A 57,377-nucleotide genomic window follows, 5' to 3' on the forward strand; every position below is an offset into this window, starting at 1 on the left:
GAGCTGAATCTGGCCGCGGTATCCGAAATAGACAGCGCTGGGCTGCAATTGCTGCTGGCCACCAAGAAAACCGCTCTGCAGCAGGGTTCATCGCTGGCACTGATCTGGCACAGCAATGTTGTGCTTGAACTTCTGGAACTGTGCCAGCTATCGGCCTTTTTTGGCGACCCTACCCTCATCACCCATGGCGAACGGCCTTGAGCCACCATGACAAGGAGTCACCGTGAGCATCGATCTTGATCAGGCTTTACAGACCTATATCGCCGAGGCACGGGAGTTGCTCGAAGAGATGGAGTCAGCTCTGCTCTCACTGGAGGCTGACCCTGACAATAGCGAGCTGATTGGCGCTATCTTCCGTGCAGCCCATACCATCAAGGGATCGGCAGGCCTGTTTGGTCTGCAGCCAATCGTCGGGTTTACCCATATCGTCGAGGATCTGCTCGACCAGATCCGCAATCAGCAGCTCACCGTCACCTCCATGCTGATCAAGGACTTGCTGGAAAGCTGCGACCACATCCAGATGCTGATCAGCGTCGTTGCAGAGCAGGGCGATGCGCTGAGCGAAAACGATGCCAGTCAGGATGAACGGCTGAGGCTCGCTCTCACCCGTCATCAGTGCGTCCCCCATGCCACGCTGCCAGATAGGGTGCATACACCTGAACCCAAGATCGAAAAAGAGGGTGGCATTACCAGCTCAGCCTCCTTGTGGCATATCTCCCTGCGTTTTGGCCCCGACGTGCTGCGCAACGGCATGGATCCGGCCGCCTTTCTGCGCTATCTCAGCACCCTCGGTAGCATCTGCTCGATGGAGACCATCCATCAGGCGCTACCGGATTGGGAACAGTTCGATCCGGAAAATTGCTACCTTGGCTACGAGATAGACTTCGACTCGCAGGCAGACAAGACGGCCATCAGCGATGTTTTTGAATTTGTCAGAGATGACTGCCAAATCACCATTTTGCCGCCCCACAGCAAGATCGCCGAGTTCATCAACCTGATTGAGTCACTGCCGGAAGATAACGCCATGCTGGGGCAATTGCTGGTCAACACCGGCGCCCTGACAGCAGAGGAGCTGGCCAACGGTCTGCAGGCACAACAAGCAACACCGGCAGAGCAAGCGCCCAAACTCGGGGAGATCCTGATTGCGCAGGGTGCCGTCAACGAAGCCGTGGTCGATGCCGCCCTGAAAAAACAGAACCAGACCAAGGAGAACAAGAGCAAAGAGGGTCGTTACGTCAGGGTGCATGCCGACAAGCTGGATGATCTGATCAATCTGGTCGGAGAGCTGGTGGTCGCCAGTTCAGGGGCCAACCTGTTAGCCCAGCGCACCCGAGAGAGCCAGCTGCAGGAAGCCACCTCGGTCATCGCAATGCTGGTTGAAGAGATCCGTGACAGTGCGCTGCGTCTGCGCATGGTGCCTATCGGCGATACCTTCAACCGCTTCCAGCGGGTGGTGCGCGATGTCAGTCAGGAGCTGAACAAGGATATCACGCTAGTGATCTCCGGAGCCGAGACCGAACTGGACAAGTCGGTGGTAGAGAAGATCGGTGACCCACTGATGCATCTGGTCAGAAACTCGATGGATCACGGTATCGAATCGGCAGAACAACGGCTGCTGGCAGGCAAATCACCCCGCGGCACCCTGAATCTCAACGCCTATCACGACTCCAACAGTATCGTCATCGAAATACGGGATGACGGTGCCGGTCTCAACAAAGTCAGGATCCAGCAAAAAGCCATCGAGCGCGGTCTGATCAGCGCCACCACCACGCTGACGGATCAGGAGATATACAACCTGATCTTCGAGCCGGGGTTCTCCACCGCAGAGGCTGTCACCAACCTCTCCGGTCGCGGGGTGGGCATGGATGTCGTCAAACGCAACATAACTGCCCTGCGCGGCACGGTCGATCTGGACAGCATCCCGGGAAAAGGAACCCGCGTGCAGATCCGCCTGCCGCTTACCCTCGCCATCATCGACGGCTTCCTGGTGCGGGTCTGTGACACCCACTACGTCATTCCACTCGATATGGTGATCGAATGCGTTGAATTGACCCAGAGTGCACTGGCCGATACCCAGGGGCGCAATTACATCAATTTGCGTGGCGAGGTGCTGCCCTTTATCCGCCTGCAACACTACTTCGATACCAATGGCAGCAAGGGGCGGCGCGAGAACATTGTCGTGGTCAGCCATGCAGGCAAAAAATCCGGACTGGTGGTGGATGAACTGCTGGGAGAATTCCAGACCGTCATCAAGCCGTTGGGGAAATTGTTCCAGCGCCTGCAAGGCATCAGTGGTTCAACCATTCTGGGGGGAGGAGAGGTCGCCCTGATCCTCGACATTCCCTCGCTGATCCAACACGCGATAACTCAAGAATCCAGTCAACTCAACAGGTTGACAGTATCGCGCAACCTGCCTCAATCCAGCATCAACTGAGGGGACCATCATGTTCAAAAACTCCACCATCAAATTGCGTCTCATCGTGCTGCTCTGCATGCTCTGCCTGCTGCTGCTGGCCGTTGGCAGCCTCGGGTTATACAACATGCAGAGCAGCAATACCGGGTTGCAGCGTGTTTACAACGACAGGGTGGTTCCTCTCAAGCAACTGAAGACCATCTCCGACAGCTATGCCGTGTCAATCATCGACAACCTCAACAAGGCCAATGCGGGGCTGATCCCGGCAGAAGAGGCCCTGACCCAGATTAAACAGGCCCAACAGACGATCAAGAACGAGTGGCATAACTACCAGTCCACCACCCTCACCCCGGATGAGCAGCGCTTGTCAGCCGAGGCGACCACACTGTTCAACTCGGCCGATACCGATATTGGCAAACTGGAGAAATTCCTCGCCACCCAGCACGGCATGATTGCCGGCATGCTGAGTAATTTTGACGGCACTCTGTATGGTTCCATCGACCCGATAGGCAACAAAATCACCGAGCTGGTCAACCTGCAGCTCAACGTGGCCAAGTCGGAATATACCGCAGCGCAATCCTGGTATGACGTGATGCTGATAACCATGGCGGTGGTTATCGCGGTCGGCATAGTGCTCGCTGCCTGGTTTGGCGCCATGTTGATCAAGAGCATCATCACCCCGATCGAACAGGCCCTGCGCGTGGCCAATAGCCTGGCCGAGGGCAATCTGGATGTATCAATCAAGATCGAATCTAACGACGAGGCAGGTCAGCTCCTGATGGCGATGGACAACATGGTCAAAAAACTGGGGGCCTTGATCACGGATATCGAGACCCTGGTCACAGCCGCCGTCGAGCAGGGAGACTTCAGCCACAAGATTGCACTGGAGGATCGCCAGGGCTATATCAAGCGGGTATCCGAGCTACTGAATCGTCTCTCCCAGGTGACAGATACCAGCCTGGAAGATGTGATGCGCATCGCCACCGCGCTCTCCAGGGGGGATCTGACCCAGCGGATCGATGAGCCCTACCCAGGTATTTTTGGCCAGACCAAAGATGGTCTCAACCAGACCATCACTGCGCTAACCAATATCATCGAAGAAGTACGTAATGCCGCCGACAACCTGACCAACGCCTCCAATCAGGTGAGCAATACGGCGCAGGCATTGAGTCAGGCCACCAGCGAGCAAGCAGCCAGTGTCGAGGAGACCAGCGCCTCTATCGAGCAGATGAGCGCCAGCATCAACCAGAACACCGAGAACGCCAAGATCACCGACAGCATGGCCAGCAACTCGGTGCTGGAGGCCACCGAAGGGGGCCAATCCGTACAACAGACAGTGACCGCCATGCAGCAGATCGCCAAAAAAGTCAGCATCATTGATGACATCGCCTACCAGACCAACCTGCTTGCGCTCAATGCGGCCATCGAGGCAGCTCGCGCCGGAGAACATGGCAAAGGCTTCGCGGTGGTTGCCGCCGAGGTGAGAAAACTGGCAGAACGCAGCCAGATCGCGGCGCAAGAGATTGGCGAGCTCTCCTCCGACAGCGTCAGCAAGGCAGAGCGGGCCGGCAACCTGCTGGAGAGGATCGTCCCCTCCATTCGCAAGACCTCTGATCTGGTACAAGAGATCAATGCCGCTTCGGGCGAGCAGGCCAGTGCAGCCAACCAGATCAGTCTGGCTATGAGCCAACTCAATCAGGTGACACAACAGAATGCGGCCAGTAGCGAGGAGCTGGCGGCCACCGCCGAAGAGATGAGCTCGCAAGCCAGCGAACTGCAGCAAACCATGGCCTTCTTCGCTCTGGAAAAAAGTGTGCAGCTCAACTCCAGGCCACATGAAACCAGCCACAAGGGGATTCCTCCCAGAGGCAGTTTCATCGCACCGCCACAACGGGCCAGTCAGCCCAATCAACCATCATCCCATTCCATTGCTGAAGCGGATTTTGTCCGTTTCTAACCGGAGGCGACCATGCATACATCCACCGACATCACGCTGCCATTATTGGCCGCTGGCGAGAGCAGCGGCGATGCCCAGTACCTGACGTTTCTGATCAACAACGAGATGTTCGCCATCAATATTCTGGGGGTCAAAGAGATCATTGAATACGGCAATATCACTCCAATCCCGATGATGCCGAGCTTTATTCGTGGCGTCATCAATCTGCGAGGAGCTGTTGTCTCAGTCGTTGACCTCAGTGCGCGCTTTGGCAATACCCCTTCAAATATTACCCGCCGCAGTTGCATCATCATCATTGAGGGAATGGCGCAGCAGGGTGATGAGCCTGTCAGCCAGGATATAGGTGTCGTAGTGGATTCCGTGTCGGAGGTGTTAGGTATTCCACAAGCTGATATTGAACCACCGCCAAGTTTTGGCGCCCGCATCAGGGCTGACTTTATCAGCGGCATGGGCAAAGTCAGCGGTAAATTCGTCATCCTCATCGATACCGCAAAAGTGTTGTCACTCGATGAGATGGCACAACTCAACGAACTGGCCCAGCCACAGGCAAGGTTACCGCAAGGCAATCTGCAGCACTCCTGAACAGGCCCCCATACTCCATGACATGCAGCATAAGGAAACGCTCATGACCCAGTCACTCTTAGGCAAACTCTTCGGGAACGATGCCGCAGAAGCAAGACAACAGGCCCTGTTACTCGACGCTATCGGACAAGTCCAGCGTGCCATCGTGGAAGATCGCCCCCCAGCCCCACTCGACCTTTCCGGACTGGATAATGCCCTGCGCACGATAGGAAATGCCGTCAACGACGTGGTGACCTCGCTCAGCGACAAGCTGGAGCAGAGCCGGGATGAAGTCAGGAACAGCCAGGCGTTGCTCCATGAGAACAGACTGGTTCGCAAGGCTCTGGACTGCGCCAGCACCAACGTGATGATCGCCGACACCAATCTCGACATTATCTATATGAACGAGGCCGTGACGGGCATGCTTAATCAGGCTGAAACTGATATCAAAAAAGAGCTCTACAGCTTCAATGCCAATCAGCTGATGGGCGCCAATATCGACAGTTTTCATAAAAACCCCAGCCATCAACGGGCGATGCTGGCCAAACTCAACAATACATTCCGAACCCAGATCCAGCTGGGAGGACGAACCTTCTCCCTGATTGCCAATCCGGTCTTCAGCGATAGCGGCGAGCGCATGGGCTCAGTCGTCGAATGGGCAGACAGAACCAAGGAGGTGATGATAGAAAAAGAGATGTCCGACATCGTGCAGGCAGTGATCAATGGTGAACTGCACCGCCGGATGGAACTTGCTGGCAAGAGCGGCTTCTTTCAGGCAATGGGTGAAGGGATCAACCAGATTGCCGAAGTGATCGACCGCACCCTCAACGAGGTTATCCGGGTCGTACAATGTCTGGCTAAAGGGGACCTGACCCAACAGATAGAGGCTGACTATCCCGGTATTTTTGGTACCACCAAGGATTCACTCAACATCACGATCACCTCGCTGACCAAAATCGTCACCGAAGTTCGTAGCGCCTCTGACAATCTCTCCAGCGCCGCCGAGCAGGTAAGTGCCACCGCCCAGTCCATCAGCCAATCCAGCAGTGAACAGGCCTCCAGCATGGAAGAGACCAGTGCCTCTATCGAACAGATGAGCGCCAGCATCAATCAGAATACCGACAACGCTCAAGTCACTGATGGCATGGCCAGCAAGGCCGCCAAAGAGGCCGTCGAGGGAGGCGAAGCAGTCAAGCTCACCGTCGATGCGATGAAACAGATCGCCAAACGGATTGGCATCATCGATGACATCGCCTACCAGACCAATCTGCTGGCACTCAACGCGGCCATTGAAGCGGCACGGGCAGGCGATCACGGCAAAGGCTTTGCGGTCGTAGCTGCAGAGGTGCGCAAACTGGCAGAACGTAGCCAAATTGCGGCACAGGAGATTGGCGAGCTCGCCTCCAGTAGTGTGGAGATGGCAGAAAAAGCAGGTCGCTTGCTGGATCAGATGGTGCCGTCCATTAACAAAACCTCTGACCTGGTACAGGAGATTAGTGCAGCCTCCAATGAGCAATCGACAGGGGTCAGCCAAATCAACCTGGCCATGAATCAGTTAAGCCAGGTCACCCAGCAGAATGCCTCTTGCAGCGAAGAGCTTGCAGCCACTGCCGAGGAGATGAGTAGTCAGGCCGAGCAGCTACAGCTGGCCATGGAGTTTTTCACTTTGGAGGAAGTGCGCAAGGATAACCGGGCCCACGCAACGACACGCAATGCGATAACCAAGGGGCGTTTCATCAACGAGGGCAACGCCCCTGGTAATGAACGACCATCAAATCACTCGCGACCACCACTCAACGACGCCGATTTTGTCCGATTCTAGCTACGGGAGAGGCTTTGCCTCTCCCACATCCGACGTCACTGGTAGAGGGGCAGGATTTTGTATCAAACCCAGTTGCATGATGATGAGTTCTCCCGTTTCCAGCACTGGCTTCATCAAACGGCGGGAATAGAGCTGTCTCCAGCCAAAAAGGCTTTGGTTGCCAGCCGGCTGGCGAAACGACTCTGCCACTACGAGCTGGATAGTTATGACGACTATTTCCAGCTCATCATGAACGACCGTAGCAGCGAACTACAGCTGGCGCTCGATCTGCTCACAACCAATGAAACCTACTTTTTCAGGGAGCCCAAACACTTTGAGTTTCTGACCAGGCAAGTACTTGCGCATTTCCCGACAGAACGCACCTTACGGATCTGGAGTGCCGCCAGCTCATCGGGAGAAGAGCCTTACAGTCTGGCCATGACGCTGGCAGAGAAGCGCGGCACCCTCAACTGGGAAATCGTGGCATCTGACATCTCGTCACGGGTGCTGGAACAGGCCATGAGCGGGCGCTATCTGATCGAACGGGCACACAACATTCCGCTGCCCTTTTTGATGAAGTACTGCCTCAAGGGCATCGGCCTGCAGGAGGGTATTTTCATCATCGACCGCAAGTTACGGGACAAAGTTAATTTCATGCAGATCAACCTCAATCAGGAGCTGCCGGATCTGGGGATGTTCGACGTGATCTTCATCAGGAACGTGATGATCTATTTCAACAAGGAGACCAAAGGGCAAGTGCTGCAACGACTGGTACCCCGGCTCAAACCCGGCGGCTATCTGCTGGTCAGCCACGCTGAAAGCCTGCACGGCTTGCCTCACGGCCTGCAGTTAGTGTCCCCCTCCATTTATCAGAAGAGATGAACTATGGCACGGGAGGTGATCCTGCAACCGGGCGAACTCTTTTTTGGCAAGGAGGATGTGGTGGTCAAAACCCTACTGGGGTCCTGTATCGCCATCACCCTATGGCATCCCGAGCAAAAACAGGGGGGCATGTGTCACTACATGTTACCCACGCGAGGCAACCCCTCGACCGGGCTTGATGGACGCTATGCCGATGAGGCCCTCGCCTTGCTAATGCAGGCAGCAGATCACTATCCCGCCCCCATTCATGAGTACGAAGCCAAGCTGTTCGGGGGAGGCAACATGTTCACCGAGCAGCAATACGCACAGAGCGACAACAATGTCGCCACCAAAAATATTCAGGCAGCCTGGCAGCTGACCAGAGACCTTGGCCTTGATATCAAGGCTCATCATCTTGGCCATAGCGGCCACCGAAGCTTGCTCTTTGAGCTCAGCAACGGCAGTGTCTGGCTCCGCCATCATCGTCTGCCACATCAACGGGAGTCGCGAGAATGAAGCAGATCCGGGTCATGCTGGTGGATGATTCCGCCGTGGTCAGACAGGTATTGCAAGCGGTGCTGGAGCAGGAGCCTGACATCAAGGTGATCGCCACGGCATCGGATCCCCTGTTTGCTCAGGAAAAACTGAAGAAAGAGTGGCCTGACGTCATCGTGCTCGATGTGGAAATGCCACGCATGGACGGCATCACATTTCTCACCAAAATCATGGCCGAGCACCCGACACCGGTGGTGATCTGCTCATCTCTCACCGAAAAGGGAGCGGAAACTACACTGCAAGCGATGGCTGCGGGTGCAGTGGATATCATCACCAAGCCAACCATGGGATTAAAAAGCTTTCTGCAAGAATCCGCCCACGATCTGGCCATGGCGGTGAGGGCTGCCGCCCAGGCCAATCTCAAACGTGTTGGCAAGCCGGCCCCCTCAACGATCAGCACCAAACTCAATGCGGATGTCATACTGCCACCCAACCAACATGCCATGGCACAAACCACTGAACGGCTCATTGCCATCGGCACCTCAACTGGCGGCACCCAGGCGCTGGAAGTGGTGCTGACTGCCCTGCCCCGGGTCAGTCCCGGCATTGTCATCGTGCAGCACATGCCGGAGAAATTTACCGCCATGTTCGCCGAGCGGCTGAACGGGGTCTGCCAGATAGAAGTGCGGGAGGCAAAAAACAATGACAGGGTGATCCCCGGGCTGGCGCTGATTGCCCCCGGGGGCAAGCACATGTTGCTTAAACGCAGCGGTGCCTACTATCACGTCGAGGTGGTCGATGGGCCGCTCATCAACCGCCATCGTCCTTCGGTGGATGTGCTGTTTCGCTCCGTCGCCAAATATGCCGGCAAGAACGCCACCGGCATCATCATGACCGGCATGGGGGATGACGGTGCCCGGGGATTGCGCGAGATGCTGGAAGCTGGTGCCAATACCTATGCCCAGGATGAGGCCTCCTGCGTGGTCTTCGGCATGCCCAAAGAGGCGATAAAACTGGGGGCCGCTCGCCATGTGCTCCCTCTGCAAGAGATGCAATATGCCATCCTTGGCAGGTAGCACCATCGGGTTTTTCCCATAAAAAAGTCCGGCTCCCCAAGGGGAGCCGGACTTTTTACATCAACCGAAACCAGTCCGGAATCAGAGCGGCAGATTACTCTGCGGCAGGCGCTTCTTCAGCAGCCGGCGCGGCATCAGCGGCAGGTGCAGCTTCAGTCGGCGCGTTCGCTTCCTTGATGGAGAGGCGTACGCGGCCCTGACGGTCCACTTCCAGTACCTTCACCTTGACCACATCACCGATGGTCAGGTGGTCAGCCACGTTCTGCACGCGAGCGTCGGTGATCTGGGAGATGTGTACCAGACCATCTTTGCCCGGCAGGATGTTGACGAAGGCACCGAAGTCAGCCAGACGTACCACTTTACCTTCATAGATGCGGTTCACTTCGATCTCGGCGGTGATCGCTTCGATACGACGGATCGCTTCCATGGCAGCTTCGTTGGCCACGGCGGAGATGCGAACAGTACCGTCATCATCCAGCTCGATGTTGGTGCCGGTCTCTTCGGTCAGCGCACGGATCACTGAACCACCCTTACCGATCACGTCCTTGATCTTCTCAGGATTGATCTTGATGGTGTGGATACGCGGGGCAAAATCAGAGATTTCGCTGCGCGGAGCCTGGATGGCTTCATCCATCACTTTCAGGATGTGCAGGCGAGCGCCACGAGCTTGCTTGAGGGCAATCTCCATGATCTCTTTGGTGATGCCTTCGATCTTGATGTCCATCTGCAGCGCGGTGATACCTTCGGTGGTACCGGCTACTTTGAAGTCCATGTCACCCAGGTGATCTTCGTCACCCAGGATGTCGGACAGCACGACGAAACCTTCTTCTTCCTTCACCAGACCCATGGCGATACCGGCAACAGAGGCCTTGATCGGCACACCTGCATCCATCAGCGCCAGGGAGGAACCACAGACAGAGGCCATGGAGGAAGAACCGTTGGATTCGGTGATTTCAGACACCACACGTACCACGTACGGGAACTCGGCGGCGCTCGGCATTACGGCAGCAACACCACGCTTGGCCAGACGGCCGTGACCGATTTCACGACGCTTGGGGCTACCCATCATGCCAGTCTCACCGACGCAATACGGCGGGAAGTTATAGTGCAGCATGAAGCGGTCGGCGCGATGGCCAGCCAGCTCGTCGATGTTCTGAGCATCACGCTCGGTACCCAGGGTCGCAACCACGATGGCCTGAGTCTCACCACGGGTGAACAGGGCAGAACCGTGAGCACGGGGCAGAATACCGGTGCCGACAGACAGGGCGCGGATCATTTCCGGATCACGACCATCGATGCGCGGCTCGCCACGCACTACGCGGCCACGGACGATACGGCTTTCCAGGCTGTGGAACTCTTCACCGATCTTCTTGGCATCGTCGGCAACACCGGAAGCAATGACCTGCTCAACCACGCGCGCCTTGATGGCACCGATGGCTTCGTAACGTACTGCTTTCTCAGTGATGCGATACGCTTCACCCAGTTCGGCAGTCGCCAGCTCGGCGATCTTGGCTTTCAGCGGCTCGTTAACGGCAGGCGCAGTCCAGTTCCACGGCTTGGTGCCAACAGCGGCAGCAAACTCGTTGATCGCATTGATGACGATCTGCATCTGGTCATGACCAAATACCACGGCGCCCAGCATCACCTCTTCAGAGAGGATGGCCGCTTCGGACTCAACCATCAGTACCGCGTTGGCAGTACCGGCAACCACCAGGTCCAGATCGCTCTGCGGCAGTTCAGCGGTAGTCGGGTTCAGCATGTACTGACCGTTCATGTAGCCCACGCGAGCAGCTGCAATCGGACCACCAAACGGAATACCGGAGATGGCCAGTGCAGCAGAGGCACCGATCATGGCAACGATGTCCGGAGAAACCAGCGGATTCACGGACATGACGGTGGCAACCACCTGAACCTCATTGAGGAAGCCTTCCGGGAACAGCGGGCGAATAGGACGGTCGATCAGGCGGGAAGTGAGGGTCTCACCTTCGCTCGGACGGCCTTCACGACGGAAGAAACCACCCGGGATACGACCAGCAGCATAGGTACGCTCCTGGTAGTTGACGGTCAGCGGGAAGAAATCACGGCCATGATCGGCCTCTTTCTTACCAACTACGGTTACAAATACGCAGGTATCGTCCATGCTGACCATAACGGCCGCAGTGGCTTGACGGGCCATCACACCGGTTTCCAGAGTGACGGTGTGTTGACCGTACTGGAATGACTTTACAATAGGATTCACGTGAATTTCCTTTTTTACAATTTGGCTCTTTAAATTCGCGCACAAGTATACTTGATTCACTGCAAAAGGTAAGCGGGGACACGAATTCTGTGAAGCAGGCAACGACTTGAAGAGCAATAAAAAAGGGGAACCTCACGGTTCCCCTTTTTCGCGAAATCTGATGGTCGATTAACGACGCAGACCCAGCTTGGCGATCAGAGCAGCATAACGCTGAACATCTTTACGCTTCAGGTAGTCCAGCAGCTTACGACGCTGGGAAACCATGCGCAGCAGACCGCGACGACCGTGGTGGTCCTTTGAGTGCTCCTTGAAGTGACCTTGCAGATGGTTGATCTGGGCAGTCAGCAGGGCAACCTGCACTTCGGGGGAACCAGTGTCGTTAGCGCAACGAGCGTTGTCAGCAACGATGGAAGCTTTGATCTCAGCATTTAGAGACATGTGTGTACTCCAGTAGAGTGTTTAAAGGTTCACAGCCAATCTCTAATTCAGCCGTGAAATGAGGGCGGTATCATAATCGTCCCCGGCTATTTTCGCAACGGGAAAGACGCGCCGATACCGCCAGAGGATTACTCCTCGATGTTATCGTCGTGATAACGCACCAATCGCTTGGGCGCAACCCGACCATCAGCATCAATGTCACCCACGCCGATAAACTCGCGCTCTGGGCCGACTGTCATGCGAACCTGACCACTGGCCGGTGCGCCAGGCACCTGTACCGCTTGGCCCTGATTCACATACGCAGCGACTACCGCCAGCATGTTCACCTCAGGCAAAGATGCCACTGCGGTATCCATCGGCAACAGCAGCGGATCGAGCTGCTCGCGCGGCGGGGTACTCTCGGCCTTGGACTGCTCGAGAATGCACTCCAGCTGCTCCAGGGTCAGCATCCGATCATAGGGATAGCTGGCCACCTGAGTACGACGCAACTGGGTGACGTGGGCGCCACAACCCAGCACTTCCCCCAGATCATCGACCAGCGTGCGGATGTAGGTGCCTTTGCTGCAGTGCACTTCGAGGCGCACTTCATCACCTTCGAAGCTCAGCAGTTTGAGTTCGAATATCGTGATGGGACGGGCTTCACGCTCGATGGTGATGCCTTCACGGGCATACTCATAGAGCGGGCGGCCATTGTGCTTGAGCGCAGAATACATGGACGGCACCTGCATGATCGGGCCGCGGAACTGATCCAGCGACTCAATCAGGGTACCCATCGCCACGTTCACCGGACGAGTGGAAACCACTTCGCCGTCGGAGTCACTGGTATTGGTGCGCTCGCCCAGCTTGGCGGTCACCTCATAGCGCTTGTCCGCCTCCAGCAGATACTGAGAGAACTTGGTGGCCTCACCGAGGCAGATCGGCAGCATGCCGGTCGCCAACGGGTCCAGGGCGCCAGTGTGGCCAGCCTTGGCTGCGTTGTAGATCCGCTTGACCTTCTGCAACACATCGTTGGAGGTCAGACCGGTTGGCTTATCCAGCAGCAGGATGCCGTGAACATCACGGCCCTTGAAACGACGTCTGCGTGACATCTCAGGCTTTATCCTCTGTTGTGTCATCGGGTGTGGCATCCGTCTCTTCGTCACGGCCAGCTTCGGCCATGCGACGCTTGTCTTCGCGCACAGTGTTGGTCACCAGGTTGGAGAGACGCATCCCTTCGACCAGGGTCTGGTCGTAGTAGAAACGCAGCTCAGGCACTACCCGCAGACGCATGGCGCTGCCAAGCAGGCTGCGGATATAACCGGCGGCTTCAGTCAGACCCAACAGGCCTTCCTTGATGCGATCGCCGTCATTCTCCAACTGCAGAAAAGTGACGTAAATTTTTGCATAGTTAAGATCTTTGGACACTTCCACATCGGAAACTGTCACCATGCCAATGCGGGGATCTTTCACCTCACGCTGCAGGATCAGCGCGATTTCACGCTGGATCTGCTGTCCGACCCGACGGGTCCGGCTGAATTCTCTGGCCATATTCTATCCTGCGATAAAAGGGGGCCGTGGCCCCCTATTTTGTCTGACTCTCGGCTTACAGTGTCCGTTGAATTTCAACAGTCTCGTAAACTTCGATCTGGTCGCCTTCGCGCACGTCATTGTAGTTCTTGACCGCGATACCACACTCATAACCGTTACGGACTTCGTTAACGTCATCCTTGAAGCGGCGCAGGGATTCCAGCTCGCCTTCATAGATAACCACGTTGTCACGCAGAACACGGATACGGTTGGAGCGCTTGACCACACCTTCGGTAACCATACAGCCGGCAACCGCGCCGAACTTGGGTGATTTGAAGACGCTACGCACCTGAGCCAGACCGATGATCTCCTGACGATATTCAGGAGCCAGCTTACCGCTCATGGCCTGCTTCACTTCGTCGATCAAATCATAGATGACGGAGTAGTAACGCAGATCCAGGCTCTCGGCTTCGATGACCTTGCGCGCAGATGCGTCAGCACGGACGTTGAAACCAACCAGGATGGCGCTGGAAGCGGCAGCCAGGGTCGCATCAGTTTCGGTGATTCCACCTACACCTGAGCCGATGATCTTGACTTTAACTTCATCAGTAGAGAGCTGAACCAGCGCATCGCAGATAGCTTGCACAGAGCCCTGTACGTCGGCCTTGATCACCACATTCACTTCGGACACTTCGCCCTCGGTCATGTTGGCGAACATGTTTTCCAGCTTGGCCTTCTGCTGGCGAGCCAGCTTGACGTCGCGGAATTTGCCCTGACGATAGAGTGCCACTTCGCGGGCTTTCTTCTCGTCACGTACAACAGTGGCTTCGTCACCGGCAGACGGCACCCCGGACAGACCGAGGATTTCGACCGGCAGAGACGGGCCTGCTTCTTTGATGTCGCGACCCAATTCGTCACGCATCGCACGAATACGGCCGTATTCCAGACCACACAGGACGATGTCGCCCTGACGCAGGGTACCTTGCTGAACCAGTACGGTTGCAACCGGACCACGACCTTTGTCGAGGAAGGATTCAACAACCACACCGCTTGCCATACCATCAACGACAGCTTTCAGTTCCAGTACTTCGGACTGGATCAGAATGGCTTCCAGCAGATCGTCGATGCCTTCGCCAGACTTGGCAGAAACATGAACGAACTGGCTATCGCCACCCCAATCTTCAGACATCACGTTGTAACGGGACAGTTCGGTTTTGACGCGATCCGGATCCGCTTCAGGCTTGTCGATCTTGTTAACTGCAACAACGATAGGTACCCCAGCCGCTTTGGCGTGCTGGATCGCTTCGATGGTCTGCGGCATGACGCCGTCATCGGCAGCAACAACCAGTACCACGATATCGGTGGACTTGGCACCACGAGCACGCATGGAGGTAAACGCAGCGTGACCCGGAGTATCCAGGAAGGTGATCATGCCACTGTCAGTTTCGACGTGGTAAGCACCGATATGCTGGGTAATACCACCGGCTTCGCCAGCAGCAACCTTGGCTTTACGGATATAGTCGAGCAGCGAGGTTTTACCGTGGTCAACGTGACCCATGATGGTCACGACCGGAGCGCGCGGCTTGGCTTCGGAGGTCTCGTCACGATCGGACAGTACCGCCTCTTCCAGCTCATTCTCACGACGCAACACTACCTTGTGACCCATCTCCTCGGCGACCAGCTGAGCGGTCTCCTGGTCGATCACCTGGTTGATGGTCGCCATGGCGCCCATCTTCATCATCGCCTTGATGACTTCCACGCCTTTGACGGCCATCTTGTTAGCCAGTTCGGCTACTGTGATGGTTTCGCCAATGACCACGTCACGGTTGACCACTACCGCGGGTTTGTTGAAGCCATGCTTCATCGCGTTAGGAGTAGCCACCTTGCCACGCTTGCCTTTACGGGCACGCGGGTTGCGTGAGTCACGATCATCTTCACGACGACCCGGCTTTTTCGGGGCCTTGACCGCAGCAGCTGCAGCGGTACGACGGCTGGTCTCTTCCTTCCGGTCCAACTCATCTTCTGCGGCTTGCGCATGCTTGTTGGTGGTCAGATGATAGTCACTGCTCTCTTTGGCGCGAGCAGCTTCTTCTTCAGCCCAGCGAGGGCCATTCTGTTCTGCCATAAGACGAGCCTCTTCGGCTTTCTTTGCGGCGAGTTCTTCTGCTTTTTGCAAAGCGGTTAATTCCTGTTGGCGCTTCAGTTCTTCTGCTTCGCGCTTGGCCATCTTTTCTGCCTCTTGCTGAGCTGTGCTACTGGCTGCTTTGGCGGGCTGTGGAGCCTGTCGAGCCTTTGATTGTGCCTCGATCCGCGCCTTTTCCTCAGCGTCACGACGAGCCTGCTCAGCCTCACGGCGAGCCTTCTCTTCAGCTTCGAGACGGGCCTTATTCTCGGCCTCGCAACGAGCTTTTTCTTCTGCTTCCAAACGCGCTGTTTCCTCGGCTTCCACCTGACGCTGTTCATCTTCCAGCGCCGAGCGTCTTACATAGGTGCGAGATTTACGCACTTCTACCTGCACTTCCTTGTTCTTGCCGCCAGTACCTTGAACACTGATGGTGCTCTTGGTCTTGCGCTGCAAGGTCATGCGGGCAGGAGTGGCGACCTCGTCACCCCCATGCTGTTTCTTCAGGTGTGCCAGCAGGGTCTGCTTTTCAGACTCGCTAACCATGTCGTCGGCCTTGCTCTTGCTGATACCGGCATCGACAAACTGCTGGAGAAGACGATCAACCGGTGTGTCGATGTCAGTGGCAAGTTGTTTGACTGATACTTCTGCCATTCATTTTCCTCCGTTTGATCTTACTCGGACTGCTCTTCTCCGAACCAACAGATATTACGAGCAGCCATAATGAGCTCACCAGCCTTCTCGGCAGTCAACTCTTCGATATCAGCAAGGTCATCAATACCTTGCTCAGCCAAATCTTCCAGAGTGCCAACACCACGGCCCGCCAGAGCGTAAGCCATTTCACGGCTCAGGCCATTCAGATTGAGCAGGTCTTCAGAAGGCTCAACGCCATCAAAAGATTCTTCTTTAGCCAGTGCCTTGGTAGTCAGGGCATCTTTGGCACGGTTGCGCAGCTCTTCGACCATGTCTTCATCCAGACCATCGACAGCCAGCAACTCGTTAACCGGTACGAAGGCGATCTCTTCCAGAGTAGAGAAGCCCTCTTCCATCAGCAGACCGGCGAACTCATCGTCGATATCCAGGGTGCTGGTGAACAGGTTCATGATGCGATCGTTTTCAGCCTGGTGCTTGGAGCGCATGTCTTCAACGGTCATCACGTTCAGTTCCCAACCGGTCAGCTGGGAGGCCAGACGCACGTTCTGACCATTGCGACCGATGGCCTGAGCCAGGTTGGCAGCTTCCACGGCGATATCCATGGTGTGGTTATCTTCATCAACAATGATGGAGGCCACATCGGCAGGTGCCATGGCATTGATCACGTACTGGGCCGGGTTGTCATCGTACAGCACGATGTCGGCACGCTCACCGTTCAGCTCGGCTGAAACAGCTTGCACACGGGCACCACGCATACCGATACAGGCACCGATAGGGTCGATACGACGATCGTTGGTCTTCACCGCGATCTTGGCGCGAGAACCCGGATCACGGGCAGCACCCATGATTTCGATCATCTCTTCGCCGATCTCTGGCACTTCGATGCGGAACAGCTCTTTCAGGAAATCAGGGCTGGAGCGGCTGACGAACAGCTGGGCACCACGGGCTTCCGGGCGAACTGCGTAGAGCAGGCCACGAATGCGGTCACCCGGACGGAAGGTCTCGCGCGGCAGCATGTCATCACGGAAGATCACGGCTTCGGCATTGCTGCCCAGATCGAGAACCACGTTGTCGCGGCTGCTCTTTTTGACCACACCACTGATGATGGTGCCTTCTTTATCTTTAAACTGATCGACTACCTGGGAACGCTCGGCCTCACGCACTTTCTGCACGATAACCTGTTTGGCGGTCTGGGTAGTGATACGGTCGAAAGTAACAGAGTCGATCTGGTCTTCAACATACTCACCGATCTGGATTTCCGGCTGATCAATCTGCGCAGCTTCCAGGGTGATTTCACCGTAGGCGTTTTCCATGGATGCTTGATCAGCAACCACAACCCAACGGCGATAGGTGTCGTAGTCACCGGTCTTGCGATCGATTTCAACCCGAACTTCAATCTCGCCTTCATATTTCTTTTTGGTCGCAGTCGCCAGCGCAGTTTCCAGAGCCTGGAAGATCTTCTCGCGGGGTACCGCCTTCTCGTTGGATACTGCGTCAACGACCAGCAAAATCTCTTTATTCATATCCGATAGCCTCGTTAACCAAAGTTCGGCACTATGTTCGCTTTTTGGATATTGGTGAAAGCCAACACGTCGTCCTTACCATCTACTGTCAGGGTGATCATGTCGCCTTGCACAGCTTTGATTACGCCTTTGAACTTGCGGCGGTTATTTGTTGCCATCCGAAGCGAAACCGCCGCCTCTTGGCCAACGTATTTTTCGAATTGGGCAACCTTGAACAGGGGGCGATCCAGACCCGGGGAGGACACCTCGAGGTAATACTCCTCGGTAATGGGATCTTCGACATCCATGATGGCGCCAACCTGATGGCTGACTGCTGCACAGCTCTCGACAGTCACACCCTGCTCGCTATCGATGTAGACACGCAAGGTGGAGTAGCTACCTGCACGGGTAAACTCAATACCCCAAAGTTCAAAACCCAAGGCAACGACCGGAGCCTCGAGCAGATCGGTCAAACGTTGTTCCAACGTAGCCAAAGTCACCCTCCGAAAAACAAAAAAAGGGCATAGAGCCCAGATAAATATCGATTCAGAGTAAATCGCACGTAACAAAAAGCCCCGATGTCAAATCGGGGCTTGGCGCTTTACCCTGACTGTCGCCTCGCAGCGACCGCTTTCCTGAGCGTAGGAAATGCGTGAAATTTGGTTGCGGGGGCCGGATTTGAACCGACGACCTTCGGGTTATGAGCCCGACGAGCTACCATGCTGCTCCACCCCGCGTCCGAATCGTGCGAGATTATAGCCACTCTAGCTTCTTGGTACAAGAGCGAGACTGACTATAATATACTCGATTGCCCGAGCTCACTGCTTAATTGGTGCCGTGGGCGGGACTCGAACCCGCACACCCTAGAGCACTACCCCCTCAAGATAGCGTGTCTACCAATTCCACCACCACGGCAAAACTCTCTTACTGGGGAACGTCAGTATCTTTGTTTACTGGCGCTTTAGTCTGCTCAGCCTGTTCGGTTTGTTGCAGATTTTCCCACTCACTACCCTGCTTCACCTTGTGTGTGGACAGAGATCCAAGCACCAAGCTGATAATGAAAAACAGAGTAGCCAAAATTGCTGTTGTTCGGGTCAGGAAACTACCTGAACCACCGGAGCCGAATACAGTATTCGATGCCCCTGCGCCGAAGGAGGCGCCCATGTCAGCCCCTTTACCTTGCTGAATCATCACCAGACCAATCAGAGCCAGTGATACCAACAGATAAACGACTAAAAGAATCTCGTACATTTAACTTGCACCCTTTGCCGCTTCAACAATTCCTAAAAACGTGTCGCTATCAAGACTTGCACCACCAATCAGACCGCCATCAATGTCGGGCTGGGCAAACAAATCTCTCGCGTTGGTCGGCGTTACGCTCCCACCATAGATGATTCTAACTTTTTCACCTATTACCGGAGTATCCTCCGCCAAGCGACCGCGTATAAAGGAATGAACCTCTTGTGCCTGCTCGGGTGTGGCGCACTTACCTGTACCTACAGCCCAAATCGGCTCGTAGGCGATGATAGCATTATCGAAAGCCATCGCGCCATTTTTCTCTATGACGATATCCAGTTCTTCAGCGATCACCTCAAAGGCTCTTCTCGCTTGCCTTGCTGCACCTGACTCACCTAAACAGAGGATGGGAATCAAGCCTGCCGCTCTGGCTGCCGCAAACTTCTCTGCGACTATAAAACTGGTCTCACCAAAGAGACGCCTGCGCTCGGAGTGCCCTACCAATACGTAACGACACCCTGCCTCGACCAGCATCTGACACGAGATTTCTCCGGTGTAAGCGCCAGCATAGTGCTGACTCACATTCTGAGCCCCCAACCTTATTACTTTCTGCTCATTGAGCAGTGAAGCGGTAAAGTCGAGATGCACATGGGAAGGACAGAGAACCACATCTACTTTTTCATCAACACCTTTCAGGCATTGACTCGTAAACTGCTCTAACTGCGACCTACTACCGTGCAACTTCCAATTGGCTGCTACAAACGGCTTGCGGTTTCCCATCGGCAACTCCCTTGCGAAAGCGGGGCTGATAATATCCAGAGGATGCTCAGCTGACAAGTGCTATTTTTAATTTTTTGAATCGTTTGAACAAGATACAACCAGGGCGGCTAAAAAGCCGCCCCCCGTGCTCATTAAAACGCCGACTTTACCTGTTGTGCGATACGCTGAGCCATGTCACGTACCTGCTGCTCATGCTCCCCTTCCACCATCACCCTGATAAGAGGCTCGGTGCCGGATTTGCGCAACAGGACTCGACCTCGACCAGCCAACTCCTGCTCTACCTTGGCAACCTCCTCCATAACAGCATCAGCCGCCAACGGATCATTGCCTTCGGCAAAGCGGACATTCACCAGCACTTGCGGGAACTTGCTCATACCGGAGCGCAACTTGGCCAGCGGCATCTCGGCACTGCGCATGGCAGTGAGCACTTGCAAGGCGGCTACAATGCCATCACCTGTGGTGGTTTGATCCAGGCAGATGATGTGACCTGAGTTCTCACCACCGATACGCCAGCCTTTCTCTTCCATCATCTCCAGTACATAGCGGTCACCCACCTGCGCACGGGCAAACGGAATACCCAAGGTCTGCAAGGCCAGCTCCAGACCCATATTGGCCATCAAGGTGCCGACTACGCCACCCTTGAGGCGACCATTGCGCAAGGCATCGCGGGCGATGATATAGAGGATTTCGTCACCGTCGATGAGATAACCGGTATGGTCAACCATGATCAGACGATCACCGTCACCATCAAATGCAACCCCCAGATCGGCCTTGCACTCCAATACCTTGGCAACCAGCGCCTCAGGTGCGGTAGAACCGACGCCATCGTTAATATTGAGGCCATCCGGAGCACAGCCCATGGTGATCACGTCGGCGCCCAACTCGCGGAAAACGGAAGGGGCGATGTGATAAGTGGCACCATGACCACAATCAACCACCATCTTGACACCATCAAGGTTCATATGAGAGGGGAAGGTGCTCTTGCAAAATTCGATATAGCGACCAGCCGCATCATCAATGCGCATTGCTTTACCAAGCAGGGCAGACTCGACACAAGTGAGCTCGTGGTCAAGTTCGGCCTCGATGGCCATCTCGACATCATCGGGCAGCTTGGTGCCATCGGCGGAGAAGAACTTGATGCCGTTGTCATAGAAGGGGTTGTGGGAGGCACTGATGACGATACCGGCTTCGGCACGGAAGGTGCGCGTCAGATAAGCAACCGCCGGAGTGGGCATGGGCCCCATCAGAATGGCCTTGAGACCCGCGGCGGAAAGCCCGGCTTCCAGTGCGGATTCCAGCATGTAACCGGAGATGCGGGTATCTTTGCCAATCAACACCTTCTTGGTACCTTTCTTGGACAACACCTTGCCAGCCGCCCAACCCAGCTTCATCACGAATTCAGGGGTGATAGGATACTCGCCAACCTTGCCACGCACGCCATCGGTGCCGAAATACTTTCTTGCCATTGTCTGTTCTCTTTATTATTTGGAAATAAAATCTTGTCCCGTCATTACCTGCCAGCCCACGCGCAGTGCATCCATGGTTTCCCGCACATCATGCACCCTGATGATACGGGCACCATGTTGCATCCCGATAAGGGCGCATGCCAGACTGCCCGCTAGGCGCTCGTCAACCGAACGGCCCAGCAGGTTGCCTATCATAGACTTTCGCGACATCCCCACCAAGAGCGGCAAGCCATAATCGAGCAGTTCCTTTTGGGCCACCAGTAGCTGGTAGTTGTGCGCCTGGGTCTTGCCGAAACCGTAGCCGGGATCCAGCAGCAGCTGTTCACGCGCAATACCGGCAGCCATGCAAGCCGTGATTCGCTCATCAAAAAAGCCACGCACCTCCCCCAGCAGATCGTCATAGTGTGGCTCGACCTGCATGGTTCTCGGTTGCCCCTGCATATGCATCAGACAAACCGGTACCCGGGCTTCGGCGGCAGCCTGCAGTGCACCCTCCTCTTGGAGCGCCCTCACATCGTTGATCAGATGGGCACCCGCTTGGCAGCCTTCCCGCATCACCCCCGCCTTGGAGGTGTCGAGAGAGATCATCACCTCCAGCTCTGCGGCTATTCGCTTGATTACGGGAATGACTCTGTCGAGCTCCTCCTGCTCACTCACATCCGGCGCGCCGGGGCGAGTGGACTCGCCACCGATATCGATCAGCGTGGCACCATCAGAGACCATCTGACGCGCATGGGCCATCGCCCGTTCAATCTGATTGAAATTGCCACCATCGGAGAAGGAGTCAGGGGTTACGTTGAGGATCCCCATCACATGGGGGCGATCGAGAGAGAGGCTGAGCCCCTTGCTGATTAACTGCATCTTCGCGTCCATTTGCATAAAGAAAAACCCCGGGCAAGCCCGGGGTTTGGAGAGTCACGATTATTTGGCCGGAGCGTCGTTGGCTTTGTCGATAGTGACATCCGCCACCGGTGCAGCCTCATCGGCCGGCTTGGCCTCGGCAGCAACAGTAGAACCACCCTGCGGCGTATCACCATGCTCATCATGCCAGTTGCTCGGAGCACGGACCTCGCGGCGCGCCATCAGATCATCGATCTGCTTGGCGTCGATGGTTTCGTACTTCATCAGCGCATCTTTCATGGTGTGTAACACGTCCATGTTATCCAGCAAGATCTGCTTGGAGCGGGCGTAGTTGCGATCAATCACCAGCTTGACCTCGGCATCGATGACGCGGGCGGTATCGTCAGACATATGCTTGGCCTTAGCCATGCTGCGGCCGAGGAACACTTCACCGTCCTCTTCGGCATAGAGCATGGGACCAAGACGCTCGGACATGCCCCACTGGGTCACCATCTTGCGAGCAATGTCAGTCGCACGCTCGATGTCGTTGGACGCACCGGTAGAGACCTTTTCGGCGCCGTAGATCAGCTCTTCTGCCAAGCGACCGCCATACAGACTGGAGATCATTGACTCCAGATGCTGCTTGGAGTGGCTCCAGCGATCCTGCTCCGGCAGATACATGGTGACACCCAGCGCACGACCACGGGGAATGATTGAGACCTTGTAGACAGGATCATGATCCGGTACCACACGACCAATGATGGCGTGACCCGCTTCATGGTATGCCGTCATCTCTTTCTCGGACTCTTTCATCACCATGGAGCGACGTTCAGCGCCCATCATGATCTTGTCCTTGGCCTTCTCGAACTCGGCCATAGAAACCACACGGCGGCTTTCACGGGCAGAGAAGAGGGCTGCTTCGTTGACCAGGTTGGCCAAGTCAGCACCGGAGAAACCGGGGGTACCACGAGCAATCAGGGCCGGATTGACGTCATCCGCCAACGGAACTTTGCGCATGTGAACTTTCAGGATCTGCTCACGACCACGGACATCCGGCAGACCGACCACAACCTGGCGGTCGAAACGACCCGGACGCAGCAATGCAGGATCCAGTACGTCAGGACGGTTGGTTGCAGCGATGACGATGACGCCTTCATTACCTTCAAAACCATCCATTTCAACCAGCATCTGGTTCAGAGTCTGCTCACGTTCATCGTGACCACCACCCAGACCGGCGCCACGCTGACGACCGACCGCATCAATTTCATCAATGAAGATGATGCAAGGGGAGGACTTCTTGGCCTGCTCGAACATGTCACGTACCCGCGAGGCACCGACACCAACGAACATCTCCACGAAATCAGAACCGGAGATAGTAAAGAACGGAACCTTGGCTTCACCAGCAATGGCCTTGGCCAGCAGGGTCTTACCGGTACCAGGTGGGCCAACCAGCAGCACACCAGTCGGGATCTTGCCACCCAGTTTCTGGAACTTGCTCGGATCACGCAGATAGTCGACCAGCTCCTTCACTTCCTCTTTGGCCTCATCGCAACCAGCGACATCGGCAAAGGTGGTCTTGATCTGATCTTCACTCATCAGTCGAGCCTTGCTCTTGCCGAACGACATGGCACCTTTGCCACCGCCGCCCTGCATCTGACGCATGAAGAAGACCCAGACACCGATCAGCAACAGCATCGGGAACCAGGAGATGAAGATAGAGGTCAACAGAGACGGCTCTTCCGGCTTCTCGCCCATCACTTTAACGTTGTGATTGAGCATATCATTGAGCAGCTGGGGATCCGGCGCAGGGATGATGGTGGTGAATTTTTCACCAGTGCGCTTGACGCCATTAATGACCTTACCATCCATCCGCACTTCACGGATCTGCTCTTGGGTCACTTCTTTAACGAAGCTGGAATAGTCCAGCTGGCGACTGGTGGTATCGCTGGGGCTGAAGCTATTGAACACCGACATCAATACGACGGCGATGACCAGCCACAGGATTAAGTTTTTCGCCATGTCACTCAAATCAGTAACCTCGCAGACTGACAGTTAACGATGAAGGGTAGGGTACTACAGTTTAAAACCGGTAGCCACAATGTAGACTTCCCGAGATCTGGCACGGGATGAGTCTGGTTTACGAATTTTAACAGCTGAAAAAAGTTTACGTATTTCATTGAGATAGGTATCAAACCCTTCCCCCTGGAACACCTTCACTACGAAACTGCCGTCACTGCGTAATACCTGATTACACATGTCCAGTGCCAGCTCGACAAGATACATGGCGCGCGCCTGATCCACCTGCTGGGTACCGCTCATGTTAGGTGCCATATCAGACATCACAACATCGACCTTATCGGGACCGACTCTTCCCAGCAAGGCACTGAGCACAGCATCCTCCCGAAAGTCCCCTTGCAGGAAATCGACACCGGCAATGGGATCCATCGGCAAAATATCACATGCAATAACGCGACCCGACTCACCAACCTGTTCAACCGCGAACTGGGACCAGCCACCAGGAGCCGCCCCCAAATCCACAACTGTCATGCCGTTTTTGAGCAAGCGATCCTTGCCCTGAATCTCGTCAATCTTGAAAACAGCACGGGAACGCAGGCCCAATTTTTGAGCTTTTTTGACGTATTGATCGTCGAAATGTTCTTTTAACCAGCGGCTAGAACTGGGGGAACGCTTTTTCTGGGTCATGATAATCGACTTTAAAAAACCACAAGGGTTATTAGTATTAAGGGCTAAGTGGGGTTAGAATACGCCCCTTTCAACCCTGACTTATGAAGAAATTGCGATGATTCTCAACAATAAACAGAAACAGTACCTCAAGGGCCTTGCTCACAGCCTCAAACCCGTCGTCCTGCTGGGTCAGCATGGTCTGACCGAAGGTGTACTGGCCGAAATCGATCTGGCACTGAACCATCACGAGCTGATCAAGGTTAAGGTTGCCGCTGAAGATCGCGAGATGAAGCAACTGGTTATGGATGCAATCGTCCGTGAAACCGCTGCAATCAAGGTGCAAAGCATGGGCCACGTGCTGACTATTTATCGTCAAGCCACCGAGCCAAAAATCCAGCTGCCCCGCAAGTAAAAGGGAAGAGCATCGCTCTTTCCTTATTCCACTTCTTCCCGAGTCGCTTGCCAAAGTAGTCGCAAAGCCCTTAACCTGCGATGAATACTTTTGGATACGCATTATGGCTCACCATCAAATTCTCACTGAAGATGAGCTGGCCATGCTGCGGGACTTGGGGAGCAATCAGGACACCCATGTCCTGAGTGGACACCTTGATGCCCCCATGCTTGGCTTGCTGCACAAAGCCGAACACCTGGTACTCGAAGCGCGCTTCGCAGGCCATCAGTTACGCTTTCCGCTTACCTTTATCGAAGCCGCTGAGGGTGTTGTCGAGCCTCGGCTGGCTGCACCAGTGATCAGGGAGCTTGGCTTTACCCGGCCACGGGCCTGGCGTCTCGAGCAAAAAGCCAAATTACACAGCAGTAAAGGGCTATTTCAAGTATTAAGCCTCTCACTGAACGGCCTCATTGTCGAAAACTTGCCAACCGATATGCTAGCCGATGACTCACTCAGTGGAGAACTCTGCATCGCGCAAGAGGCTTGTTTCCCCCTTGATGCCAGATTGGTTCGGCGCATCAAGTCTGATGCCAACCATGCAACCTGGGCACTGAGCTTTCAGATGAGCGAAAGCGACATCGAACGGCTACGTCAGTGGCTGTTCCAGCGCCATCAGAATACCTTTACCGAGGCTTATCTGCCCTAGCAAGTATCTCAGTCTTAGCCAAATACAACAGGGGAGCACCAGCCCCCCTGTTTCGTCATAACCTGACGTCGCTTAAACGTAAGCTACGTTCAGCACTTCGTATTCCACATCACCAGCAGGGGTCTTGACGATAGCGACATCGTCTACTTCCTTGCCAATCAGCGCACGGGCAATCGGCGAGTTGACAGAGATAAGGTTTTGTTTGATATCCGCCTCATCATCACCCACGATGCGGTAGATAACCTCTTCCTCGGTCTCGCTCTTGAGCAGAGTCACGGTCGCGCCAAAAATGACACGGCCATTATTGGTGATCTTGGTGACATCGATCACCTGAGCATTGGAGAGCTTGGCTTCGATCTCCTGGATGCGGCCTTCGCAGAACCCCTGCTGCTCACGGGCAGCGTGGTATTCGGCATTTTCTTTCAGATCGCCATGCTCACGCGCATCGGCAATCGCTTCGATAATCTGGGGACGAAGCTCGGTCTTGAGATGGTCGAGCTCTGCGCGCAGCTTCTCAGCGCCGCGAACAGTCATCGGAGTATGATTCATAGTCGAAACCTGGGTTGCTTGAAAATAGACACTGCGGCTATCTGCTAGGAAGCCGCAGCAATCGGTTCGGATGAGGCATCTTAATATGAAGCCAACACAAAATCCACGTCAGCGCCCTGCAGCCAGTCCGCCCTGGTTGTCCCGCATCGGCAATGCTTACTTCCCTTCCGGTACCGAGATAGGCGCCGATACGGTCGGTTTACCCTGCAGGATAGAGATCTCTACCCGACGGTTCATCCGACGATTCTCGGGGGTGGTGTTGGGCACAAGCGGCTGGGAATCTGCCATCCCCTGCACCACCAGCCGCCGACCATCGAAGCCTGGCTCCTTGACCATCTGATGCGCCACCGCCACCGCCCGCTGGGAGGAGAGCTCCCAGTTGGACTGGAACAGCTCATCTTCGGTCGCGACGTTATCGGTGTGACCAGAAATGGTTATTTCACCCGGTACATCCTTGAGCAACGCAGCAACCTTGCGAATAACCGGCCAGAACTGGGGTTGCAAAAAAGCGGATCCGGCAGGAAATGACGCTTTTTCCCTGATCCGGATGATAATCTGTTGGCCCAGCGCCTCGATCTCGATGGCTCCGTCTTGAATCTGATCTTTCATCTGTTCAGCGAGCGCTTTGGCCAAGGTATTGGACTGCTGCTGTGCTTTTTGCGCATCCTGAGCCGTGTCCCCCCCTGTCTGTTTGCCATCACTCTTGTCCTGACCACCAGCCTGATCCGACTCACCGGGCAGAAATTCCAGTTCGGTCTGGGTCATGTCGATGGTCTGCTGCATCACGGTATCAATCGGCGTTGGCTCGGGACGGCCAGGCCGAAATTCCTGGGCAATCACCGAGGTACCTTTGGGAATATCTTTTACCTCGAGAATATTCTGCACACCGAAGGCTTTTTCCATGGAACCCGCGATTTGCTTGAATTTTTGTACATCCATCTCGGCAAAGGAGAGCAACAACACAAAGAAACACATCAACAGTGACATCAAGTCGGCAAACGTACCCATGTACGCGGGTAGGCCGGGCGGCGGACATTTGCAATCGGACATACTGCCCCCTACTCGGTGCCGGTATTACGTTTGGATTGATTCAGATAGTTTTGCAACATCGACTGGATCACCCGCGGGTTCTGGCCATCCTGAATCCCCATAATGGCGTCCAGAATCAACGCTCGACACAGTTTTTCCTCGCCGCTACGCAGCTCCAGCTTGTCCGCGATGGGAATCGCGACCATGTTTGCCAAAATCGCACCATAAAGGGTGGTCAACAAGGCAACCGCCATCGCCGGGCCGATTGACTTGGGGTCACTCATGTTGGCCAGCATAGCCACCAGTCCCACCAAGGTACCTATCATCCCCATGGCAGGGCCCAGATCCCCGAGGGTACGGAAAACCTTGATGGCGGTGACATGACGCTCGGCAGTCAACTCGATATCTTTTTCCATCACGGCACGTACCACATCGGCATCGTGGCCATCCACCAGCATATCGATCCCTTTTTTCATGAAAGGATTGGGGATCTCAGCCGCTTCCAGCGCCAGAAAGCCCCCTTTGCGAGCTGCATCAGCCAGTTCGACCGCCTTGGTAATTAAATCATCCAGCTTGTCGCCCTTGTACATAAAGGCTTTGCCGCCAACCTTGAATGCCATAAAGAACTGGCCAATGTTGAACTTCATCATGGCGATGAAGATTGAACCAAAAATGGTGATATAGACCGATGGCATATCCACATACATGCTCATGGGGCCGCCCAGCAGCATGCCGTAAACCACCACCCCGAAACCCAGCACTATCCCTATCAGACTGCCTAGATCCACGTTCCTACTCCTGTCACCCGTTCTTATGGCTATTATAGTCTGTTGAATTTTCTGCTATTGCATCCCATGCGGCAAGCCTCAACCCACAGAGAATGCTGGTTCATTATCGACCAGTTTATCGAGAGTTTGAGGGGCCAGTGCTTTTCTGCCTCCCCCCTGCGGACGGTCGATGTTAATATAAGCCGTTTTTTCAATCCCCGAGGATGGACATGGCCAGTAAAAAAATCGACCGTCTGAGTTTTGATGCCACTCTGGAAGAGCTGGAAACCATCGTTCATCAGCTGGAACAAGGTTCCCTACCCCTGGAAGAGGCGCTCAAACAGTTCGAGCAAGGAGTCCATCTGGTGCGGGCCGGTCAGCAGAAGCTGGAACTGGCCGAACAGAAGATCCAGATCCTGCTCAGCCAAGCCGATGGCAGTGATAAGCTCGCCCCCTTCCAGCCAGAACAAGGAGAGGAGTGAGTGGCGCTGGACCATTTTTCCCGTCTGCATCGTCAGCGTATTGACGACTGTCTGTCAGCACAACTTGAATCCTTGCCCGCCATGGCGCCACGGCTGCGCGATGCCATGAGCTACGGCCTGCTGCTGGGCGGCAAGCGGGTACGCCCGTTTCTGGTCTACGCTGTCGGCGAAATGCTTGGGGTAAAGAGCGATCTGCTGGATGGCCCCGCCGCTGCCGTGGAGTGCATCCACGCCTACTCCCTGCTGCACGATGACCTGCCCGCCATGGATGACGACGACCTGCGTCGCGGCCAGCCAACCGTCCACAAGGCGTTTGATGAAGGCACCGCCATTCTGGCCGGTGATGCGCTGCAGACCCTGGCATTCTCCATTCTGGCCGACCACCCCATGCCCGATACTCTGATGGCCAACCGGGTGCGGATGCTGAGTACCCTCGCCCGCGCCTCCGGCTATCTCGGCATGTGTGGTGGTCAGGCACTGGATCTGCAGGCCGAAGGCCGCCAGATCTCGCTTGCCGAGCTGGAGCAGGTGCACCGCCACAAGACCGGTGCGCTGATTGAGTGCGCCGTGGAGCTCGGTGCCCTGTGTAAGGCCGATGTGGATGATGCCACCCTGGCCGCGCTGCAAAGCTATGCCGCTGCCATCGGGCTGGCCTTTCAGGTGCAGGATGACATCCTCGATATCACAGGTGATACCGCCACCCTCGGCAAGCCGCAAGGCTCTGACCTGGCGCTGGAGAAAAGTACCTATCCGGCCCTGCTCGGTCTTGAAAATGCCCGTGAGCTGGCTCGCGAACTGCACGGCAAAGCCTTAACAGCCCTGCAATCCTTGCCCTACAATACCGACATTCTGGAAGCGTTCGCCGATTACATCATCGAGCGAACCCACTAAACGCTGGATAACAGTAACAATATGAGCGTTGATATTAGCAATTTCCCCAACCTGGCCCTGGCGGACACGCCAATCGAGCTGCGTTCCTTGCCCAAAGATCGGCTGCCGGTGCTGTGCAACGAGCTGCGCGAATATCTGCTGCGCTCGGTCAGCCGCTCCAGCGGACACTTTGCCTCCGGTCTCGGCACGGTCGAACTGACCGTGGCGCTGCACTACGTCTACAACACGCCGTTTGATCGGTTGATCTGGGATGTGGGCCATCAGGCCTATCCCCACAAGATCCTGACCGGACGCCGTGACCGGATCCACACCATCCGCCAGAAGGATGGTCTGCACCCCTTCCCCTGGCGTGACGAGAGCGAGTACGACGTCCTCTCCGTCGGCCACTCCAGCACCTCCATCGGTGCCGCCCTCGGCATGGCGGTTGCCGCCGAGAGCGAAGGGCTGGGTCGCAAGGTGGTTGCGGTGATTGGTGACGGTGCCATTACCGCGGGGATGGCGTTTGAAGCGCTCAACCACGCCGGCGATGTGCACAAGGACATGCTGGTGATCCTCAACGACAACGAGATGTCCATCTCCGAGAACGTCGGCGCGCTCAACAACCATCTGGCCCGGGTCATGTCCGGCAAGCTCTACACCACCATCCGCGAAGGCGGCAAGAAGGTGCTGGCGGGTCTGCCACCGGTCAAGGAGCTTGCCAAACGGGCCGAAGAGCACCTCAAGGGAATGGTGGTGCCCGGCACCCTGTTCGAGGAGTTCGGCTTCAACTATATCGGCCCCATCGACGGTCACGATATCGAGGCGCTGGTCGAGACCCTGCGCAACATGCGCAACCTCAAGGGCCCGCAGCTGCTGCACGTCAAGACCAAGAAGGGCAAGGGTTACGAGCCGGCCGAGAAAGACCCCATCGGTTATCATGCTGTGCCCAAGTTCAATCCGGACGAGTGCTCCCTGCCCAAGGCGAGCGGGGCCAAACCCACCTTCTCCGCCATCTTTGGCCAGTGGCTGTGCGACATGGCCGCCAAAGACGAGAAGCTGGTCGGCATCACCCCCGCCATGCGTGAAGGCTCAGGTCTGGTGAAATTCAGCCAGCAGTATCCGGATCGCTACTTCGATGTGGCTATTGCCGAGCAACATGCGGTCACTTTCGCCGCCGGTCTGGCCATCGCCGACAAGAAGCCGGTGGTCGCCATCTATTCGAGCTTCCTGCAGCGCGCCTACGATCAGGTGATCCACGATGTGGCGCTGCAAGATCTGCCGGTACTGTTCGCCATCGATCGGGCCGGTCTGGTGGGCGCCGATGGTCCGACCCATCAGGGGGCGTTCGACATCAGCTTCCTGCGCACCGTCCCCAATCTGGTGGTAATGACGCCGTCCGACGAGAACGAATGCCGCCAGATGCTCTATACCGGCTATCTCCATCAGGGCCCTGCCGCCGTGCGTTACCCCCGCGGCAGCAGCCTGAGCGATGCGCCCGTCTCGTCAGAGATGCAGGCGCTGGAACTCGGCAAAGGCCGCATAGTGCGAGAGGGCAAGGGCACCGCCATTCTGGCCTTTGGCACCCTGCTGCACGCTGCAAAAGCGACCGCCGAGGCACTGGATGCCACCCTGGTGGACATGCGTTTCGTCAAACCGATGGATGAGGCGCTGGTACTTTCCCTTGCTGCCAGCCACGATCACTTCGTCACTATCGAAGACAACGCCATCATGGGCGGTGCCGGTTCGGCGGTGAACGAGCTGCTGATGCGCAATAAACAGTGCAAGCCGGTGCTCAACCTCGGCCTGCCGGATCGCTTCGTGGAACAGGGCACCCAGCAGGAGATCTATGCCCTGCTTGGTCTGGACGATGCCGGCATCCAGCTCAGCATCGAAACCTGGCTGCAAGCCTGATCTGCTGCGAGTTAAAGAGCAAACAAGAGAAGGGCGCCTGATGGCGCCCTTCTTGTATCTTCACTTCTGACCGGTGTTAACCCTTGTAAATCTTCGGGTTAAACACATCCCGCAGCCAGTCACCCAGCAGGTTGATGACCAGCACCAGCACCACCAGACAGATCCCCGGGAAGGCAGTGATCCACCAGGAGCCGGAGAAGATGTAGTTGAAGCCGACGCTGATGAGCGACCCCAGCGACGGCTGGTCTACCGGCATCCCCAGACCGAGGAAGGAGAGTGCCGCCTCGCTCATGATGGCGTTGGCCACCTGCACGGTGGATATCACCAGAATGGGCGACAGGCAGTTGGGCAGAATGTGGCGGAACATAATGCGCGGGGCACGGAATCCCATCACCTTGGCTGCTTCCACATACTCCTTCTTCTTCTCCGCCAGTACAGAAGCGCGCACGGTACGTGCGTACTGTGGCCACTCGGCAATACCGATGATCACCACCAGCATCATGATGGCGAACTTCGAGTAGAACTCGGAGCCAAAGGTTGCCTGAAAGATGGCGGAGATGATGATCGCCACCATCATGGTGGAGAACGACAGCTGCACGTCGGCAAAGCGCATCAGCAAGTTGTCGATGCGGCCACCGAAGTAACCGGCAATCAGACCGATGACGATACCGAGCACCAGCTGTAGCGCCACCGCAAACAGACCGATGGAGAGTGAAATACGGGCACCATAGAGGATGGTGCTCCAGATATCGCGCCCCTGGTTATCGGTGCCGAGCCAGAAACGTGCATCGCCCCCTTCCAGCCAGGAGGGTGGCAGTTCAGCATCCATCAGATCAAAACTGGTCTGGTCATAGACGTTGTGCGGTGCCAGCCAGGGCGCCAATAGCGCCGCCAGCACAAACAGCACGAAGATGGCAAAGCTGAACATGGCTACCTTGTCCCGCAGGAAGTAGTAGACGATGTCAGCATTCTTGAAGCGCGCCCAACGGCCTGGGCGTGTAGTTACAGCATTAGTCATCTGTTACCCCTTGGCGGTCAGGTTGACGGTCGGGTTGATAAACCCGTAGAGCAGGTCGACCAGGGTGTTGGTCACCACAAAAATCAGCCCCACGAAGATGACGTAGGCGGTGATCAGCGGAGTATCGACCCGGTGGATCGCCTCGAGGAACAGGAAACCGGTCCCCGGCCACTGGAACACGCTCTCGGTCAGGATGGTGTAAGCCACCATGGTGCCGATCTGCACCCCACCGACGGTAATCACCGGCAGCATGGTGTTTTTGAGGGCGTGGCTGTAGTAGACCTTGTTGTTGTCCAGCCCCTTGGCACGGGCGAACTTGACGTACTCGGAGGAGAGCTGCTCCAGCATCTCGGAGCGCACCAGCCGGATAAACAGCGGCAGCATAATGGAGGAGAGCGACACCGCAGGCAGGATCAGGTGCTTGATACCATCCCAGGTGAAGAAGCCCGACTCCCAACCCAGCAGGTTATAGGTCTCGCCGCGGCCATAGGCCGGCAGCCAGCCCAGCTGGATGGAGAAGAGATACATCAACATGATGGCGGTCAAAAACACCGGGATCGAGATACCGATACTGCTCCCCGCCATGATGATCTTGGTGGCAATGCTGCGCGGGTGGATCGCCGAGTAAACACCGAGCGGAATAGAGACCACCACTATGATCAGCGCGGCGGCAAACACCAGCTCAAGGGTTGCCACCAGCTTGTCGAGGATCACCTCGAGAGCAGGTCGCTTGAAGAAATAGGAGGTGCCCAAATCCCCATGCACCGCATTTTTCAAAAAGCGGCTGTATTTAATGAGGAAGGGATCATTGAGGCCCATCTTCTCACGCAACTCGTGACGCTGGGCTTCGGAGACCGATTGTCCCACCATCTCGCGCAACGGGTCACCCAGGTTGTCCTGGATGGAGAAGGCGACCAGGCTGATGACGAACATCACTATCACGGCCTGATAGAACCGTTTCAGCAGGAATGTAAACATGCTTGTCCTTCTACGTGGCCTGTGTCGTGGCACAGGCTTCTGTTAGCAGGCGGAGTGGCCAGCTGACCACCCCGCCCCGTCCTTCCTTGTGACGTTCGCTTACTTGCCGACCACCAGGTCACCCAGGTAAGGGAAGTTCATCACGTTGACCACCGGCTTGATGTCGACGTTCTTCTTGGCGCCATAGGCCAGATCTTCCCAGTGCAACGGCACATAGGCAGCATCTTCGATCAGCATGGCTTCGACCTTCTTCAGCATCTCGGCACGCTTGGCTGGGTCGGTCTCGGCGTTGGCATCCATCACCAGCTTGTCAGCTTCGGCGTTGGCATAACCGGCGCAGTTGTACTGACCCATACCGCTCTTGGCATCCTTGGTGAAGGTCAGGAACTCGAAGAAGTTCGCAGTATCTTCGGTGTCGGAGTGCCAGCCGATCAGCTGCATGTCCGCAGCGCACTTGTCAAACTCCGGCCAGTACTGGGCCACCGGCATGGTCTTCAGATCAACCTTGATGTTGATCTTGGCCAGCATGGCGGAGACAGCCTGGGCAATCTTGACGTCGTTGACGTAGCGGGCCGCCGGGGAGATGAAAGTCATCTTGAAGCCCTTCTCGTAACCGGCCTCTTTCATCAGCTCCTTGGCCTTGGCCAGATCATACTGGGGCACCAGCGCCTCGTTGTGACCGGCATAGCCTTTCGGGCTCAGCTGACCTGCGGGAGTGCCGAAGCCCTTGTTGATCTTCTCGACGATACCCACCTGGTTGATGGCGTAGTTGATCGCCTGACGCACCCGCTTGTCTTTCAGCGCCGGGTTGGTGTTCTGGTTCAGCTCGATGATGATGGCGCGGGTACCGGACAGGGTCACCAGCTGGGAATCCTTGCCATTCTTGACCCGCTCCAGATCGTTGGGCGCGACCGGATAGATCATGTCCACGTCGCCACCCAGCAGGGCTGCAACACGGGTCGCATCTTCCTTGATCGGCACCACGGTCAGGTTTTCGACGTTACCCTTGGAGGCTTTGTCCCAGTAGTTGGCGTTGCGGGCATAGTCCAGCTTCACACCCTGCTCGCGGAACTTGACGATAAACGGACCAGTACCAGATACGTTGGTAGAAGCGTAGGAGTCGCCATTTTTGACGATCTCGGCCTTGTCTTTACCTGCTTCGGTCTTGCCGGTGTAGAACTTGGAGTCCATCGGGAAGATGTAGGTGACGGTCTGCAGCACCAGCGGGAACGGCTTGGCGGTGATCAGATCGACGGTGTAGTCATCGACCTTCTTCACTTCGCTGATCGGGTCGAAGATCGCCTTGAAGTCGACGGAGGATTTCAGGCGGTTGACGGTCCACACCACGTCGTCGGCGGTGAAGTCGTTGCCGGAGTGAAACTTGACTCCTTTGCGCAGGTGGAAGCGGACGGTCTTGTCATCGACACGCTCAAACTTCTCGGCCAGACGGGGCTCGAATTTCAGGTCCTGGGTGTAACGCATCAGGGGATCGAATACCAGGTGCGACATCTCCAGGGTCTGACCGGAGAGCTGCTCCTGCGGATCCAGCGAAGTGGCGTCAGAGGCGACACCGACCTTGATATCAGCGGCTGAAACACTGAAGGCGAAACCGGCGGCAAACAGCGCCAGGGCAATTTTGGATAATCCTTTCTTCATCGTTTTCTCCATGCTTTTGGCTTTTTTATTAAATGACAAGGTACTTAAGTCACCATCCGGCGAACCGGCGCGTTACTAGCTGGCGATTTCCAGCCCCTCACGGGACATGCCTTTAAATGCAGGCATGAGGGAGATCAGCTTGCGGCTGTACTCATGCTCGGCATTGGTAAAGAGTTTCTCGGTGGCGGCCACCTCCACCAGATGACCGTGCTGCATCACCCCGATGCGATCGCACATCTGGCGGATCACCGGCAGATCGTGGCTGATGAACAGCATGGTGAGCTTGAGCTCCTGCTGCAGATCTTTAAGCAGGTTGAGGATCTGGGCCTGCACCGACACATCCAGCGCCGAAGTGGGCTCGTCACAGATCAGGAAGCGCGGACGAGTGGCCAAGGCGCGGGCAATGGAGATGCGCTGGCGCTGACCGCCGGAGAACTCGTGGGGATACTTGACCCCAGCACCACGGCCAAGCCCGACATGATCGAGCAGATCATTGACGATCCCCTCAATCTGGCTCTCGCTGCGGGCCAATTTGTGGAAGCGGATCGGCTCGGCAATGATGTCGCGCACCTTCATCCGCGGGTTCATTGACGAATAGGGGTTCTGGAACACCATCTGCATCTGGCGGCGCAGCGGGCGACGCTCGCGCTCGCTTTTGAGGGCGGTCAAGTCGATCCCCTCAAAGAAAATCTGGCCGGTATCAGGCGGATAGAGGCCGGTGATGGCACGGGCTATGGTGGATTTGCCGGAACCCGACTCCCCCACCAGACCGAAGGTTTCCCCTTCGAAGATCTCGAAACTGATGTTGTTGCAGGCGCGCACATACTGGCGGCGACTCGGGAAGATGGAGTCCTTGGTGACGAACTTCAGATCGACGTTTTCCACCCGCAGCAGCGCCCCTTCATAGGCGCGCTCATCCTGACTCTGGCCGAGCCAGTGGGTCTTGAGGTCGATATTGGTATCCGGCGCACTGGCATCCTCGATATAGGAGACCAACGGGAAGCGCACCAGCTTCACGTCCGAGCGGGGTACTGCCGAGATGAGGCTGCGGGTATAGGGGTGATTGGGGCTGCCCAACACCTGTTCGGTCAGGCCGAACTCCACCAGATCGCCACGATACATCACCGCCACCTTATCGGTAACGTTGGAGACAACCCCCATGTCGTGGGTCACCAGCATGCAGCCCACCTGACGCTCTTTGCAGAGGTTGCGGATAAGCTGGAGGATCTGATCCTGAATGGAGACATCGAGGGCCGTGGTCGGCTCGTCAGCGATGATCAACTCAGGATCACACGACAGGGCTATGGCGATGACCACCCGCTGGCGCATACCGCCGGAAAACTGGTGCGGATACTGCTTGATGCGCAGTTCCGGCTGCGGGATCCCCACCGCCCCCATCAGCTCCAATGCCTTGGCAAAGGCCGCTTCGCGGGAGAGTTTGGTATTGGCCAGCATGGTCTCCACCAACTGCTGTTCAACGGTAAACAGCGGGTTGAGGGAGGTCATGGGATCTTGAAAGATAAATCCGATGCGGGAGCCACGAATGGCCCGCATCTCGTTCTGGCTCTTGCCGGAGATGAGCTCGCCATTGAGGTAGATATCGCCACGGGCAATGTGCCCGGGGGGACTGAGCAGATCGATGACGGCGTTGCCGATGGTGGACTTGCCGGCACCGGATTCTCCGACTACCCCGACAATCTCACCCTTTTCGATGGAGAAAGAGAGATCCTTCACCGCGGCCAGCACCCCGTAGCGGGAGGGGTACTCGATCCGCAAGTTTTTCACTTCGAGCAAGGACATGTTTACCTCTGCGGGGGACATCCGTCCCAAATAATTCGTCCGTAAATCAGCCGCAGATGCCGGTTGTTACCTTGGGCAATATTTGCTCAATCCATAAGGCAGCGAAACCAGCGATCCGGGCGGGTTTTTTGCATTTTTTTGGAATAACCCGCGAGTAACTTAGACGGTTTAACCTCGGGTGTAAATGCTTGCGTTATACAATCCCGCAATGTTTTGTGCAGATAACCACCCATTCAATAGCAACAAATGATGACAATCATCACAAAAATGGCCTGTCCGTCCGTATACCTATTGGTATCATTACTTTAATTTCAACAACAACGCAACAAGTAGCATTTATCACTATTTAAAACGCAAGTGCAGGTCCCGAATGAGTAGTGAATATTTATGTGAAATGGATGATAAACGGCAGCATATGCCGGTGAATGAAAATTAAGCAGATATAAATCGGGGGATGCCAGAACGGTCATCCCCCGGAAGGCAACATTCAGCCGAGCCAGAACGCCAGCAATTGCATACAAAACAGGGCAAACAACGCGGCGATCAAATCGTCCAGCATAATGCCGAGGCCACCGTGGATCCGGCGGTCAAACCAGCAGATGGGCCAGGGTTTGAGCACATCGAACAGGCGGAACAGCACGAAGCCGGCCAACACCCACTCCCAGCCAGCCGGGGCGGCAATCATGGTGACGCCAAAACCGATCACCTCATCCCAGACGATGGCGCCATGGTCTGCCATGCCAATGGCATCGGTGGCGCTCTGGCAGATACGGATCCCCACCACAAACCCCACCGCCAGCAAGGCGATAAACCAGTGGGTCGGCAGACCGCTCACCAGCAGATAGAGCGGAATAGCAACCAGCGTGCCCATGGTGCCGGGGGCCTTGGGGGAGAGGCCGGAGCCAAACCCCACCGCCAGCAAGTGGAGCGGGTTCTTCAGGTTCAGTCGTTTCAACTCGGGCTTTATCATAAAAAAGCTCATGCGAAGTGATCCCACCCTTTCAATTGCAGCTCCACTACTTGTTCGCCACGCAGATAATCGATACCCGGCTCACCCGCCAGGATGCGACCGATGCGGGTGAACTTGACCCCGCTGTGGGCCAGCGCCGTATCCAGCGCACCGTGATGTTCCTGCGGCACGGTGAAGCAGAGCTCGTAGTCATCACCACCGGCCAGCGCCAGTTGCCACGCCGCCTGATCGCTCACCGCATCGCGCAGCACTGGCGAGAGCGGCAGCAGATCGAGATCGATCTGGGCCCGCACCCCGGATGCCTTGAGAATATGACGAAGATCCGATGCCAGACCATCGGAGAGATCAAGTGCACTGCCCGCCAGCCCGCGCAGCGCCTGACCAGCCAGAATACGGGGATGAGGATGCTCGAGTCTGGGCAATACCGCAGCCAGCTGGTTCTCGTTGAGGGTGCGTTTGCCAAGCAGGTGGGAGAGCGCCAGCGCCGCATCCCCCAGAGTACCGGTCACATAGATGCCATCACCGGCTTTGGCACCGCTGCGCAGCAGGGCACGACCGGCAGGCACAGATCCCTTGACCGAGATGGTGATGGAGAGCGGCCCACGGGTCATATCACCCCCCACCAGCGCCACGTTGTAGTACTCGGCCAGTTCGAGGAACCCTTCGGCAAAACCGGCGACCCAGCTCTCGTTGATGGCTGGCAAGGTCAACGCCAGCGACACCCAGCGTGGCTCGGCTCCCATGGCAGCGAGATCGGAGAGATTGACCGCCAGCGCCTTGTAGCCGAGATCCACCGGATCCATGTCGGGAAAGAAGTGTACGCCGCTCACCAGAGTGTCGGTGCTCACTGCCAGCTGGGTATCGGGAGGCAGGGTCAGCAAGGCACAGTCATCTCCAGGGCCCATCACCACGTCCTTGCGGGCGTGGGGAACCTTGAAGTACTTATCAATCAGCTCAAATTCACCCATACAGTAAAAAGCCAGCGGTTAGGCTGGCTCCTCTCTTAATGCTGACGGACAGCAGGATCAACGCTTGCTCAGCGTCTTGATCACTTTGTCCAGTACACCGTTGACAAACTTGTGGCTGTCATCGGCAGCAAAGGCTTTGGCCAGCTCGATCGCTTCGTTGATCACCACACGGGGCGGCACATCATCACGACGGGTCAGCTCATAGGTCGCCAGACGCAGGATCGCCTTGTCCACCATGTCCACTTCTTCCAGCGGACGGGAGAGGAAAGGTGCAAATACCTTATCCAGCTCGTTGCAGTGGAGGGCTACCCCAAACAGCAGATCGCGGAAATAGCTCAGGTCTACACCCTTGGTGTCCTGATCGATCTTGAACTGCTCTTCGATGTCACCCACGTTAGCCTTGGTCATCTGCCACTGGTAGATGGCCTGGGTGGCGCAATGGCGGGCTTTACGGCGCTCGGACGGTTTCAATGTACTTCTCCTCGTTACACGTCCAGTTCTTTCAGGACGTTGATCATTTCGAGCGCTGCCAGTGCAGCCTCTGCACCCTTGTTACCCGCCTTGGTACCTGCACGCTCGATGGCTTGTTCAATGTTTTCAGTGGTCAGCACGCCGAAGGCAACGGGAATTTCATACTCCATCATTACCTGAGCCATGCCCTTGCTGTTCTCGTTTGCCACCAGGTCGAAGTGGTAAGTGCCGCCACGGATGACAGTACCGACCGCCACGATGGCGTCGTATTGACCACTCTTGGCCAACTTTTTGATGACCAATGGCATTTCCATCGCGCCCGGCACTTTTACCAGTGTCAGGTTGCTGTCCTGCACTTGACCTTGACGCTTCAGTACGTCCACCGCACCGTTCACCAGACTGTCGTTGATGAAGCTGTTGAAACGGGCAACAACAATAGCAACGCGCGCCTCAGGAGCGGCGATATTTCCTTCGATAACTTTCATTGGAAATCCTGTATCTGTGCAATCAAAAGAGCCGGAGTCAAAAGTGCGCACATTCTAGCACAACAGACCCACGACAAAAACCATGGCTGCAATAGACAGCCATGATCGCGATTTAACCAGTCCGGCGAGCTTACTCGCCGACCTATTCCACTACTTCCAGACCGCAACCGCCCGGAAGGGGATGGTACTTCTCTGGTAGAACTTTACTCGCTGACGTACTCAACCACTTCCAGACCGAAACCACCGAGGGCATGGTACTTCTTCGGCGAGCTCAAGAGGCGCATCTTGCTCACGCCAAGGGCTTTGAGGATCTGGGAACCGACGCCAACCCGGCGCGAGGTGCCCTGCCACTTGGCCCCTTCCGGTGCCAGCCCCTTGTCGGCGGCTTCAAAGCCCTTGACCCGGGCCAGCAGCTCATCACCATGAGACTCGGCACCCAGGATCACCAGAACCCCGCCATCTTTGGCGATACGCGCCATGGATTTGGGCAACGGCCAGCTACGGGCAGCGTGGCGGTCGGTCAGCAGCAGATCCCCCAACACATCGTGCAGGTGCACCCGCACCAGCGTCGGTTGGTCAGCCTGTACCTCACCCTTTTTCAGGGCGAAGTGAACCTGATTGTCGATGGTGTCGCGGAAGGTGATGAGGTCAAACTCGCCAAACTCGGTAGGCAGCTTGCACTCGGCCACTTTCTCGACCGTGGTCTCGTGCTGGTTGCGGTACTCGATAAGGTCGGCGATGGTGCCGAGCTTGATGCCGTGCTGCTCGGCGAATACTTCCAGATCCGGACGGCGCGCCATGGAGCCATCTTCGTTGAGGATCTCGACGATGACGGAGGCCGCCTCGTAACCGGCCAGACGAGCCAGATCGCAGCCAGCTTCGGTGTGACCGGCACGGGTCAGCACGCCGCCATCCTGAGCCATCAGCGGGAAAATGTGGCCCGGCTGCACCAGATCGGCCGCCTTGGCATTGGGCGCCACTGCCGCTTGCACGGTCACCGCGCGATCGGCGGCGGAGATACCTGTGGTCACCCCTTCGGCCGCTTCGATGGTCACTGTGAAGGCGGTAGAGAACTGGGCATTGTTGCGATCAACCATCAGCGGCAGCGCCAGCTGCTTGCAGCGATCCTGAGTCAGGGTCAGGCAGATGAGGCCACGGCCGTAGCGGGCCATGAAGTTGATATCCTCAGGACGGACGCAGGAGGCGGCCATGATGAGGTCACCTTCATTCTCCCTGTCTTCGTCATCCATCAGGATCACCATCTTGCCAGCCTTGATATCGGCAATGATTTCCTGGGTTGTGCTCAGCGCCATGGGTTACTCCATCAATGTGCTTGGGAATTGAGCCCGCTGGCTCAATAAAAATGCGAGTGTATGTTGCTCTAGATGGGGGCGCACTGCCCCATTTCAATCAGAGCGGGATCACAGAAAATCGTTTTGGTAGCCTGATTTAGTGCACACCGTTAGAGAAAACCGGCCTTGGCCAGGGTCTCCAGGGTCAGGGTAGAGGCGCTGCTCTCCTGAGGTTTGCCCATCATCAGCCGCTCCAGATAGCGGGCAATCTGATCCACCTCCAGGTTGACCTTGTGGCCGGGTTTCCAGCTGGCGATGGTAGTCTCCTGGGCGGTGTGGGGCACGATCGTCAGGCGGAACAGATCCCCCTGCACGGCGTTGACGGTGAGGCTGATGCCATCCACCGCAATCGAGCCTTTCTCGGCGATGTAGCGGGAGAGCTCGCCCGGCGCCTTGATCCAGTACTCGAGGGCGCGGCCACTGCTGGAGACGCTTTTCACTTCCCCAACCCCGTCCACATGACCGGAGACCAGATGGCCGCCGAGGCGAGAGGTGGGCATCAACGCCTTCTCGAGGTTGACCCGATCGCCCACCCTGGCCGCGGCAAAGCCGCTGCGCGACAGGGTTTCCAGCGACACATCGGCGGTATAGCACTGGTCGCCCAGCGCCACCACGGTGAGGCAGACGCCGTTGGTGGCGATGGAATCACCCAGCTTAATGTCGCTAAAATCCAGACCCGGCGCATGGACGGTGAGGGCCATGTCGTCGCCCTGACGGCGCAGTTCGGCCAGGGTTCCCACCGCTTCGATAATTCCGGTAAACATGCAGATCACCTTGCTGATGACGGGGGCAGAGGCTGCCCCCTTGAACATTGATAAATCAGGCTATTTTGGCGGTAATGCGAATATCCAGCCCGACCATGCGCACATCCTTGATGTTGAGCTTGGGGGCCTGAAACAGTCGGCTCAGGCCGGGCAGATGGAACAGGCCGCGCCCCTCATCACCCATCAGTTTTGGCGCCTGATAGAGCACCAGCTCATCCACCAGTCCTTTATCCAGCAGCGCGCCGCACAGCCGTGGCCCCGCTTCAACCAGCACCGAGTTGATCTGCCGTTTAGCCAGCAACATGAACAAGCTGACCAGATCCAGCTTGCCATCCAGCAGCGGCAGCTCCAGCTGCTGCACCCACTCGGGCCACTCGCCGGATGCCTTGTGGCGGGCCAGCAGCACCGGGCTTTCGCTCTGGAACAACGGCAGGTCGGGGGTGAGCCGGTTTTGCGAATCGACGATGACCCGCAGCGGCTGGCGCAGGGTCTCTTTGGGATAGCTGGCCTTGACCGACGGGGGCAGCTCGTCCCAACGCACGGTCAGGGAGGCGCCATCGGCCAGCACTGTCTCGGCGCTGGAGAGTACCGCATCGTGGCGGGCTCGCAGCCGCTGCACGTCGCGGCGCGCATCGGGGGAGGTGATCCACTGGCTCTCGCCGCTCGCCATGGCGGTGCGACCATCGAGGCTGGCACCCAGCTTGATTGTGGTCCGTGGAAACGCGGTTCGCATCCGCTTGAAAAAGCCCGGATTGAGCGCCTCGGCATCGCTGGCTAGCAGGCCAAAATCGGTCTTGATACCTGCCTCGGAGAGCATGCGCAGACCGCGCCCGGCCACTTCGGGATTGGGATCGACCATGGCCGCCACCACCCGGGCAATACCGGCTTTGATCAGCGCCTCGGCGCAAGGGGGAGTACGGCCATGGTGAGAGCAGGGTTCGAGGGTCACATAGGCGGTGGCGCCACGGGCATTGTCACCGGCGGCGCGCAGGGCATAGACCTCAGCATGGGGCTCGCCCGCCTTCTGATGCCACCCTTCGCCAACCACCACCCCATCTTTGACCAGCACGGCACCCACGCAGGGGTTGGGGGCCGTGGTGTAGCGGCCACGGCGGGCCAGTTCGAGGGCCCGACTCATCCATTGGTAATCATCTTGACTAAACATCAGGACTCCTGTCTTCAACAACACCCAAGCCGCATCCGATCACGTAACTGACTGCGTTACCGCGTCCGATTACGCGTCGCTAATCGAACCTGCGTCCGGGAAGGTTCATTTTTCCAGCTTGGCGATCTCTTCACCAAACTCACGGATATCTTCGAAGCTGCGATAGACGGAGGCAAAGCGGATATAGGCCACCTTGTCCAGACTCTTGAGCTCATCCATCACCAGATTGCCCACCAGCTCGGAGGCGACTTCCCGCTCACCGGTGGCGCGCAGGCGGGATTTGATGTGGTTGACCGCCTTTTCGATGGCCTCCATGCTCACCGGTCGCTTCTCCAGCGCCCGCAGGATGCCGGCACGCAGCTTGTCTTCGTTGAACGGCTCGCGCGAACCGTTGGACTTGATGACGCGGGGCATCACCAGCTCGGCCATCTCGAAGGTGGTAAAGCGCTCGTGACAGAGCAGACACTCACGACGGCGGCGCACCTGATGGCCTTCTGCCACCAGACGGGAATCGATCACCTTGGTATCAACCGCACTACAGAATGGGCAATGCATCGGACCTCCGGCGTTAATGGAACAGGGACCGGCCCGGCGGGCCAGGATCTAGGTCGGCCAGTGTAGCACGGCCATACAAGGGCGGTAAAAAGCGGAAAAGCGTGATTTTTCTGTCCGTTATCACCAAGGAGCAACTCAGTCGTCGTAAGGCAGGCTATCGGGATCGCAATCCAGATAATCGGGGGCGGGATCGACCGTAAACTGCGCCGCATCGATATAGTCATGACCCAGCATCAATGCCTTGCCGATCCGGTGCATGCCATCCATCACCCGACCGGCGCTGTCGAGAATAACCGGATAGGCGAGATCCGCCGCCATGATGAGCTGACAATGCTCGACCACGCTGCGCACCGTGGGGCTGGCGCCGTCATGGCCGTACCAGTGCACCCGGTCAAGTTCGGCAATCCGGCCGAGGGCCACCGCCTGCACCGGCAGGTCGCGGCTCAATCGCACCAATCGGCGCACATCCCAGGCCAGCAGCCCCTGCTCGCCGGTACGAAAGTGATACTGGGCGCGGATCGCCAGCTTGAGCGCCGCCTCCCACTCCTCATCACGCCCGTCATCGTGCATCGTTACTTTGTTACTCTGAGTCATCCGTCCTCACCTCTTGTCAAATGCCATAAAAAACAATGCCACCCGAAGGTGGCATTGGTCTCAAACCGGATTAACGCCGTTATCAGGCATAAACCGGGAAGCGGCGGCAGATGTCCAGCACCTGCTCGCGTACGGTGGCCAGCACGGCATCGTTGTCGTGGTTGTCCAGTACGTCGCAGATCCAGTTGGTCAGCTGGATGGACTCGGCTTCCTTGAAACCACGGCGGGTGATGGCCGGGGTACCGATCCGTACACCTGAGGTGACGAACGGGGAGCGCGGGTCGTTAGGCACGGAGTTCTTGTTGACGGTGATGTTGGCTTTGCCCAGTGCAGCGTCAGCCTCCTTACCAGTCAGCTCGCGGCCAATCAGGTCAACCAGCATCAGATGGTTGTCGGTACCGCCGGAGACGATCTTGTAACCGCGCTCGATAAAGGTCGCAGCCATCGCCTTGGCGTTTTTCACTACCTGAGCCTGATAGGTCTTGAACTCCGGCTCCAGCGCCTCTTTGAAGGCAACGGCTTTACCGGCGATGACGTGCATCAGCGGGCCACCCTGACCACCCGGGAAGACGGCGGAGTTGAGCTTTTTGTAGAGCTCTTCGTCGTCAGCGGCGGAGAGGATCAGACCACCACGGGGACCGGCCAGGGTCTTGTGAGTGGTGGAGGTCACCACGTGAGCGTGGGGAACCGGGTTCGGGTAGACGCCTGCGGCAATCAGACCGGCCACGTGAGCCATGTCGACGAACAGGTAAGCACCGATTTTGTCAGCGATTTCACGCATGCGGGCCCAGTCAACGATACCGGAGTAGGCGGAGAAGCCACCGATCATCATCTTCGGCTTGTGCTCAATGGCCAGACGCTCCATCTCGTCGTAGTCAATTTTGCCGGACTCATCGATACCGTAAGGAATGATGTTGTAGAGCTTGCCGGAGAAGTTGACTGGGGAGCCGTGGGTCAGGTGACCACCGTGGGCCAGGTTCATGCCCAGCACTGTGTCGCCCGGCTGCAGCAGAGCCATATAGACGGCGCTATTGGCCTGGGAGCCGGAGTGCGGCTGCACGTTGGCGTAAGTGGCACCGAACAGCTCTTTGGCGCGCTCGATGGCCAGGGTTTCGACCACATCCACATACTCGCAACCACCGTAGTAGCGCTTGGCCGGATAGCCTTCAGCGTACTTGTTGGTCAACTGGGAGCCCTGGGCTTCCATGACTCGGGGGCTGGTGTAGTTCTCAGACGCAATCAGCTCGATATGCTCTTCCTGACGACGGGTCTCGTCTGTGATGGCCTGCCACAGCTGGGGGTCATAGCTGGCGATGGTCATGTCACGTTTCAACATCCGTTTCTCTCCTGAAAATCGTTTGCGCGGTAGGTGTAATGGGCGTGGCATTGTAACGTGAGCTGGATCAAAGAGACAGTCCAACAACCTAAAAAAATGTTGATTTTATGTTGTAAAAAACAAGATTTCCTCCACGTTCAATACCCTGGCCGCTCCGCCAAAAGAGACATTTTTCATCCCGCTGTTGGGCGGCAAAACCCGAAGGAGATCACAACGCCGTGGTGATCCATCCTGTAACATATTCATTCGAAACAAATTTAATGATGATGGAGCTGATTGCCACCACTCGCCCGAAGGGCGGCATCTGACCGGAGGAACTCAACATGGACCATCTGCTGACATTCGCGATCCTGGCTGTTTTTTTTCTGTTTTACTGGGTCTACTACACCAACCAGCGCAAACATATTGCGACCTGCCCGTGGGAGGATCTCCCCACCAAAGCCGAATATCTGGCGGCCCACCCGGAGGCTGTCGATGGCGACATCATCTTCTGCCACCACTGCGGCCACCACGAATTGCTGGAGGTGGGTCTGGTGCATCTGGCCGATTTTCGCCGCGAGTGGGTCTGCTCAAAGTGCAAGCAGGTGCTGTTTCGCGAAATAGAATAACGGCGCAGGGGCCGGCCACCATGCTCCCTGATCGTTGTGCATAGTCAGAAGGGATCAGGGCTGTGCATCCCTATTGGCCGCCAGCCACAGCTGTAACCCGCTCACCGCCTCGTCAAATCGTTGACCAATTGCCGCAGGCTCACCGCCTCCCACCTCAAGGGCCGCACAATGGCTGGCAAATTCGGTCAACCCCAGCGCCAGCGCACTCCCCTTTAGCTTGTGCGCCAGCTGACGTTGCTCACTCCCCTCCCCCTGAGCCAACTCATCCACCAACACCCGCCCTTGCGACTCAAACAGCCCGACCAGCTGGCGGATCCGCGCCATGCCGAGCAGGAGCAGATCGGCGTCCAGCACCGGATTGGCGAACTCGGGTTTGGTGGCAGAGACGGCGGCAGATAACTGCACGGACGACGCTATGGGTGACTCTTCCGGCCGGAACAGCCGCTCGATGGCGTTTGCCAGCACCGCCAGCCGCACCGGTTTGCCGACAAAATCGACAAAACCGGCGGCGAGGCAGTGGCGGATATCCTCCGGATACATCTGGGCCGAGATGGCGATGGCGGGCAGCGGCCGCTCATGCACCTCCTCACTGATGGCGGCCAGATCCTCGCGCAGGGTCATCCCGTCCATGTCGGGCAGGTTGATATCGAGCAGCGCCAGCTCGAAAGGACGCTCGGTCACCAGCGCCAGCGCACTGCGACCATCTTCCGCCAGGGTGACGCGATGGCCAAGGCGAGTCAGCATGCCGTGCGCCACCAACCGGTTGATCTCGTTATCCTCCACCAACAGGATGTCGCGGGACTGGCCAAGGTGCAGCGGCTGCGCCTCGGCGGGCAGTTGGGCACTGGAGCGCTGCAACGGCAAGCTGAAGCTGAATTCACACCCCTTGCCCGGCTCGCTGGCAAGAATCAGCTCGCCCCCCATGGCGGCCACCAGCTTGCGGCTGATCGCCAGCCCCAGTCCGGTGCCGCCCTGATGGCCTATATCGCGCTTGCGCTGGCGAAACGCTTCAAACACCGCCTCTTGCTCATCGGCCGGAATGCCGGGGCCGGTATCGCGCACAACGAAGCGGATGCAGGGCTCGGCGCAAGGGCCCTGACAGACAAGAGGCGCCACCGTCAGGGTAATCTGGCCACTGGCGGTAAACTTGACCGCATTGCCGAGCAAGTTGCCGAGCACCTGCCGCAGTTTGCCCAGATCCCCCTCAACCACCGGCGCCAGCCCGGGCGCATACTCCAGCGCCAAGGTGACCCCCTTGGCTGCCGCCTTTGGCCGCAGCAGCGAGCTGAGCTCATCCACCAGCAGGAACAGGGGGAAGGGTTCGCGGCGTGCCTCCACATGGCCCGCCTCTATCTTGGAGTAGTCGAGAATGTCGTTGAGGATCTCCAGCAGGGATTCGCCACTGTGCTCGATGGCGGCCAGATAGCGCTGCTGGGTATCGCTGAGGTAGGTATCTTCCAGCAGCGTCAGGCCCCCCAGAATGCCGTTCATAGGGGTGCGGATCTCGTGACTCATGGTGGCGAGAAAAACCGACTTGGCCCGGTTGGCCTGTTCGGCCTCGGCGCGGGCCTGCCGCTGCTTCTCCACCTCCTCATTGAGCCGCTCGTTGGCGTGGCTGAGCTGGCCAGTGCGCTCCTCGACCCGCGACTCCAGCTCGCGCTGATAGCGGCCCAACTCAACCGCATTGTCACGAAACACCTGCAGGGCCCGGCCCAGCTCCGCCAGCTCATCGCGCCCCGACCCGGCGATCGGCTCAAGGGGGGCCAGATCCCCGCGCGCCAACCGGCTCATCCCCGCCACCGCCCGTTGCAGTGGCCAGACGATCCGGCCGTAGACCATGCGCCACATCAGCAGCATCAGCAGTACCAGCGTGAGCAGGCCAATGCCCATCAGCGCCTGCTCCAGCAGCCTGAGGCGCTGACTTAACGCCTGCTGGCTCTCCCCCAGCGAATCGCGGGCACGGTTAACCAGCTCACCGACCTGCTGGTTTAGACTGCTCATCAAGGCTTCGTTGGCGCTGGCCAGCACCCGCAGCGCCTCCCCCTTGCCGAGCCAGTCGCTGCGCAGCTGCACCAGCTTGTCGCTCTGCGCCAGCACGGTCAGCGCCTGCTCCACCGCCTGACGACGAGCCGGATCGGTCACAGCACCGGCCCGCAGTTGCAAGATAGCCAGCTCCCGCTGCCCCTCTTGCAATAGCGTTTGCAATTGTTCCTGTCGTTCGCTGCGCCACATCTCTTCGATGCGCTGCTGTTGCATCAGGGTGCGATGACGCAGCTCGGTCATCTGCTCCAGCCAGTCAAGATCCTGCTCCAGCAGGCGGTCCAGCGTCCGGGCCGCTTGCCCCCCTTGCTGTTGATAGAGGGAGCCCAACCCTGCCACCATCACGGTTTCGGCGTTCTCCATTTGGCTGCGCGCCAGCTCGGCGATCTGCCCGGCCGCCGCCACCAGACGGGCCCGCTGCGCCTCACCCTGCGCCATCAGAGTCAGTCGCTCTCCCACCAGCCAGCCCTGCTGGCCCAGATTGCCGATGATGCTCTGGCTGAGCTGATCGAGGCTTGTGAAACCCTGCCCACGGCCAAGTTGCGCCAGCACCTGCTGTAGCTGCTGTCCCTGCAGGGTGAGCAAGCGCCCCTGATGCTCCCGCTCCTGCTCGCTGGTCGCGGTGGCCAGCAGCCTCGACGCGCTCTGGATCTCGCCGCTAAGACGAGAGAGCGTACGAGCCAGCTCCTGATCGGCCAGCGTCTGCTGCACCCCTTGCTCCAGCTGGCGCAGATGGCTAAGCCCCACCCAGCCCAGCAGGGAGGCACTCAGGGTCAGCAACGCCATCAGGGAGAAGGCCAGCAGCAACTTGCCACCCAGGCCGGAAAAGATTCTCACGGGAAGTCCCTTGGTTGTGGTCGGCTTTGACCGGATAATATGGCCCAACACTTTAACAAAACCCCTGACCATGCGAAGCGTCTATCTCTCCCCGTTGTTGCTGATCTGGTTGCTAATGCTTCCCCGCGCCGCCTTCGCCTTTGCGGTCGATCTCTGGCCCGACGGCGAATTCAGCGGCCAACCGGTGCGCCAGCAGTGGCCGGAACCCGCTGCCGCAACCAAACCGCTGACCCTCTGTGCCCTCTACCCCCATCTGCGCGACGCCTACTGGCTGTCGGTCAATCAGGGCATGGTGGACGAGGCGAAACGGCTGGGAGTCAAATTGCAGATCCACGAAGCGGGGGGCTACGGCGCCATCGCCGAGCAGCGCCAGCAGTTGCAGCGGTGCGTGCAGGAAGGCAGCGACGCCACCTTGCTCGGCGCAGTGAGCTATCAGGGCTTGCGCGAGGCAATCAAGGCAACGCCGCTGCCGGTGTTTGGGCTGGTCAACGATCTGCCCAGCGGTCTGGTGCAGGCCAAGGTGGGGGTCTCCTGGTACCAGATGGGCTGGCAGATTGGCCACTGGCTGGCGCAGCGCCACCCCGCCGGCAGCAAGCCGGTCTCGGTCGCCCTCTTCCCCGGCCCGCAGGCGAGCGGCGGCAATAACTTCGTCGAGCCGGGTTTTGCCGACGCCATCAAGGGGAGCGCCATCGAGCTGGTCACTACCGAGCGCGGCGACAACAGCCGGGAAATCCAGCGCACGCTGGTGCAGCAGACCCTGGCCCGCTATCCAGAGCTCGACTATCTGGTGGGAGGCGCCATCGCCGCCGAAGTGGCGGTCAACGAGCTGGCGCAGCGCCATCTCGACAGGCCCCAAGTGCTGAGCACCTACTTCAGCCACGGCGTACAGCGCGGCCTGCGCCGGGGCAAGATCCTGGCTGCCAACAGCGATCAGATGCGGCTGCAGGGGCGCCTTGCGGTGGCTCAGGCGGTCTGTCTGCTGCAACACCCCGACGCCAGTGCCGAGCAGTGCCCGCGGGTGATGGGGCCACCCATTCTGACCCTCTCTGCGCCGCTGGCCGACCCCGCAGATTCCCTCTCGGATGGCGCTTTTCGTCCCGTCTATCGGGTCGAATAGCGGGCGGGCGAATCGCCGTTGCCAAATCCGATTAGCACACTCAAGGAGAAGAGATGAAAGAGTTACATGCCAGCTGCCTGTGCGGCGCCATCGCCCTGATCCTGCCGGATCAGTTCGACTATATGGGGAACTGCCACTGCAGCGAATGCCGCAAGTTTTCAGGGGGAGATTACGCCTCGGTCGGCGGACTGGATGGCAACAAGGTCACCATCATGAAGGGGGAAGAAGCCATCACCCGCTACCAGAAATCGGCAGAGACCACCCTGGCCTTCTGTCGTCACTGCGGCTCCAGCCTGTTCAGCCAGAAGAGCAGCAGCGGCAAGATCAATCTACGCCTCGGGGTGCTGGACGATGTGCCAAGCCAGCGTCCCGCGTTTCACATCTTTGTCGGCTCCAAGGCCCCCTGGCACCAGATTGGCGACGACTGCCCGCAATTTGATACCCGCCCGCCGGTCTGATACCCGGTCAAACAGGTCAAGACCACCACACGGGAATCAAGAGGCTATCTCACCGGCAAACAGATAGCCTTCACCATGGACGGTGACAAACAGCTGGGGATCCCGCGGATCCGGCTCCATCTTGCCCCGCAGCCGCCGGATCAGTACGTCTATGGTGCGATCGCTCGGGCCATCGCCGCGATGGCTGATGAGGGTCAGGATCCGCTCCCGGCTCAGCACTCGCCCGGCATGGGCGACAAAGGCCACCAGCACTTCATATTCAGCCTTGGTCAGGCGCACCGGCACCCTGTCCTTGCTGAGCTGGCGGCGGGGAATGTCAAAACGCCAGGGACCAAAGCGCACCGCATCGTCAGCCACCGCAGGCTCGCTCGGCGCGGCGGCAGCCAGCGAGATCCGCCACAGCAGATTTTTGACCCGCACCAGCAACTCCCGCAGCTCGAACGGCTTGGTGACATAGTCATCGGCCCCCATCTCGAGGCCGACAATCCGGTCCACCGCATCACTGCGGCCGGTGACCAGAATGATCCCCACCGTGCTGCGCGCCCGCAGTTCACGGGTCAGCAGCAGACCATCTTCCCCCGGCAGGTTGATATCCAGCATCACCAGATCGACCGTCTGCTCCGCCAGCACAGCGCGCATCTCCTGACCGTTTTCGACCGCCGTCACCCGATAGCCCTCCCGCTCGAAATAGCCGGTCAGCTTCTCGCGGGTAACCGCATCATCTTCAACAACCAGAATGTGGTAGCTCATGGGCAGGGTTCGCGATGGTCGACAAGGGAGGATTATTCTATTCACATTTTGTCATAAATACCCCTATTTCATTAATTTGTGGCGGCAGCCCTGTTCACAACGCCTCCCTATCATGGCCCCCATCAAAAAAGTGATGTGAGAGAGCATGATGAAAAAACTGTGGCACTTCCTGCGCACCCCCAGCCGTCGCTGGTCGATACTGGCGCTGCTTCTGGTGGGCGTCGGCGTCACCCTCGCGGGCACCGTCGGCCTGCACTACGGCTTTGAGAAAACCAGCAGCCTCGAATTCTGTATCTCCTGCCACTCCATGAAAGACACCGTCTATCCGGAGTACAAGGAGTCCATCCACTTCAAGAATGCCTCAGGGGTACAGGCGGTCTGTACCGACTGTCACCAGCCGAAGGACTTTGTCGGCAAGGTGGCCCGCAAGATGGAGGCGGCCAACGACCTCTATCAGGAGTACATAGGCCACAGCATCGACACCCAGGAGAAGTTCGAGGACCGGCGCCTGCATCTGGCCGAGAAGGTGTGGGCGCGGATGAGCAGCCAGAACTCCAAGACCTGCAAGTCCTGCCACAGCTACGACAACATGGATCACGCCAAGCAATCCCCGGCGGCAGCGCTGGCGATGAAAGATGCGGCGGCGAAGAACATGAACTGCATCGAGTGCCACAAGGGCATCGCCCACGAACTGCCCAACATGGCGGGCGGCTTCCGTGCCACCTACGCCACCCTGGTCAACGACGCGCAAGAGGCGCCAGCCGCCGAGACCCTCTACAACCTGGGTGAGAAAGATCTCTATGCCAGCGAGCAGAGCACCGACCCGGTCGGCAAGCTGCTGCCAGCCTCCCGCATCGACGTGACGGCCCGCAGCGGCGATCGTCTACAGGTGACCATCGAAGGGTGGCGCGAGAGCAAAGGCAAGGGCCGGGTGTTGAGCGAGTACATGGGCAAGCGGGTCTTCGTCGCCACCATCCGTGACGAGCTGAAAGCCAGCGAACAGATCCTGAAAAAAGAGACCGACAGTGCCACCCATATCAAGTGGGAGCAGGTTCAGGTGCAAGCCTGGGTCGACAACAAGGGCTTTGAATCCTCACTCAAGCCGATCTGGGATTACGCCGGCGAGATGTACAAATCCACCTGCAACTCCTGCCACGGCGCGCCGGATCCGGCTCACTTTACCGCCAACGGCTGGATCTCGGGCCTCAAGGCGATGTCTGCCTACTACCGCCTGAGCAAGGAAGAGGAGCGCACCCTGCTCAAATACCTGCAGAACCATGCCGCCGATACCGGTGGTCAGGGCAGCCACTAATTCCGGATTCGAGTTCCGGATCCGAGAGAGGAATAACAAGATGATCAATATTTCCCGTCGTGGTTTTCTGGGTGGCTTGCTGGCTGGCGGTGCTTCCGCCCTGATCGGCCCCTCCCTGCTCGGTCGTGCCGTGATGGCCGCCGAGTCTGGCGACAAGCTGGTGCAATCTGGCTCCCACTGGGGCGCCTTCCGCGCCCGGGTGGTCGATGGTCGCTGGGTCGATACCCTGCCGTTCCAGCATGACAAGCACCCCACCGACATGCTCAAGGCCTTGAGCGAAGTGGTTTATAACCCGTCTCGTATTCGCTACCCCATGGTGCGACTGGACTGGCTGCGCAAAGGCCATCAGTCCGACACCAGCGAACGCGGCCAGAACCGCTTCGTGCGGGTCACCTGGTCCCAGGCGCTGGACTTCTTCTATCACGAGCTGGAGCGGGTGCAGAAGACCTATGGCCCGAGCGCCCTCTATGCCGGTCACTCCGGCTGGCAGTCGGTGGGCAAGCTGCACTCCGCTGGCGCCATGCTGGGACGCGCCATGAACCTGCACGGCACCTATCTGGCCAAGGCCGGTGACTACTCCACCGGTGCCGCCCAGGTGATCCTGCCCCACGTGGCAGGGGCCATGGAGGTGTACGAGCAGCAGACCTCCTGGCCGCTGGTGCTGGAGCACAGCAAGACCATCGTTATCTGGGGCTCCGATCCCATCAAGAACCTGCAAGTGGGCTGGCTGGTGCCGGATCACAGCGTCTACGACTACTGGGCTCAGTTGAAAGAGAAGGTGGCCAAGGGCGAGATCCGGGTGATCAGCGTCGATCCGGTCAAATCCAAGACCCAGAAATACCTCAACTGCGATCAGGTGACCCTGAATCCGCAGACCGACGTGCCGCTGATGCTGGGCATCGCCCACACCCTCTACAGCGAGAAGCGCCACGACGAGGCGTTCCTGAAGAACTACACCACCGGCTTTGACAAATTCCTGCCCTACCTGCTGGGCACCAGCGATGGTCAGGTGAAGGATGCCGAGTGGGCCGCCGCCATCTGCGGCGTCCCTGCCGAGACCATCCGCGAGCTGGCCCGCGCCATGAGCAGCGGCCGTACCCAGCTTATCGGCGGCTGGTGTGTACAGCGCATGCACCACGGCGAGCAGTACGCCTGGATGCTGGTGGTACTGGCCTCGATGATTGGTCAGATCGGCCTGCCGGGCGGCGGTTACGGCTTTGGCTGGCACTACAACGGGGCAGGCACCATCACCTCCAGCGGCCCCATCATGTCCGGTTTCAGCTCGGTCATTCCTGGGGTCAAGCCGCTCCATGATGGCGACTGGAAGGGCTACTCCAAATTCATTCCGGTGGCCCGTTTCGTCGACTGCATCCTCAATCCGGGCAAGCAGCTCGCCTTCAACGGCCAGACCATCACCTACCCCCACATGAAGATGGCAGTGTTCTGCGGCAACAACCCGTTCCACCACCAGCAGGATCGCAACAAGATGGTCGCCGCCTGGCGCAAGCTGGAAACCGTGGTCAGCATCGATCACCAGTGGACGGCCAGCTGCCGTTTCGCCGATATCGTGCTGCCCGCCACCACCACCTATGAGCGGGATGACATCGAGCAGTGGGGCTCTCACTCCAACGCCGGTATCCTGGCCATGCACAAGGTGGTTGAGCCGCTGTTCGAGGCGCGCGATGACTATGACATCTTCGCCGATCTCTGCCGTCGCTTCGGTCGCGAGGCCGAGTTCACCGGCGGCAAGAGCAAGCTGGATTGGATCCAGAGCATTTATGACGACGCCCGCCTGCAGGGTCGCGGCATCGGTATTCGTCTGCCCCGTTTCAGCCAGTTCTGGCACGGCGAGGGGTTCGTCACCTTCCCGGCGGGCCAGCCCTGGGTACGCCACGAGTCGTTCCGTCAGGAGCCGGATCTGGAGCCCCTCGGTACCCCGTCTGGCCTTATCGAGATCTACTCCAAGACCATCGCCGACTACGGCTATGGGGATTGCCCGGGCCACCCGGTCTGGATCGAACCCTACGAGCGATCTCACGGCGGGCCGGGCAGCAAACAGTACCCGCTGCACCTGCAATCCTGCCACCCGGACAAGCGGCTGCACAGCCAGCTCTGCTCCTCCGACAACTACCGCGCCACCTACACTGTGCAGGGTCGCGAACCTGTCTACATGAATCCGCAGGATGCCAAGTCCCGCGGCCTCAAAGACGGCGATCTGGTGCGGGTGTTCAACGGCCGCGGTCAGGTACTGGCCGGTCTGGTGGTAAGCGATGACTACGCCCCCGGCGTGGTGCGCATTCAGGAAGGTGCCTGGTATGGCCCGCAAGAGGGCGGCAAGGTCGGCACCCTTTGTACCTATGGTGACCCCAACGTACTGACCGCTGACATCGGCTCCTCCAGCCTGGCGCAGGCCACCACGGCCCATACCGCGCTGGTGGAGATCGAGAAGTTCCGCGGGCAGGCACCAGCTGTCACTGCCTTCGGCACACCGGAATCAGCCAAGGGCATCGACCCTATGTTCCCGGCACTCTGACCCCGGGGGGACGAAAGCGCCCCCTTGAGTTTCCTTTATTTTTAAAGTCGTTAGAATCGGGAGCCATCAAGGCTCCCGATTGCCATCCACGGAGGAAAAATGCAGGAATTTATGGCTACCAGCGAACGCCGGGCCGAACTCTACTGGTGGTTCTCCACCCTGTTCGCCGCCGAGCTCAGTGATGAGCAGATCGCCGAATATGACACCTATGATGTGCGAAGCTTCCTGAAAAGCCTCTCGACCCTCGACCCGATGCGCGAGGCAGTGGCGGAACTCAACGACGCCATCGCTCGCCTGCTGGTGCGCCCGGATCGCCAGCTGGAGCTGGCCGCCGACTTCGCCGGCCTGTTTCTGGTGGATCCCAAGCAGGGCGCCCTGCCCTACGAATCACTCTACCGCGGCGATGCCAAGCTGATGATGCAGGCCCCGATGACCGAGATGCAGGCCCGCCTAGATCGCCTCGGCATCAATGTCAGCGACAAATACAAGGAGCCTGCCGACCATCTGGCCATCGAGCTGGATCTGATGGGCAATCTCATCATCCGCGCGGCGGAAGCAAAGAGCGCTGCCGAGCGGGAAAGCTGGTTAAACGAACAGGAGGCGCTGTTGCACACCCATCTGCTGGGCTGGTTCGCCAAGTTCGAAACCGCCTGTCGCGCCGCCGACCAGTTTGGCTTCTATGGCGCCTGTGCGCGCCTGCTGGGGGTATTCCTCACCATGGATGCCAACTATCTGGGGCTGGTGAAGCCGACCCAACCGGCCGGTTGAAGCAATGAGAACAGCGCTGCTATTGATAGCATGCTGGCTGCTGGCCCTGATCCCGCTGGATCAAGGCCTTACCCCTCTCGCGGCACTACTCTTTAATCCGGATCGCGAGCTGTACGGTACCGCCCAGCTCACCGGCTTTGCCGGTATTCTGCTCACCCTCTATCTCGCCAACCTCGGTGTGGAAGTGGTGCTGCGCCGCCGTTTTCAGATCGCCGGCATGCTGGCCCTGCTGGCCGCCTGGATCGACTTCATCAACAGCAGTGGCAGCGAGTCGCACTTCCTGCTGCTCTACCTGCTTGCCCTCCCCTTCCACCTGCTCGGCTGGCTGGTATTTGTGCGCGGTATTCAGGCGTTTGGTCGCCAGAAAGGCTGATCCCTTCCTACCGCCTATTGATCACTGTCAGATCCAGACACGACAACACTGACGCTCACATGGCGCCTTACTCAGTAAAGGGGGATCAGCCTCGATGACCAGACGGCAGAAAGTGGATGGCACGCGCCAGCAGGCGGTAATGTTCGGGGGGAAGAGCGTCGGAGAAGATCCACAGTTGCCGTAACGACGCAGGTTCAGTGCCTTGCGGATCGGGGCAAAGCACCAACCTGAGCACACCGGGCAAAATACGGCTCTTTTTACCGAGCTGATAGCGGCGACCTTGCCACTGTAGCCACTGGCCATCCCAGATCAGTTCGAATGGGGGCTCGACGAGCGCCCGCCAACTCAGCCAGAGCGCCACCAACCAAACGGGCAGCAACAGCGCCCACTGCCAAGCGGCAATCAGGCCAGCCACCGGCCAGAGCAGCAACAGAAAGAGGGCCACCAGCAAGGATTGCTGATGGCGGGAGGGGTGAACCTGGATGATCACCCGCGCCACAGCGTTACAGCTGACGGTCGTGGCGGGCCTGATTACGCTCCAGGATCATCTTGATCAGGGCGACAAAAGCGGGATCGGCCGGTACGGCGTGACCCATGGTCCAACGGAACAGATCCGGATCATCGCTCTCCAGCAGGCTGATAAAGGTCTGCTGATCGGCGTCACTCAGGGCGTCGAACTCGTTTTCATAAAACGGCATAAAGATCACATCCAACTCAAGCATGCCGCGACGGCAGGCCCATTTCAGACGGGATTTTTCAACTGGGCTCAACATGGCACTCTCCTTACATAGACCCAGGGGATGGTACCAGCAGGATTTTCCGGCTGACAAACATTAGTTACGTCTTTACCATGCAGCTCACATACTTTCTCTCTGGAATACCATCGTGAGTCTGCAACCACCTGCTTTTCCTGCCGAGCCGACCAGTTTCCCCCTGACCAAGCTGGCCATCACCCGCCTCTGTGGCCCGGATCGCGCCAAATTTCTGCAAGGTCAGGTCACCTGTGATGTGAATGCCCTGCAGCCGGGGCAAAACACCCCAGGTGGTCATTGCGATCCCAAGGGCAAGCTGTGGAGTGATTTTCGCCTGCTCTGCCTGGAAGATTCCCTATTAATGCTGACCACCCCGTCGG

Annotated in this window: 55 protein-coding genes and 2 tRNA genes (2 of these 57 cut by a window edge); 21 read left to right on the forward strand and 36 right to left on the reverse strand. The window is 57.8% G+C overall.

Annotated features, from left to right (window positions below; genetic code table 11):
* The 8 genes in view from BN1135_RS00990 to BN1135_RS01025 are tightly spaced (at most 57 nt apart) and all read left to right on the forward strand, a layout consistent with a single transcriptional unit that may run on beyond the window.
* On the forward strand, positions 1–201 hold the 3' portion of the coding sequence (locus tag BN1135_RS00990) for an STAS domain-containing protein (RefSeq protein WP_042018147.1). The gene continues 126 nt to the left of window position 1, outside the view; 201 of the gene's 327 nt are visible here — the last part of the coding sequence; its start codon lies off the left edge, out of view; it ends in the stop codon at positions 199–201.
* 22 nt (positions 202–223) lie between these two features.
* Entirely contained in the window at positions 224–2,434 is a 2,211-nt protein-coding gene (locus BN1135_RS00995) for a chemotaxis protein CheA (protein WP_042018148.1), read from the forward strand.
* A gap of 10 nt (positions 2,435–2,444) precedes the next feature.
* The gene (locus tag BN1135_RS01000) at positions 2,445–4,370 is read left to right on the forward strand and encodes a HAMP domain-containing methyl-accepting chemotaxis protein (RefSeq protein WP_042018149.1); all 1,926 of its coding nucleotides are present in this window, start codon (positions 2,445–2,447) and stop codon (positions 4,368–4,370) included.
* A 12-nt stretch (positions 4,371–4,382) separates the two neighbouring features.
* Positions 4,383–4,952: a chemotaxis protein CheW gene (locus tag BN1135_RS01005; RefSeq protein WP_042018150.1), complete on the forward strand. Its 570-nt coding sequence runs from the start codon at positions 4,383–4,385 to the stop codon at positions 4,950–4,952.
* Positions 4,953–4,995: 43 nt separating this feature from the next.
* The gene (locus tag BN1135_RS01010) at positions 4,996–6,753 is read left to right on the forward strand and encodes a methyl-accepting chemotaxis protein (protein WP_042018151.1); all 1,758 of its coding nucleotides are present in this window, start codon (positions 4,996–4,998) and stop codon (positions 6,751–6,753) included.
* A 57-nt stretch (positions 6,754–6,810) separates the two neighbouring features.
* Positions 6,811–7,614, forward strand: coding sequence for a CheR family methyltransferase (locus tag BN1135_RS01015; RefSeq protein ID WP_042018153.1), 804 nt, complete (start codon positions 6,811–6,813; stop codon positions 7,612–7,614).
* Between the two features lie 3 nt (positions 7,615–7,617).
* A complete protein-coding gene (gene cheD / locus BN1135_RS01020) occupies positions 7,618–8,109 on the forward strand; it encodes a chemoreceptor glutamine deamidase CheD (protein WP_042018156.1) in 492 nt (163 codons plus the stop codon).
* Positions 8,106–9,164 carry a protein-glutamate methylesterase/protein-glutamine glutaminase gene (locus BN1135_RS01025; protein WP_042018157.1) on the forward strand — a complete coding sequence of 353 codons (1,059 nt, stop codon included), beginning with the start codon at positions 8,106–8,108 and terminating at the stop codon, positions 9,162–9,164. Before cheD ends, BN1135_RS01025 begins: the two co-directional genes overlap by 4 nt.
* 94 nt (positions 9,165–9,258) lie before the next feature.
* Here the strand turns inward: BN1135_RS01025 and pnp are convergent, their stop codons facing one another.
* The 15 genes from pnp to rlmE all read right to left on the reverse strand — a co-directional run bounded on the left by pnp (position 9,259) and on the right by rlmE (position 24,650).
* Positions 9,259–11,403, reverse strand: coding sequence for a polyribonucleotide nucleotidyltransferase (pnp, locus tag BN1135_RS01030; protein ID WP_042018159.1), 2,145 nt, complete (start codon positions 11,401–11,403; stop codon positions 9,259–9,261).
* A gap of 168 nt (positions 11,404–11,571) precedes the next feature.
* Complete coding sequence (gene rpsO / locus BN1135_RS01035; protein WP_005326646.1) at positions 11,572–11,841, reverse strand: 30S ribosomal protein S15; 270 nt, start codon at positions 11,839–11,841, stop codon at positions 11,572–11,574.
* 128 nt (positions 11,842–11,969) lie between these two features.
* The gene (gene truB, locus BN1135_RS01040) at positions 11,970–12,929 is read right to left on the reverse strand and encodes a tRNA pseudouridine(55) synthase TruB (protein WP_042018162.1); all 960 of its coding nucleotides are present in this window, start codon (positions 12,927–12,929) and stop codon (positions 11,970–11,972) included.
* A 1-nt stretch (position 12,930) separates the two neighbouring features.
* Positions 12,931–13,368, reverse strand: a complete 438-nt coding sequence (gene rbfA / locus BN1135_RS01045) for a 30S ribosome-binding factor RbfA (RefSeq protein ID WP_042018165.1) — start codon at positions 13,366–13,368, stop codon at positions 12,931–12,933.
* Positions 13,369–13,423: 55 nt separating this feature from the next.
* Positions 13,424–16,123, reverse strand: coding sequence for a translation initiation factor IF-2 (gene infB / locus BN1135_RS01050; RefSeq protein ID WP_042018166.1), 2,700 nt, complete (start codon positions 16,121–16,123; stop codon positions 13,424–13,426).
* Positions 16,124–16,143: 20 nt separating this feature from the next.
* Entirely contained in the window at positions 16,144–17,646 is a 1,503-nt protein-coding gene (gene nusA, locus BN1135_RS01055) for a transcription termination factor NusA (protein WP_042018167.1), read from the reverse strand.
* A gap of 14 nt (positions 17,647–17,660) precedes the next feature.
* Complete coding sequence (gene rimP / locus BN1135_RS01060; RefSeq protein WP_042018169.1) at positions 17,661–18,119, reverse strand: ribosome maturation factor RimP; 459 nt, start codon at positions 18,117–18,119, stop codon at positions 17,661–17,663.
* Between the two features lie 166 nt (positions 18,120–18,285).
* Positions 18,286–18,362: transfer RNA gene (locus BN1135_RS01065), tRNA-Met, on the reverse strand.
* Between the two features lie 93 nt (positions 18,363–18,455).
* Positions 18,456–18,540, reverse strand: a tRNA-Leu gene (locus BN1135_RS01070).
* Positions 18,541–18,549: 9 nt separating this feature from the next.
* On the reverse strand, positions 18,550–18,876 hold the full coding sequence (gene secG / locus BN1135_RS01075; RefSeq protein ID WP_042018170.1) for a preprotein translocase subunit SecG: 327 nt from the start codon (positions 18,874–18,876) through the stop codon (positions 18,550–18,552).
* Positions 18,877–19,641 carry a triose-phosphate isomerase gene (tpiA, locus tag BN1135_RS01080; RefSeq protein WP_042018171.1) on the reverse strand — a complete coding sequence of 255 codons (765 nt, stop codon included), beginning with the start codon at positions 19,639–19,641 and terminating at the stop codon, positions 18,877–18,879.
* Between the two features lie 131 nt (positions 19,642–19,772).
* Positions 19,773–21,107, reverse strand: coding sequence for a phosphoglucosamine mutase (gene glmM, locus BN1135_RS01085; protein ID WP_042018173.1), 1,335 nt, complete (start codon positions 21,105–21,107; stop codon positions 19,773–19,775).
* A 15-nt stretch (positions 21,108–21,122) separates the two neighbouring features.
* On the reverse strand, positions 21,123–21,968 hold the full coding sequence (folP, locus tag BN1135_RS01090) for a dihydropteroate synthase (RefSeq protein WP_042018175.1): 846 nt from the start codon (positions 21,966–21,968) through the stop codon (positions 21,123–21,125).
* 60 nt (positions 21,969–22,028) lie between these two features.
* A complete protein-coding gene (gene ftsH / locus BN1135_RS01095) occupies positions 22,029–23,975 on the reverse strand; it encodes an ATP-dependent zinc metalloprotease FtsH (RefSeq protein ID WP_042018176.1) in 1,947 nt (648 codons plus the stop codon).
* A 45-nt stretch (positions 23,976–24,020) separates the two neighbouring features.
* Entirely contained in the window at positions 24,021–24,650 is a 630-nt protein-coding gene (rlmE, locus tag BN1135_RS01100; RefSeq protein ID WP_042018178.1) for a 23S rRNA (uridine(2552)-2'-O)-methyltransferase RlmE, read from the reverse strand.
* Positions 24,651–24,747: 97 nt separating this feature from the next.
* On the opposite strand from rlmE, the gene yhbY reads away from it, so the two are divergent.
* A complete protein-coding gene (gene yhbY / locus BN1135_RS01105; RefSeq protein ID WP_042018180.1) occupies positions 24,748–25,044 on the forward strand; it encodes a ribosome assembly RNA-binding protein YhbY in 297 nt (98 codons plus the stop codon).
* A gap of 103 nt (positions 25,045–25,147) precedes the next feature.
* The gene (locus BN1135_RS01110) at positions 25,148–25,729 is read left to right on the forward strand and encodes a hypothetical protein (protein WP_042018181.1); all 582 of its coding nucleotides are present in this window, start codon (positions 25,148–25,150) and stop codon (positions 25,727–25,729) included.
* 72 nt (positions 25,730–25,801) lie between these two features.
* Here the strand turns inward: BN1135_RS01110 and greA are convergent, their stop codons facing one another.
* The 3 genes from greA to pomA all read right to left on the reverse strand — a co-directional run bounded on the left by greA (position 25,802) and on the right by pomA (position 28,095).
* Positions 25,802–26,278 (reverse strand): transcription elongation factor GreA, encoded by a 477-nt coding sequence (greA, locus tag BN1135_RS01115; protein ID WP_042018182.1) that lies wholly within the window; start codon positions 26,276–26,278, stop codon positions 25,802–25,804.
* A 156-nt stretch (positions 26,279–26,434) separates the two neighbouring features.
* Entirely contained in the window at positions 26,435–27,328 is an 894-nt protein-coding gene (locus tag BN1135_RS01120) for a flagellar motor protein MotB (protein ID WP_042018183.1), read from the reverse strand.
* A gap of 8 nt (positions 27,329–27,336) precedes the next feature.
* Positions 27,337–28,095 (reverse strand): flagellar motor protein PomA, encoded by a 759-nt coding sequence (gene pomA / locus BN1135_RS01125; RefSeq protein WP_042018184.1) that lies wholly within the window; start codon positions 28,093–28,095, stop codon positions 27,337–27,339.
* Positions 28,096–28,304: 209 nt separating this feature from the next.
* Between pomA and xseB the strand changes: the two genes are divergently transcribed.
* Genes xseB through dxs form a run of 3 tightly spaced genes read left to right on the forward strand, consistent with a single transcriptional unit; the run spans position 28,305 to position 31,337 of the window.
* The gene (gene xseB, locus BN1135_RS01130) at positions 28,305–28,556 is read left to right on the forward strand and encodes an exodeoxyribonuclease VII small subunit (RefSeq protein WP_042018186.1); all 252 of its coding nucleotides are present in this window, start codon (positions 28,305–28,307) and stop codon (positions 28,554–28,556) included.
* On the forward strand, positions 28,557–29,447 hold the full coding sequence (gene ispA / locus BN1135_RS01135; RefSeq protein ID WP_042018187.1) for a (2E,6E)-farnesyl diphosphate synthase: 891 nt from the start codon (positions 28,557–28,559) through the stop codon (positions 29,445–29,447).
* A 21-nt stretch (positions 29,448–29,468) separates the two neighbouring features.
* Positions 29,469–31,337 carry a 1-deoxy-D-xylulose-5-phosphate synthase gene (gene dxs, locus BN1135_RS01140; protein WP_042018188.1) on the forward strand — a complete coding sequence of 623 codons (1,869 nt, stop codon included), beginning with the start codon at positions 29,469–29,471 and terminating at the stop codon, positions 31,335–31,337.
* A 76-nt stretch (positions 31,338–31,413) separates the two neighbouring features.
* On the opposite strand, the gene BN1135_RS01145 is transcribed toward dxs, so the two are convergent.
* The 14 genes from BN1135_RS01145 to glyA all read right to left on the reverse strand — a co-directional run bounded on the left by BN1135_RS01145 (position 31,414) and on the right by glyA (position 45,449).
* The gene (locus BN1135_RS01145; protein ID WP_042018191.1) at positions 31,414–32,355 is read right to left on the reverse strand and encodes an ABC transporter permease; all 942 of its coding nucleotides are present in this window, start codon (positions 32,353–32,355) and stop codon (positions 31,414–31,416) included.
* Positions 32,356–32,358: 3 nt separating this feature from the next.
* Positions 32,359–33,333 (reverse strand): ABC transporter permease, encoded by a 975-nt coding sequence (locus BN1135_RS01150; RefSeq protein ID WP_042018193.1) that lies wholly within the window; start codon positions 33,331–33,333, stop codon positions 32,359–32,361.
* A 99-nt stretch (positions 33,334–33,432) separates the two neighbouring features.
* The gene (locus BN1135_RS01155; RefSeq protein WP_042018194.1) at positions 33,433–34,989 is read right to left on the reverse strand and encodes an ABC transporter substrate-binding protein; all 1,557 of its coding nucleotides are present in this window, start codon (positions 34,987–34,989) and stop codon (positions 33,433–33,435) included.
* A 75-nt stretch (positions 34,990–35,064) separates the two neighbouring features.
* Positions 35,065–36,789 (reverse strand): dipeptide ABC transporter ATP-binding protein, encoded by a 1,725-nt coding sequence (locus tag BN1135_RS01160; RefSeq protein ID WP_042018196.1) that lies wholly within the window; start codon positions 36,787–36,789, stop codon positions 35,065–35,067.
* A gap of 487 nt (positions 36,790–37,276) precedes the next feature.
* Positions 37,277–37,771 carry a phosphatidylglycerophosphatase A family protein gene (locus BN1135_RS01165; RefSeq protein WP_042018197.1) on the reverse strand — a complete coding sequence of 165 codons (495 nt, stop codon included), beginning with the start codon at positions 37,769–37,771 and terminating at the stop codon, positions 37,277–37,279.
* Positions 37,768–38,727, reverse strand: a complete 960-nt coding sequence (gene thiL / locus BN1135_RS01170; protein WP_042018199.1) for a thiamine-phosphate kinase — start codon at positions 38,725–38,727, stop codon at positions 37,768–37,770. Before thiL ends, BN1135_RS01165 begins: the two co-directional genes overlap by 4 nt.
* A gap of 57 nt (positions 38,728–38,784) precedes the next feature.
* A complete protein-coding gene (nusB, locus tag BN1135_RS01175) occupies positions 38,785–39,198 on the reverse strand; it encodes a transcription antitermination factor NusB (protein WP_042018200.1) in 414 nt (137 codons plus the stop codon).
* Positions 39,199–39,212: 14 nt separating this feature from the next.
* Positions 39,213–39,683, reverse strand: coding sequence for a 6,7-dimethyl-8-ribityllumazine synthase (gene ribH, locus BN1135_RS01180; RefSeq protein ID WP_042018201.1), 471 nt, complete (start codon positions 39,681–39,683; stop codon positions 39,213–39,215).
* Between the two features lie 203 nt (positions 39,684–39,886).
* Positions 39,887–40,996 (reverse strand): bifunctional 3,4-dihydroxy-2-butanone-4-phosphate synthase/GTP cyclohydrolase II, encoded by a 1,110-nt coding sequence (gene ribBA, locus BN1135_RS01185; protein WP_042018202.1) that lies wholly within the window; start codon positions 40,994–40,996, stop codon positions 39,887–39,889.
* Positions 40,997–41,145: 149 nt separating this feature from the next.
* Entirely contained in the window at positions 41,146–41,799 is a 654-nt protein-coding gene (locus BN1135_RS01190; RefSeq protein WP_042018258.1) for a riboflavin synthase, read from the reverse strand.
* Between the two features lie 55 nt (positions 41,800–41,854).
* Positions 41,855–42,964, reverse strand: coding sequence for a bifunctional diaminohydroxyphosphoribosylaminopyrimidine deaminase/5-amino-6-(5-phosphoribosylamino)uracil reductase RibD (gene ribD / locus BN1135_RS01195; protein WP_042018203.1), 1,110 nt, complete (start codon positions 42,962–42,964; stop codon positions 41,855–41,857).
* Positions 42,965–43,069: 105 nt separating this feature from the next.
* Positions 43,070–43,519, reverse strand: coding sequence for a transcriptional regulator NrdR (nrdR, locus tag BN1135_RS01200; RefSeq protein WP_005338880.1), 450 nt, complete (start codon positions 43,517–43,519; stop codon positions 43,070–43,072).
* A 135-nt stretch (positions 43,520–43,654) separates the two neighbouring features.
* On the reverse strand, positions 43,655–44,089 hold the full coding sequence (locus BN1135_RS01205) for a hypothetical protein (RefSeq protein ID WP_042018204.1): 435 nt from the start codon (positions 44,087–44,089) through the stop codon (positions 43,655–43,657).
* A gap of 106 nt (positions 44,090–44,195) precedes the next feature.
* Positions 44,196–45,449, reverse strand: a complete 1,254-nt coding sequence (glyA, locus tag BN1135_RS01210; protein ID WP_042018205.1) for a serine hydroxymethyltransferase — start codon at positions 45,447–45,449, stop codon at positions 44,196–44,198.
* A gap of 323 nt (positions 45,450–45,772) precedes the next feature.
* On the opposite strand from glyA, the gene BN1135_RS01215 reads away from it, so the two are divergent.
* Complete coding sequence (locus BN1135_RS01215; protein ID WP_042018206.1) at positions 45,773–46,057, forward strand: hypothetical protein; 285 nt, start codon at positions 45,773–45,775, stop codon at positions 46,055–46,057.
* Positions 46,058–46,111: 54 nt separating this feature from the next.
* Here the strand turns inward: BN1135_RS01215 and torS are convergent, their stop codons facing one another.
* Positions 46,112–48,934 (reverse strand): TMAO reductase system sensor histidine kinase/response regulator TorS, encoded by a 2,823-nt coding sequence (gene torS, locus BN1135_RS01220; RefSeq protein ID WP_042018208.1) that lies wholly within the window; start codon positions 48,932–48,934, stop codon positions 46,112–46,114.
* Between the two features lie 70 nt (positions 48,935–49,004).
* On the opposite strand from torS, the gene torT reads away from it, so the two are divergent.
* Together torT and BN1135_RS01230 are read left to right on the forward strand one after the other, a co-directional pair.
* The gene (gene torT / locus BN1135_RS01225) at positions 49,005–50,051 is read left to right on the forward strand and encodes a TMAO reductase system periplasmic protein TorT (RefSeq protein ID WP_042018209.1); all 1,047 of its coding nucleotides are present in this window, start codon (positions 49,005–49,007) and stop codon (positions 50,049–50,051) included.
* Between the two features lie 53 nt (positions 50,052–50,104).
* Complete coding sequence (locus BN1135_RS01230; protein ID WP_042018210.1) at positions 50,105–50,509, forward strand: GFA family protein; 405 nt, start codon at positions 50,105–50,107, stop codon at positions 50,507–50,509.
* 36 nt (positions 50,510–50,545) lie between these two features.
* Here the strand turns inward: BN1135_RS01230 and torR are convergent, their stop codons facing one another.
* Positions 50,546–51,259: a two-component system response regulator TorR gene (torR, locus tag BN1135_RS01235; protein ID WP_042018211.1), complete on the reverse strand. Its 714-nt coding sequence runs from the start codon at positions 51,257–51,259 to the stop codon at positions 50,546–50,548.
* Positions 51,260–51,404: 145 nt separating this feature from the next.
* Between torR and torC the strand changes: the two genes are divergently transcribed.
* The 4 genes from torC to BN1135_RS01255 all read left to right on the forward strand — a co-directional run bounded on the left by torC (position 51,405) and on the right by BN1135_RS01255 (position 56,245).
* Positions 51,405–52,571, forward strand: a complete 1,167-nt coding sequence (gene torC / locus BN1135_RS01240; RefSeq protein WP_082186699.1) for a pentaheme c-type cytochrome TorC — start codon at positions 51,405–51,407, stop codon at positions 52,569–52,571.
* Positions 52,572–52,611: 40 nt separating this feature from the next.
* Entirely contained in the window at positions 52,612–55,104 is a 2,493-nt protein-coding gene (torA, locus tag BN1135_RS01245; RefSeq protein WP_042018214.1) for a trimethylamine-N-oxide reductase TorA, read from the forward strand.
* Between the two features lie 99 nt (positions 55,105–55,203).
* Entirely contained in the window at positions 55,204–55,872 is a 669-nt protein-coding gene (gene torD / locus BN1135_RS01250; RefSeq protein ID WP_042018216.1) for a molecular chaperone TorD, read from the forward strand.
* A 4-nt stretch (positions 55,873–55,876) separates the two neighbouring features.
* Positions 55,877–56,245, forward strand: a complete 369-nt coding sequence (locus tag BN1135_RS01255; protein ID WP_042018217.1) for a hypothetical protein — start codon at positions 55,877–55,879, stop codon at positions 56,243–56,245.
* Positions 56,246–56,330: 85 nt separating this feature from the next.
* Here the strand turns inward: BN1135_RS01255 and BN1135_RS01260 are convergent, their stop codons facing one another.
* Positions 56,331–56,729 carry a protein YgfX gene (locus BN1135_RS01260; protein WP_042018259.1) on the reverse strand — a complete coding sequence of 133 codons (399 nt, stop codon included), beginning with the start codon at positions 56,727–56,729 and terminating at the stop codon, positions 56,331–56,333.
* A 19-nt stretch (positions 56,730–56,748) separates the two neighbouring features.
* Entirely contained in the window at positions 56,749–57,018 is a 270-nt protein-coding gene (locus tag BN1135_RS01265; RefSeq protein ID WP_042018220.1) for an FAD assembly factor SdhE, read from the reverse strand.
* A 112-nt stretch (positions 57,019–57,130) separates the two neighbouring features.
* Between BN1135_RS01265 and ygfZ the strand changes: the two genes are divergently transcribed.
* Positions 57,131–57,377, forward strand: partial view of a tRNA-modifying protein YgfZ gene (gene ygfZ / locus BN1135_RS01270; RefSeq protein ID WP_042018222.1) — the 5' end (the start) only. Its footprint extends 662 nt past the window's final position; 247 of the gene's 909 nt are visible here — the first part of the coding sequence; it begins with the start codon at positions 57,131–57,133; the stop codon falls past the right edge of the window.

It is taken from the genome of Aeromonas sobria (assembly GCF_000820145.1).
In the GTDB taxonomy this organism is placed as follows: Bacteria; Pseudomonadota; Gammaproteobacteria; order Enterobacterales; family Aeromonadaceae; genus Aeromonas; species Aeromonas sobria.

What these genes read in the sequence shown, in the direction of transcription:
- BN1135_RS01000 (WP_042018149.1), top strand. Translation starts at nt 2,445, where the DNA reads ATGTTCAAAAACTCCACCATCAAATTGCGTCTCATCGTGCTGCTCTGC.
- BN1135_RS01005 (WP_042018150.1), top strand. Translation starts at nt 4,383, where the DNA reads ATGCATACATCCACCGACATCACGCTGCCATTATTGGCCGCTGGCGAG.
- BN1135_RS01010 (WP_042018151.1), top strand. Translation starts at nt 4,996, where the DNA reads ATGACCCAGTCACTCTTAGGCAAACTCTTCGGGAACGATGCCGCAGAA.
- cheD (WP_042018156.1), top strand. Translation starts at nt 7,618, where the DNA reads ATGGCACGGGAGGTGATCCTGCAACCGGGCGAACTCTTTTTTGGCAAG.
- BN1135_RS01025 (WP_042018157.1), top strand. Translation starts at nt 8,106, where the DNA reads ATGAAGCAGATCCGGGTCATGCTGGTGGATGATTCCGCCGTGGTCAGA.
- rpsO (WP_005326646.1), bottom strand. Translation starts at nt 11,841, where the DNA reads ATGTCTCTAAATGCTGAGATCAAAGCTTCCATCGTTGCTGACAACGCT.
- truB (WP_042018162.1), bottom strand. Translation starts at nt 12,929, where the DNA reads ATGTCACGCAGACGTCGTTTCAAGGGCCGTGATGTTCACGGCATCCTG.
- rbfA (WP_042018165.1), bottom strand. Translation starts at nt 13,368, where the DNA reads ATGGCCAGAGAATTCAGCCGGACCCGTCGGGTCGGACAGCAGATCCAG.
- infB (WP_042018166.1), bottom strand. Translation starts at nt 16,123, where the DNA reads ATGGCAGAAGTATCAGTCAAACAACTTGCCACTGACATCGACACACCG.
- nusA (WP_042018167.1), bottom strand. Translation starts at nt 17,646, where the DNA reads ATGAATAAAGAGATTTTGCTGGTCGTTGACGCAGTATCCAACGAGAAG.
- secG (WP_042018170.1), bottom strand. Translation starts at nt 18,876, where the DNA reads ATGTACGAGATTCTTTTAGTCGTTTATCTGTTGGTATCACTGGCTCTG.
- tpiA (WP_042018171.1), bottom strand. Translation starts at nt 19,641, where the DNA reads ATGGGAAACCGCAAGCCGTTTGTAGCAGCCAATTGGAAGTTGCACGGT.
- glmM (WP_042018173.1), bottom strand. Translation starts at nt 21,107, where the DNA reads ATGGCAAGAAAGTATTTCGGCACCGATGGCGTGCGTGGCAAGGTTGGC.
- folP (WP_042018175.1), bottom strand. Translation starts at nt 21,968, where the DNA reads ATGCAGTTAATCAGCAAGGGGCTCAGCCTCTCTCTCGATCGCCCCCAT.
- rlmE (WP_042018178.1), bottom strand. Translation starts at nt 24,650, where the DNA reads ATGACCCAGAAAAAGCGTTCCCCCAGTTCTAGCCGCTGGTTAAAAGAA.
- yhbY (WP_042018180.1), top strand. Translation starts at nt 24,748, where the DNA reads ATGATTCTCAACAATAAACAGAAACAGTACCTCAAGGGCCTTGCTCAC.
- BN1135_RS01110 (WP_042018181.1), top strand. Translation starts at nt 25,148, where the DNA reads ATGGCTCACCATCAAATTCTCACTGAAGATGAGCTGGCCATGCTGCGG.
- greA (WP_042018182.1), bottom strand. Translation starts at nt 26,278, where the DNA reads ATGAATCATACTCCGATGACTGTTCGCGGCGCTGAGAAGCTGCGCGCA.
- BN1135_RS01120 (WP_042018183.1), bottom strand. Translation starts at nt 27,328, where the DNA reads ATGTCCGATTGCAAATGTCCGCCGCCCGGCCTACCCGCGTACATGGGT.
- xseB (WP_042018186.1), top strand. Translation starts at nt 28,305, where the DNA reads ATGGCCAGTAAAAAAATCGACCGTCTGAGTTTTGATGCCACTCTGGAA.
- dxs (WP_042018188.1), top strand. Translation starts at nt 29,469, where the DNA reads ATGAGCGTTGATATTAGCAATTTCCCCAACCTGGCCCTGGCGGACACG.
- BN1135_RS01145 (WP_042018191.1), bottom strand. Translation starts at nt 32,355, where the DNA reads ATGACTAATGCTGTAACTACACGCCCAGGCCGTTGGGCGCGCTTCAAG.
- BN1135_RS01150 (WP_042018193.1), bottom strand. Translation starts at nt 33,333, where the DNA reads ATGTTTACATTCCTGCTGAAACGGTTCTATCAGGCCGTGATAGTGATG.
- BN1135_RS01155 (WP_042018194.1), bottom strand. Translation starts at nt 34,989, where the DNA reads ATGAAGAAAGGATTATCCAAAATTGCCCTGGCGCTGTTTGCCGCCGGT.
- BN1135_RS01160 (WP_042018196.1), bottom strand. Translation starts at nt 36,789, where the DNA reads ATGTCCTTGCTCGAAGTGAAAAACTTGCGGATCGAGTACCCCTCCCGC.
- BN1135_RS01165 (WP_042018197.1), bottom strand. Translation starts at nt 37,771, where the DNA reads ATGAGCTTTTTTATGATAAAGCCCGAGTTGAAACGACTGAACCTGAAG.
- thiL (WP_042018199.1), bottom strand. Translation starts at nt 38,727, where the DNA reads ATGGGTGAATTTGAGCTGATTGATAAGTACTTCAAGGTTCCCCACGCC.
- ribH (WP_042018201.1), bottom strand. Translation starts at nt 39,683, where the DNA reads ATGAAAGTTATCGAAGGAAATATCGCCGCTCCTGAGGCGCGCGTTGCT.
- ribBA (WP_042018202.1), bottom strand. Translation starts at nt 40,996, where the DNA reads ATGGCGCTGAGCACAACCCAGGAAATCATTGCCGATATCAAGGCTGGC.
- BN1135_RS01190 (WP_042018258.1), bottom strand. Translation starts at nt 41,799, where the DNA reads ATGTTTACCGGAATTATCGAAGCGGTGGGAACCCTGGCCGAACTGCGC.
- ribD (WP_042018203.1), bottom strand. Translation starts at nt 42,964, where the DNA reads ATGTTTAGTCAAGATGATTACCAATGGATGAGTCGGGCCCTCGAACTG.
- nrdR (WP_005338880.1), bottom strand. Translation starts at nt 43,519, where the DNA reads ATGCATTGCCCATTCTGTAGTGCGGTTGATACCAAGGTGATCGATTCC.
- BN1135_RS01205 (WP_042018204.1), bottom strand. Translation starts at nt 44,089, where the DNA reads ATGCACGATGACGGGCGTGATGAGGAGTGGGAGGCGGCGCTCAAGCTG.
- glyA (WP_042018205.1), bottom strand. Translation starts at nt 45,449, where the DNA reads ATGTTGAAACGTGACATGACCATCGCCAGCTATGACCCCCAGCTGTGG.
- BN1135_RS01215 (WP_042018206.1), top strand. Translation starts at nt 45,773, where the DNA reads ATGGACCATCTGCTGACATTCGCGATCCTGGCTGTTTTTTTTCTGTTT.
- torT (WP_042018209.1), top strand. Translation starts at nt 49,005, where the DNA reads ATGCGAAGCGTCTATCTCTCCCCGTTGTTGCTGATCTGGTTGCTAATG.
- BN1135_RS01230 (WP_042018210.1), top strand. Translation starts at nt 50,105, where the DNA reads ATGAAAGAGTTACATGCCAGCTGCCTGTGCGGCGCCATCGCCCTGATC.
- torR (WP_042018211.1), bottom strand. Translation starts at nt 51,259, where the DNA reads ATGAGCTACCACATTCTGGTTGTTGAAGATGATGCGGTTACCCGCGAG.
- torC (WP_082186699.1), top strand. Translation starts at nt 51,405, where the DNA reads ATGATGAAAAAACTGTGGCACTTCCTGCGCACCCCCAGCCGTCGCTGG.
- torA (WP_042018214.1), top strand. Translation starts at nt 52,612, where the DNA reads ATGATCAATATTTCCCGTCGTGGTTTTCTGGGTGGCTTGCTGGCTGGC.
- torD (WP_042018216.1), top strand. Translation starts at nt 55,204, where the DNA reads ATGCAGGAATTTATGGCTACCAGCGAACGCCGGGCCGAACTCTACTGG.
- BN1135_RS01255 (WP_042018217.1), top strand. Translation starts at nt 55,877, where the DNA reads ATGAGAACAGCGCTGCTATTGATAGCATGCTGGCTGCTGGCCCTGATC.
- BN1135_RS01265 (WP_042018220.1), bottom strand. Translation starts at nt 57,018, where the DNA reads ATGTTGAGCCCAGTTGAAAAATCCCGTCTGAAATGGGCCTGCCGTCGC.